The 57,671-nt window shown below is 41.5% G+C and carries 48 protein-coding genes, 1 pseudogene and 1 riboswitch (2 of these 50 only partly in view); of the genes and pseudogenes, 36 read left to right on the top strand and 13 right to left on the bottom strand.

What is annotated here, in order from left to right:
- The 4 genes and pseudogenes from HED61_RS13715 to HED61_RS17020 form a co-directional block, all read right to left on the bottom strand.
- Window positions 1-450 carry the 5' portion of a DUF4129 domain-containing transglutaminase family protein gene (locus HED61_RS13715; RefSeq protein ID WP_219644921.1) on the bottom strand. The gene continues 1,704 nt to the left of window position 1, outside the view, so the window shows 450 of its 2,154 coding nt (coding positions 1-450); its start codon is at window positions 448-450; its stop codon lies off the left edge, out of view.
- Complete coding sequence (locus tag HED61_RS13710; RefSeq protein ID WP_230322230.1) at window positions 447-1,475, bottom strand: DUF58 domain-containing protein; 1,029 nt, start codon at window positions 1,473-1,475, stop codon at window positions 447-449. The genes HED61_RS13715 and HED61_RS13710 overlap by 4 nt, the downstream gene beginning before the upstream one ends.
- Window positions 1,475-2,413, bottom strand: a complete 939-nt coding sequence (locus HED61_RS13705) for an AAA family ATPase (protein ID WP_003125938.1) — start codon at window positions 2,411-2,413, stop codon at window positions 1,475-1,477. The genes HED61_RS13710 and HED61_RS13705 overlap by 1 nt, the downstream gene beginning before the upstream one ends.
- Before the next feature lie 1,384 nt (window positions 2,414-3,797).
- Window positions 3,798-4,316: pseudogene (locus tag HED61_RS17020) on the bottom strand (FAD/NAD(P)-binding protein); the annotation flags it as partial.
- A gap of 292 nt (window positions 4,317-4,608) precedes the next feature.
- On the opposite strand from HED61_RS17020, the gene HED61_RS13695 reads away from it, so the two are divergent.
- Window positions 4,609-4,989, top strand: a complete 381-nt coding sequence (locus tag HED61_RS13695) for a VOC family protein (protein WP_219644925.1) — start codon at window positions 4,609-4,611, stop codon at window positions 4,987-4,989.
- A gap of 109 nt (window positions 4,990-5,098) precedes the next feature.
- Here HED61_RS13695 and HED61_RS13690 read toward each other — a convergent pair whose 3' ends face one another.
- Window positions 5,099-6,094 (bottom strand): ROK family protein, encoded by a 996-nt coding sequence (locus tag HED61_RS13690; protein ID WP_003125946.1) that lies wholly within the window; start codon window positions 6,092-6,094, stop codon window positions 5,099-5,101.
- Between the two features lie 166 nt (window positions 6,095-6,260).
- Here HED61_RS13690 and HED61_RS13685 point away from each other — a divergent pair, with 166 nt between their 5' ends.
- Window positions 6,261-7,070, top strand: coding sequence for an HAD-IIB family hydrolase (locus tag HED61_RS13685; RefSeq protein ID WP_131732051.1), 810 nt, complete (start codon window positions 6,261-6,263; stop codon window positions 7,068-7,070).
- 258 nt (window positions 7,071-7,328) lie between these two features.
- Here HED61_RS13685 and HED61_RS13680 read toward each other — a convergent pair whose 3' ends face one another.
- Complete coding sequence (locus HED61_RS13680; protein WP_195957018.1) at window positions 7,329-9,506, bottom strand: GH92 family glycosyl hydrolase; 2,178 nt, start codon at window positions 9,504-9,506, stop codon at window positions 7,329-7,331.
- 18 nt (window positions 9,507-9,524) lie between these two features.
- Window positions 9,525-10,595: a GntR family transcriptional regulator gene (locus HED61_RS13675; RefSeq protein ID WP_103299463.1), complete on the bottom strand. Its 1,071-nt coding sequence runs from the start codon at window positions 10,593-10,595 to the stop codon at window positions 9,525-9,527.
- A gap of 155 nt (window positions 10,596-10,750) precedes the next feature.
- On the opposite strand from HED61_RS13675, the gene HED61_RS13670 reads away from it, so the two are divergent.
- From HED61_RS13670 to HED61_RS16950, 15 genes are all read left to right on the top strand, one after another.
- Entirely contained in the window at window positions 10,751-12,040 is a 1,290-nt protein-coding gene (locus HED61_RS13670; protein ID WP_081131491.1) for a glycoside hydrolase family 125 protein, read from the top strand.
- Between the two features lie 32 nt (window positions 12,041-12,072).
- The gene (locus HED61_RS13665) at window positions 12,073-14,757 is read left to right on the top strand and encodes an alpha-mannosidase (RefSeq protein ID WP_219644926.1); all 2,685 of its coding nucleotides are present in this window, start codon (window positions 12,073-12,075) and stop codon (window positions 14,755-14,757) included.
- Between the two features lie 5 nt (window positions 14,758-14,762).
- Window positions 14,763-15,620, top strand: a complete 858-nt coding sequence (locus HED61_RS13660; RefSeq protein ID WP_219644928.1) for an ROK family protein — start codon at window positions 14,763-14,765, stop codon at window positions 15,618-15,620.
- A 249-nt stretch (window positions 15,621-15,869) separates the two neighbouring features.
- Window positions 15,870-16,751 carry an ABC transporter permease gene (locus tag HED61_RS13655; protein WP_086269301.1) on the top strand — a complete coding sequence of 294 codons (882 nt, stop codon included), beginning with the start codon at window positions 15,870-15,872 and terminating at the stop codon, window positions 16,749-16,751.
- 13 nt (window positions 16,752-16,764) lie between these two features.
- Window positions 16,765-17,685, top strand: coding sequence for a carbohydrate ABC transporter permease (locus HED61_RS13650; protein WP_219644930.1), 921 nt, complete (start codon window positions 16,765-16,767; stop codon window positions 17,683-17,685).
- 22 nt (window positions 17,686-17,707) lie between these two features.
- On the top strand, window positions 17,708-19,180 hold the full coding sequence (locus HED61_RS13645; RefSeq protein ID WP_003125956.1) for an ABC transporter substrate-binding protein: 1,473 nt from the start codon (window positions 17,708-17,710) through the stop codon (window positions 19,178-19,180).
- A gap of 206 nt (window positions 19,181-19,386) precedes the next feature.
- A complete protein-coding gene (locus HED61_RS13640; RefSeq protein WP_003125957.1) occupies window positions 19,387-20,007 on the top strand; it encodes a YesL family protein in 621 nt (206 codons plus the stop codon).
- Entirely contained in the window at window positions 20,000-21,745 is a 1,746-nt protein-coding gene (locus HED61_RS13635; RefSeq protein WP_003125959.1) for a sensor histidine kinase, read from the top strand. The genes HED61_RS13640 and HED61_RS13635 overlap by 8 nt, the downstream gene beginning before the upstream one ends.
- A complete protein-coding gene (locus HED61_RS13630; protein ID WP_176333019.1) occupies window positions 21,729-23,219 on the top strand; it encodes a response regulator transcription factor in 1,491 nt (496 codons plus the stop codon). Before HED61_RS13635 ends, HED61_RS13630 begins: the two co-directional genes overlap by 17 nt.
- Window positions 23,220-23,326: 107 nt before the next feature.
- The gene (locus tag HED61_RS13625) at window positions 23,327-23,911 is read left to right on the top strand and encodes a YczE/YyaS/YitT family protein (RefSeq protein ID WP_003125961.1); all 585 of its coding nucleotides are present in this window, start codon (window positions 23,327-23,329) and stop codon (window positions 23,909-23,911) included.
- A 365-nt stretch (window positions 23,912-24,276) separates the two neighbouring features.
- The gene (locus HED61_RS13620) at window positions 24,277-25,488 is read left to right on the top strand and encodes an MFS transporter (protein WP_029486566.1); all 1,212 of its coding nucleotides are present in this window, start codon (window positions 24,277-24,279) and stop codon (window positions 25,486-25,488) included.
- Window positions 25,489-25,601: 113 nt separating this feature from the next.
- Window positions 25,602-26,921, top strand: a complete 1,320-nt coding sequence (locus HED61_RS13615; RefSeq protein WP_219644932.1) for an APC family permease — start codon at window positions 25,602-25,604, stop codon at window positions 26,919-26,921.
- Window positions 26,918-27,883 carry a D-2-hydroxyacid dehydrogenase gene (locus tag HED61_RS13610; RefSeq protein WP_219644933.1) on the top strand — a complete coding sequence of 322 codons (966 nt, stop codon included), beginning with the start codon at window positions 26,918-26,920 and terminating at the stop codon, window positions 27,881-27,883. The genes HED61_RS13615 and HED61_RS13610 overlap by 4 nt, the downstream gene beginning before the upstream one ends.
- 340 nt (window positions 27,884-28,223) lie before the next feature.
- On the top strand, window positions 28,224-28,946 hold the full coding sequence (locus tag HED61_RS13605; RefSeq protein WP_003125966.1) for a metal ABC transporter ATP-binding protein: 723 nt from the start codon (window positions 28,224-28,226) through the stop codon (window positions 28,944-28,946).
- Between the two features lies 1 nt (window position 28,947).
- Window positions 28,948-30,705, top strand: a complete 1,758-nt coding sequence (locus HED61_RS16950) for a metal ABC transporter solute-binding protein, Zn/Mn family (protein ID WP_081131482.1) — start codon at window positions 28,948-28,950, stop codon at window positions 30,703-30,705.
- A gap of 65 nt (window positions 30,706-30,770) precedes the next feature.
- Here HED61_RS16950 and HED61_RS13590 read toward each other — a convergent pair whose 3' ends face one another.
- Together HED61_RS13590 and HED61_RS13585 are read right to left on the bottom strand one after the other, a co-directional pair.
- On the bottom strand, window positions 30,771-31,631 hold the full coding sequence (locus tag HED61_RS13590) for a metallophosphoesterase (RefSeq protein ID WP_005470881.1): 861 nt from the start codon (window positions 31,629-31,631) through the stop codon (window positions 30,771-30,773).
- Window positions 31,632-31,991: 360 nt separating this feature from the next.
- Window positions 31,992-32,672 (bottom strand): hypothetical protein, encoded by a 681-nt coding sequence (locus tag HED61_RS13585; RefSeq protein WP_103299472.1) that lies wholly within the window; start codon window positions 32,670-32,672, stop codon window positions 31,992-31,994.
- A gap of 187 nt (window positions 32,673-32,859) precedes the next feature.
- Between HED61_RS13585 and HED61_RS13580 the strand changes: the two genes are divergently transcribed.
- The 14 genes from HED61_RS13580 (at window position 32,860) to HED61_RS13515 (ending at window position 47,172) form a co-directional block, all read left to right on the top strand.
- Window positions 32,860-33,633, top strand: a complete 774-nt coding sequence (locus tag HED61_RS13580) for a TatD family hydrolase (protein ID WP_081131481.1) — start codon at window positions 32,860-32,862, stop codon at window positions 33,631-33,633.
- Entirely contained in the window at window positions 33,623-34,198 is a 576-nt protein-coding gene (gene rnmV / locus HED61_RS13575) for a ribonuclease M5 (protein ID WP_005470883.1), read from the top strand. The genes HED61_RS13580 and rnmV overlap by 11 nt, the downstream gene beginning before the upstream one ends.
- Window positions 34,195-35,097 (top strand): 16S rRNA (adenine(1518)-N(6)/adenine(1519)-N(6))-dimethyltransferase RsmA, encoded by a 903-nt coding sequence (gene rsmA / locus HED61_RS13570; RefSeq protein ID WP_003125972.1) that lies wholly within the window; start codon window positions 34,195-34,197, stop codon window positions 35,095-35,097. Before rnmV ends, rsmA begins: the two co-directional genes overlap by 4 nt.
- A gap of 253 nt (window positions 35,098-35,350) precedes the next feature.
- The gene (locus HED61_RS13565) at window positions 35,351-35,965 is read left to right on the top strand and encodes a hypothetical protein (protein WP_003125974.1); all 615 of its coding nucleotides are present in this window, start codon (window positions 35,351-35,353) and stop codon (window positions 35,963-35,965) included.
- 214 nt (window positions 35,966-36,179) lie between these two features.
- Window positions 36,180-36,950: a C39 family peptidase gene (locus HED61_RS13560; protein ID WP_373368121.1), complete on the top strand. Its 771-nt coding sequence runs from the start codon at window positions 36,180-36,182 to the stop codon at window positions 36,948-36,950.
- A gap of 924 nt (window positions 36,951-37,874) precedes the next feature.
- Window positions 37,875-38,828: a homoserine O-succinyltransferase gene (locus tag HED61_RS13555; protein WP_219644934.1), complete on the top strand. Its 954-nt coding sequence runs from the start codon at window positions 37,875-37,877 to the stop codon at window positions 38,826-38,828.
- Between the two features lie 321 nt (window positions 38,829-39,149).
- A complete protein-coding gene (locus HED61_RS13550; RefSeq protein ID WP_081131476.1) occupies window positions 39,150-40,241 on the top strand; it encodes an aminotransferase class I/II-fold pyridoxal phosphate-dependent enzyme in 1,092 nt (363 codons plus the stop codon).
- A 266-nt stretch (window positions 40,242-40,507) separates the two neighbouring features.
- Window positions 40,508-41,323: a MetQ/NlpA family ABC transporter substrate-binding protein gene (locus HED61_RS13545; protein WP_219644935.1), complete on the top strand. Its 816-nt coding sequence runs from the start codon at window positions 40,508-40,510 to the stop codon at window positions 41,321-41,323.
- A gap of 15 nt (window positions 41,324-41,338) precedes the next feature.
- Complete coding sequence (locus HED61_RS13540; protein WP_081131475.1) at window positions 41,339-42,919, top strand: ABC transporter substrate-binding protein; 1,581 nt, start codon at window positions 41,339-41,341, stop codon at window positions 42,917-42,919.
- Between the two features lie 310 nt (window positions 42,920-43,229).
- Window positions 43,230-44,192 carry an ABC transporter permease gene (locus HED61_RS13535; protein WP_005470889.1) on the top strand — a complete coding sequence of 321 codons (963 nt, stop codon included), beginning with the start codon at window positions 43,230-43,232 and terminating at the stop codon, window positions 44,190-44,192.
- Window positions 44,189-45,019, top strand: a complete 831-nt coding sequence (locus tag HED61_RS13530) for an ABC transporter permease (RefSeq protein ID WP_003125985.1) — start codon at window positions 44,189-44,191, stop codon at window positions 45,017-45,019. Before HED61_RS13535 ends, HED61_RS13530 begins: the two co-directional genes overlap by 4 nt.
- Window positions 45,020-45,024: 5 nt before the next feature.
- A complete protein-coding gene (locus HED61_RS13525; protein WP_219644936.1) occupies window positions 45,025-45,897 on the top strand; it encodes an ABC transporter ATP-binding protein in 873 nt (290 codons plus the stop codon).
- Entirely contained in the window at window positions 45,894-46,790 is an 897-nt protein-coding gene (locus HED61_RS13520; protein WP_103299487.1) for an ATP-binding cassette domain-containing protein, read from the top strand. Before HED61_RS13525 ends, HED61_RS13520 begins: the two co-directional genes overlap by 4 nt.
- Window positions 46,780-47,172: an OsmC family protein gene (locus tag HED61_RS13515; RefSeq protein WP_060813947.1), complete on the top strand. Its 393-nt coding sequence runs from the start codon at window positions 46,780-46,782 to the stop codon at window positions 47,170-47,172. Before HED61_RS13520 ends, HED61_RS13515 begins: the two co-directional genes overlap by 11 nt.
- Window positions 47,173-47,240: 68 nt before the next feature.
- Here the strand turns inward: HED61_RS13515 and HED61_RS13510 are convergent, their stop codons facing one another.
- Window positions 47,241-47,897, bottom strand: a complete 657-nt coding sequence (locus tag HED61_RS13510; protein ID WP_003125990.1) for a Crp/Fnr family transcriptional regulator — start codon at window positions 47,895-47,897, stop codon at window positions 47,241-47,243.
- Window positions 47,898-48,155: 258 nt separating this feature from the next.
- On the opposite strand from HED61_RS13510, the gene HED61_RS13505 reads away from it, so the two are divergent.
- The 4 genes from HED61_RS13505 to HED61_RS13490 all read left to right on the top strand — a co-directional run bounded on the left by HED61_RS13505 (window position 48,156) and on the right by HED61_RS13490 (window position 51,757).
- A complete protein-coding gene (locus tag HED61_RS13505; RefSeq protein ID WP_103299824.1) occupies window positions 48,156-49,379 on the top strand; it encodes an MFS transporter in 1,224 nt (407 codons plus the stop codon).
- 20 nt (window positions 49,380-49,399) lie between these two features.
- Window positions 49,400-49,582, top strand: a complete 183-nt coding sequence (locus tag HED61_RS13500; RefSeq protein ID WP_003125992.1) for a hypothetical protein — start codon at window positions 49,400-49,402, stop codon at window positions 49,580-49,582.
- Window positions 49,583-49,764: 182 nt separating this feature from the next.
- Window positions 49,765-49,863, top strand: a riboswitch (THF riboswitch).
- 26 nt (window positions 49,864-49,889) lie between these two features.
- Complete coding sequence (locus HED61_RS13495) at window positions 49,890-50,420, top strand: folate family ECF transporter S component (RefSeq protein WP_029486579.1); 531 nt, start codon at window positions 49,890-49,892, stop codon at window positions 50,418-50,420.
- Between the two features lie 152 nt (window positions 50,421-50,572).
- Window positions 50,573-51,757 carry a glycoside hydrolase family 3 N-terminal domain-containing protein gene (locus HED61_RS13490; protein ID WP_103299491.1) on the top strand — a complete coding sequence of 395 codons (1,185 nt, stop codon included), beginning with the start codon at window positions 50,573-50,575 and terminating at the stop codon, window positions 51,755-51,757.
- Between the two features lie 106 nt (window positions 51,758-51,863).
- Here the strand turns inward: HED61_RS13490 and HED61_RS13485 are convergent, their stop codons facing one another.
- A complete protein-coding gene (locus HED61_RS13485) occupies window positions 51,864-52,751 on the bottom strand; it encodes an Rgg/GadR/MutR family transcriptional regulator (protein ID WP_103299493.1) in 888 nt (295 codons plus the stop codon).
- A gap of 457 nt (window positions 52,752-53,208) precedes the next feature.
- Window positions 53,209-54,690, bottom strand: a complete 1,482-nt coding sequence (locus HED61_RS13480) for a helix-turn-helix domain-containing protein (RefSeq protein ID WP_228073953.1) — start codon at window positions 54,688-54,690, stop codon at window positions 53,209-53,211.
- Window positions 54,691-55,467: 777 nt separating this feature from the next.
- Here HED61_RS13480 and HED61_RS13475 point away from each other — a divergent pair.
- On the top strand, window positions 55,468-56,514 hold the full coding sequence (locus tag HED61_RS13475; protein ID WP_138372157.1) for a hypothetical protein: 1,047 nt from the start codon (window positions 55,468-55,470) through the stop codon (window positions 56,512-56,514).
- Window positions 56,515-56,764: 250 nt separating this feature from the next.
- Here the strand turns inward: HED61_RS13475 and HED61_RS13470 are convergent, their stop codons facing one another.
- On the bottom strand, window positions 56,765-57,671 hold the 3' portion of the coding sequence (locus HED61_RS13470; protein ID WP_171917403.1) for a cache domain-containing sensor histidine kinase. Its footprint extends 779 nt past the window's final position; the window shows 907 of its 1,686 coding nt (coding positions 780-1,686); its start codon lies off the right edge, out of view — the gene reads right to left on this strand; it ends in the stop codon at window positions 56,765-56,767.

Below are 57,671 nucleotides of genomic sequence, written 5' to 3'. Positions count from 1 at the left end.
ATTAAAAATCACGACAGTCAGCAGATAGAGACACATTGCACCGTAGACAATATAAAAATGCTGGATGTAGATCGAGAACACAGCAAACAGAAGAATGCCGGTGACGATAATGGTCACTGCAACAAGTTCAGTGATATAACCGACTTTGCCAGCCAGAATCTCGCTGAGAGCTGTTTGCAAATCATAAAAATATCTTTGGAACCAAGTGAAGGAAAATCCTTCACCATAAGGAAAAAAGCGGTAAAGAGTGACAAACCAGCCTACGATGTAAAAAGGCAGACTGTAGCGAAGACGAGGACTTAAAATACTCACGAAGCAAATCAGAAAGGCGTACAGAAGCAACGTAGTTTGGTGCCCTAAGTGGTAGACTGCTAAAAACGGCAGCACCGTCAAAATGATCGCAATGTAAGTCAGAGCTCCGATTATGGCTTTTTTGATCAAAGGATTCATTCAGACACCTCTTTGTTCGACAGTCGTTGGATCAGGTCAAGATACGTATAAACTTGCAGCATGTTGCTTGGCGTCAAGGATTCCAGATAGACTTCTAAGGATTGCGAGACAGCCGGTGTGATGATAATCACCTGACGCCCTGAAATTTTGGGCAATGGTTCTGGGACTGTGATAAATGGCTGAATCGCTGCGAAAGCTCCAGCATGGATTTGATAAGGAGAATCCAGGTCCTCGCCGATCAATAGTTGCTGAAAAGGCATCTTTTTAAGCAAGAGATTTTGTAGCGAAAAGAAGATCGCCAATGTGTCTTCAAAAGCAGGGTGAGATTCACCCCAAAACAACAAAGTCAACTCCTGTTGTTGTTCCGTTTCATGTTCTCGATAAATCAGTTCTTGCTGTTTACTGGAGAGCTTCCAGTCAATATGCTTTAATGAATCCCCTTGCTGATAGTTACGGTAGTTTCGAATGGTGAAATTTGATTCCCCGTAAGTATATTTTCGCGGCTTTTTTTCAAAAAGTGTCATCAAGGATAGGACCTCGGGTCGATATTCTGGCAAAATGAGGATTTCTTGTTGGATTTTCATTTGCCGCCTTTTTCTGAAGAATCCCCAAAGTTCCTGGCTTGTGAGGGTTAATGGCAGTCCATTATATGCTCCTCGAGCGGTAGGAAGCCACAGCACCTCTAAGCGGATGGATTCGCCCCGATAAAAAGTGAGCGTCTGTTCCTGATTTTGAAAGAGCAAAGACAGCTTTGGGATTGGCAACAGCGTTGGCCGATACTTGAAAACTTGCAGCGGCAAAGGCGTTTCTTTGTTTATTTGTGTTTGGATCGATTCTTCAAGAGTCACTTGGATTTTATTAAGGGAAGGCAGAATGAATAACAAGTCTGCTAGTACCAATAAAGTAACAAAAAAGAGGAGACTCCAACCTGCTTCATTATTGAAAACGATACAATAGCTTAGTAAAAGAAAATAAGTAACAAAAAATACCAGATATTTTCCGAATAACCGCTGTTTGCTCATCATCAGCGCCTCACTGGTACAGGAACGCGTTGGATCATTTGCTTCATGATCTCAGAGAGACTTTCCTGGCTGGCAGTAATCCCGCCTTTTAATAATAAGCGATGACCAAAAACAGCTGGCAAAATTCGTTGCAAGTCTTGAGGTGTCACATAGGTCCTTCCTTCGGTCAAAGCCAATGCTTTTGCCCCTTTCAAAAAGGCAATGCCGCCACGAGGGCTGATGCCTAAATCAATGGCATTATGGTTGCGGCTTGCTTGGACCAGCTGCAGCGCATAGCGAGCAACTTGATTGTCCACGAAAACTTGATCGACCATTTGTTTCAATGCGGTAACTTCCTGCGAGGTCAATATTGTCTGAATTTGATTGAGGGATTGCTGGCGTTGTCCAATCAGTAAAGCAAGCTCATCTTGAAAAGCAGGGTAGCCAATGTGTAATCGAAACAAAAAACGATCCAGTTGTGCTTCCGGCAAAGGATAGGTTCCTTCATATTCGATTGGGTTTTGAGTCGCCAACACAAAGAAGTGAGGGCTTAGCGCGTAGGTTTGATTATCGATGGTCACGTGATTCTCAGACATTGCTTCCAATAATGCTGCTTGTGTACGAGGTGTTGTCCGATTGATTTCATCTGCTAATAACACAGAAGTAAAGATAGGTCCCGGTCGAAATTCAAATTGCTGGTTTTCTGAATTGAAGATCGATACACCTAAGATATCATTGGGCAAAAGATCTGGGGTAAACTGAACACGCTTATAGTCGCTTTGGATGGCTTTTGCCAATGATTTGACTAGCATTGTTTTCCCTACTCCGGGAATATCTTCAAACAAAACGTGACCACCTGCCAATAATGCCGCCACAGTTAATTGGATCACATCACGTTTTCCTAAAATCACTTTCTCGACTTCATTGATCAACGCATCGATCTTTTGTAGTTCATCTGCCATTTTTCAACCTCCTTGAGCCTTTTCTTTTATTGTATCGGTTTTTATTTGCAATCGCAATTTATTGAAGGCAGCTCCTATCCCCAAGAAGAGAACTAGTCAAGCAATGGGCAGCAATCTGATCTGCTTGTCGTAAATTAAAAGCATTGGTTCCCGGTTGTGCTGTGGCGGCGGTTAGCCAGTGAATGCCTTCTGTTGGGATACCAAAACAGTAAAGTCCTTCTTGAATCTGAGCATTTGGATCAAGCAACTGGCTTGTGGCCGGATCAAGCGCAATGGCACCTGTGTAAAACGGAGCCTCCTTAGGAATGTATAACTTATGAGGACTGGCAATGCCATCAGCTAGTAATTGTCTTAACAATGGATTAGCGGTACGACGAATATCCGTCGATTGAATCCGAGCTTCCAATACCTGCTTAGCGGCGTATCGTTGTTGGGGATAGCTGGCTGAATAAGCCACAAAGGTGCCGCTTCCTTCAACGATCATCTTTGGACCAAGAATCGTGACGATATCCGCTTCGATCAGTGCGATCAATTCACGAATGCGCTGAAGTGGGGGGCCAATCGATAAAAAGGCGTTCAATGGAACGAAAGACTGCCAGAATTTTTCTTTTAATGCTTTTGGCGAAAACAATTGCTGATCAAGCATAAAGCGAACCGGATCACGCAAATCCTTTAACAATTCAAACATACTACTGATCGGACTTGTTAAATTTCCTTTGGCCGCTTCTGTAACATCCCAAGTAAGATAGGTCAACAGAAAGTCGCGAATCGATTGGCTCTCTTTTCTTTTGTAAGGATCGAAGATATAGCGCCAGTCCAACCAATTTTGGCGAGGAATTTGGAAGTCTGTCAAAACATCGGCGGCGCCATTTTGGCGGACAAATTGTTCAGTAAAAGCCGCTTGATCATCTTCAGACTCTTGAGACAGCCAGCGTTGATAATAAACAAGTTCCATTTCTTTCTGCAAATAAAAGAAAAACTCAGTGGACTGATCTTGCCCTTTCGCTTGCCAAGAGCGGAGTCGTTCCGTTGTCAAGAAGCGAGGCAGAATCTGTTCTGTTGGATGCTTCTGATTGGCTCCTCGTGCGTGGTATGGCAAACCTCTTCCTGATCCGGCAATGATTGTTGGTTCATTGCCAGAAGGAATGTAGCGAAGGCGATCAGAACCAATAAAGACACCGCCACGATCAGTGGTCAAACGGGTGACATAATCAAAGAACGCCAATCCTAGACCTCGGAGAATAACGTGTTCTCCGCCTTTAACTTTATTAAAATCGACATCCGCTGCATTCTGAGGCGGAGAATACAAAAAGCCTTTTTGGCGGGCGAATTCGTTTAATCGATCTTCTTCTTCAGTGAGCGAGACTTGATGATGCCCAACTGCCAGAATCACTCGGCCCGATTGAAGAGAGTGCCTGTCTGTTTTTAGTAAATAGTGCGTTTGTTTCGGTATTAGGCCGATGGCGTTTTCCTGCAAATACGTGAATGTGATGAATGGGGGCAATGTTTCAATCAATTGCTGATAAAACCATTTCTGATACAGCCCGTATAATGCGCGAGAACAATGACCGTCAGGATCCAACTTGTCAATTTCTGATACCAGTGAGGGCTGATTTTTTTTAGCAAAATTCCTACCGTCTTTTTTTGCCCATTCGTAAAGACTGGGACCGGGGTTGATCGGGCCACCAGTTTCTAGCGTTTCGTCAGTAAAAAGGGTGACTTGACTGGTCACAGAATTGAGTAGCAAACTTTGCGGTTGATTCGTTTGCCAAATAGCGCCTCCAGGGGGATAGGGATCAATCAATGTGAGAGATAGGGACTGCTGATTGATACTTGCTTGAGCAATCAACCTTTCACATAGTGACAGTCCTCGTGGTCCAGCACCGATGATTGCGATGTTCATTTTCATTCCTCCTTCGCAAACTGGAGAATCTTTTTTGATCGATGACTTATTTTCTTTCACTTTAGAGAAAATTTTGAGGAACTGCAACTATTGCGACTGATTTTAGAAAAACCATTCAAGTAATGGCTTAAAATATGAGGAAATAAGAAGAAAGAGGATTGCTCTGTGATAGGAATAAAATTGCTGGAAAGAAGAAACTTCGATACAATGAATAAGAGAAGAATTTGGATGTGCATGATTAAAGGACAAGTAAAGTGGATTCTTTTCATAAAAAAGCGAAAAGAGGGATACAATGTTTGTGGAACACATTGCTATTTGGGTTCGTGATCTAGAAAAAATGGCCGAATTTTATGAAACGTATTTTGGTGCCCAACGGTCTGAAAAATATCACAACACCAAGACTGGGTTTCAATCTTATTTTTTGCGTTTTGATTCTGGCAGTCGTATCGAATTAACGACAAAGCAGCACCTTCACCCTGGTGGAACAGATACACTGGGTTACACGCACTTAGCGATGGCTCTGAAAAGCCAAGCGGAAGTGGATGCTTATGCCCAACGTTTTGTCTCAGATGGCTTTCCTCTGCTGAGCGGTCCCCGCACAACAGGGGATGGTTATTATGAAGCGGTGATCCAAGATCCTGAAGGGAATTTGATCGAAATTACTGATGCGTAAACAAAAAACGAACGGTGATCCCCTGATTTGGCGTAACTTTTCGCCTGAAAAAAGGAGAGATCTACTCGTTCGTTTTTTTGGCGCAACTCCCAATGCCCAACGGAAAGGTTTAGCAAGATAGATCGTAGGGGGTATTGCGGAAAAGCAGCCAGTGCATACCCAAGATCATGGCTTGGTCGAAGTCGTGAACAAAGGTATATACAGGATGATTCGGCTGTTTGGTAATAAAAGGGTCGTGAGTGATAGCCGCTAGCAAGTCTTCTTCTATTGCTGCTGTACTGGCAAAAACAAAGCGATCAGGAGCAAAAGCAGCATTATAAAAAGGCACTAAAGCAGATAAGCGGGCCACCAATTCTTGAGTACTTTTTGGAGCACCTTTGTCGATAAAGCCTGGTAAGTATTTTGCTTCTCCAGCAAGCGCATTTTGGCCTTCTAACAGAGAAGCATTGAAGATCAACGTGATCCCTGGCATGCTGTTTTCGGGATTATAAATACCTACGATGTTTTCCGAGAGAGAAATCTGCTTGGCGATACAGTGGCCAACGGTCAGCAAATGGGCATCATTTTGATAAAAGCAAGGAATAGGCGTAATCTCCTTGAATAACTGGTCAAGATCCCATCCATCAAACTTTTCATACCAGCTGGAAGTCACGACACCCTCACTGATTTTTCCTGGCAACAGCACAGCGATCTGTTCGACATCAGCGAAAGCTTCGATAGATTGTCGGACAAGATTCTGAAAGGCTGTCGGTGTGATCTCGGAAAAAGCTTGGTGCTGCGCAGCTAAGATCGTTCCTTTCAAATCGATGTGGTAGCTTCTCAACTCCAATTGACGATTTACTTCTATCAAAGCGAGCAACAATGATTTTGAGTACTTATAGTTAAAGCAATATTCGATAGCTGGGCGCCCAATCTCTCTTTGAACGAGCTTGCCTTTCGTTACCATTCCCTCTGAAACAAGATCTTTTAATAAAGAATTGATCGTCACCATGCTGATGCCGGTCTCTTTTACCAGATCGGATGCAAAAGAGGTCCCTTTTTGAAACAATTCTTTTAAGACGACTTGAATATTCTGGTGGCGAATCAAGTTTTTATTGGCAGACATGTTATTGCCTCCTTTAGTGAACCTAGTTTATTAAGTATAGCGATGAAGCGCAGCAATGTAAAGAAAGTTCCTAAAGCGATTGACGGTTTTCAGTTAAATAAGTATATTTAATTAAGGTAGTTAAATAAATAGAGCGGCAGCGACGCGGCGAAGGATGTGGAATGAGATGATCAAACTGATCATTACAGATTTAGATGGAACATTTTTAAATAGCCAGGGGGCCTTTGATCAAACCTATTTTGACAAAGTCAGCCAGATGATGGAACAAAGAGGGATAGCCTTTGCCGCTTGTACTGGCAAGCAGTGCGAGCGCGTAGAAGAACTGTTTGGGGATCAAGCAGCGAAAATCTGGATATTAGGGGATAGTGCCACACGAATCAAACATCAAGGAGGCTATGTGTTTGAATCCTTACTCCCAAATGCATTGGGGCAGCGTTTGATCCAACGATTAGAAAAAATAGCAGATGACCATGTGATCATTGCTTGTACCCCAACAGCCGCTTATATCAAGGAAACGACAACGGAAGAAAATGCAGCCCGGGTTCGAGGTTCTTATCGTGTTGTCAAAACGGTCACCAGTTATAGTGAGATCCAAGAAGACTTCGTGAAAGTGACGGTATATGATCCTAAGTTACGTTGTTTCGATAGCGTCAAGCAGCTGTCTTCTTTTGCAGCAGATGCCTACATCGTTGCTTCAGAAGCTGCGTGGATCGATATCACTAATCAAGGTGTCCATAAAGGGACAACAGTAGCCCAATTACAAAATTTGCTGGCAGTGAGTCCCCAAGAAACGATGGTCTTTGGGGATGGATTGAATGACAGCGAATTAATGGCCGCTGGCACCTACAGCTTTGCAATGAAAAATGCTTTTGAGGAAATCAAGGAAGCTGCAGCTTTTGTGACCCGCTCCAATGATGAAAATGGTGTACTGCGAACCATTGAACTGATTTTGGCGTTACAGGAATCTAAGCATTGATCTAATCGATTTAGGCTATCGGTTCATTGATTGATAGCTGCAAAAGAGCAACCAGCAAAAAAAGGTCTGCAACATAAGTTCTTCAACAAACTGACTATCTGAAGGTTGTTGTAATTGTCCGGCGGTCAGCAGGGTATCTCCATAAGTGGGAAATACCTCGCGCAATTCAATTACTGTCATTCAGATAGTTTAGTTTGGTTGATCCTTATGTCGCAACCTTTTTTTCTTTCGGTATTGCTCGTTCTTTAAAAAAGGTACCTACCGATTTTCATTATGGTCTTCATTCGACTCTTGACTATGCGACAGACTATAAGGATAAGCTTCCGCTGACCAAGTCTTACTGCGGGGAACGATGCCTAGAGTATAGCGGATCGTCGAACCAGCGATCAGTTCATCATGAGTAAAGAACAACCGAGAGTGATGTTTACCATTTAGAGTCACATTGTCGATAAATTGCTGCTGCGGCTGATTTGGCGTGCTGTGGATTTTAAGTTCTTTTCCATTCGACAAAAAGAGTGTCGCTTCGTCAAGCAAAGGCATCCCCAAAACGTATTCGCCGGTACCAGGAGTGACAGGATAGAAACCTAATGCGTTAAAAACATACCAACCGGACATGCTGCCATTGTCCTCATCTCCAGGATACCCTTTTGGAGAATCATCGAAACATTGGGTCAGCAATTGTTTAATCAATGGTTGTGCCATTTCTGGTTTGCCAAGGTAACTAAAGAGATAAGGATAGTGGAAACTAGGCTGATTCGAGATAGCTAACTGACCAAAATCCAAAGCCGCCATTTCACTCATTTCATGAATCTCAAAACCGTAGCCCTCGGTAGTATAATGGGGAGCTTGATTGCACAAATCCACCAGTTTTTGTTCAAAGGATTGTTTGCCGCCATGAGCTGCGATCAGGCCAGCAAAATCATGGAACACAGCAAAGCTACTTTGCCACGCACTCCCTTCTGCATAATCACGACCCCAACGATAGGAATCAAAATCCGTCCGAAAATCACCGGCTTTGTCTTTTGCTCGCATAAAGCCTGTTTCTGAATCAAAGATCGCTAAATAGTTTTTTGCTTGCTGCTGATAGTAGCTTGCTTCAGGGTCAGCCAGAGAACTTGCCACTTGGGCAATGCAAAAATCACTGTAACAATAATCAAGGGTATGATTGACAGATTCATGGTACTCACTAGGAACATAGCCGTATTTCAAGTAATCGGCAGTTCCTTGCCGGCCATAATTTGGATTTGGACTCTGAATGGAGGCTGCTTTCTTCATAGCTGTTAAGAACTCTGGCATCAAGTCAGGTCGAATTCCTTTGACGCAGGCATCAGCGATCACAGCATCGATCAATGTACCTGGCATCAGCCCTCGCTCATCAGGTGATAACCATTTTGGCAAGAATCCGCTTTCTTTAAAGCTGTTCAAAAATCCTTCCAACATATCTTCTAGCTGCTCGACCGCAATCAGAGAAAAGAGTGGGTAGACTGTTTTGTAAGTATCCCAGAAACCATTGTTTGTATAAAGCGGTCCTGGTTTGATGGTCTTGGCAAGTGTATCGTAATGGATTTTTTGACCAGATTGATCTCGTTCATAAAAAGTCTGTGGGAATAAAAACAACCGATAAAAATTATGATAAAAAGTTGAAACTTGTTTTGGATCGTGGTGCTTGATATCTATTCGATTCAAGTAATTTTCCCATGATTGCTGCGCATTAGACAAGTAGTCAGCTGTTGTTTGATCCAACTCACGGCTGAGATTCAGAAAGGCTTGCTGAGAACTTAAAAAGGATGTCCCAAAACGGATCGTTTGCTGATTTTTTTCTTCAAAACGAATCACCACAAAGCCATTTTCTCCTGATAATTCCCCTTCAATCGCATGAACAGCTGTTTCAAAACGCAAGATGAAGTGAAAAGCAAAGTCATTGTCTTCACAGCCAGAGTAATTGATGACCTGTCCTTTGACGGTCTGTTCGTCGACTTGCTGCAACTGATAGCGCCCAGGCAAAGAGATTCCTAAGCCAGGATCAGTCACTGCACCATCTAGAGCCAGAATGCCTCCGTACATGCTTGGGATCAATGTTGTAGTGAGTTGGTAGCGTTGGCTTTTCACTTGTAAACAAGCTGGATTGAAGACACTTTCTTCTGGACGATAGGAACTTTGGGCATGAAATAGTGTATTTTCTGATAACTTCCCATTAATAGGCAAAAAAGTAAGGTGACTAAAATCGCCCATCCAAGGGCTTGGCTGATGGGTCAGTCGAAATCCTTGAAACGTACGGTCTTCAGGATGGAACCACCAACTTCCACGTTGGTCGCTTGTTTGAGGGGCAAAATAGTTCATGCCAAACGGAACCCCTGTATAAGGGAGACAGTTGCCGTGAGAAAAGCTGTATTGATTATCTGTCCCATGCCTCGTATCGATCATTGTTACTTTCATTTTGTTTGCTCCTTTATGTCATTGTTTTTGGTCAATTGTTGAATCTCTGACAACTAAAGTGACTGCGACTTTCTGATTCGCTGTTGCAGACTCATCTTCTTTGGCGAGCGTAGATAAGTCGGCAGCAGTTGACTGAATCAACTGTACTAATTTTGTACCAGCCAAACGACCCAACTCGGCAAAATTTTGTTTTACAGTGCTGAGAGGTGGATCCACCAATGCAGCCGCTTGAATGTCATCGAAGCCGATCACAGCAAACTCTTTTGGAACCTGAACCCCAACTTGTTTCAATTGGCGCATCAATTCGATGGCGACAAGATCATTCTCGCAGACAGCCCCAGTCAACTGATTCTCTTGAATATAACTAACAGCTGATGACAAAAGTGCCTGAGGATCATCAAGTTTTGTTCGAAAAGACGACTGTTGCTTTTTTAATTGATCCACATAGCCTAGATAACGTTGGCGGACAGACTGTGGATGGTGACGTTCACCAAAAATATAGCCAATGCGTTGATGACCTTGTGCCAAAAGATGTTCAGTCGCTAACTGTCCTCCTTCAAAGTTGTCTGCCAAAACAGCTGGGAATGAGAACTCATGCAGTGCTTTATCAAGTGTGACGACAGGGAACCCTTGTGAAGCCAGTTCGAAAAGCAGATCATAATTTGAATTCGTGTTGTTAGCGTAGTAGATCATTCCGTCAAATTCTTCTGTCAAAGCTTCGGCCGTGGTTTGCTCTAGATAATCAACAGGTGTCAGCATCAATTCGAATCCCTGTTCCTGCATGACTGGATAGATGCCTTCCGTAAAATTGCCAAGGGAAAGGTCATTCGCGAAGGGTAAAATAAACAGCACTTTCCCCTTTGATTGAGGTTGGATCGGTCTACGAACAAAACTGCCACTTCCTTGAATACGATAGATCAGCTGATTTTGTTCCAATTCAGTTAAGGCTCGCTTGGAGGTGATGCGACTCACTTGGTATTTCTCTGACAATTCCTTTTCAGTAGGGACACGGCTTTCCGGAGCTAACTCACCGCTTTGAATCTGCTCATACAATTCGTGATAAATTTTTTTGTATAATGGTTCTTTCATGAGTTGATCTCCTTTTTTTGATATATCATATTCACAGGATAGCATATTCGTTCAAAATTGAAAATAGAGTTTTGTCAAATTGCACTAGACAATGCTGAGTAACATCGTTATACTGAATTCGTAAAATGATATATCAAATTTAGGACGGTGACCAAATGGCTTATCAAGAAATACCAAATTCAGTTGCAAACTTTATGCAGGAAATAACCGAACGTTGCGGAAGTGAACATGCGGATTGGGCAAAAAACTTCAATGCTGCTTTTGCTAACACATTGTTGACAACGGTCAAACGCCATGAAGATGGCACAACATTTCTACTGACAGGGGACATTCCGGCGATGTGGTTGCGAGACTCAACCGCGCAGGTACGGCCTTATTTAGTAATTGCCAAGGAAGATGAAGAGCTGGCAGCGATGATCAGCGGATTAGTCAAGAAGCAATTTTTTTATATCAATATCGACCCTTATGCCAATGCCTTTAATGAAGCAGCAAATGGCGCCGGGCATCAAAGCGATTTGACAGAGATGAATGATTGGATCTGGGAACGAAAATATGAGATCGATTCTTTGTGTTATCCCATTCAATTGGCGTACCTGTTGTATAAGAATACTGGCAGAACAGATCAGTTTAATGACGATTTTGTGAGCGGTATCAAAAAAGCCCTTCATGTTTTTGCCACGGAACAAAATCATCAAGAATCTCCTTATCGCTTTGAGAGAGAAACATGGCGTAAAGAAGATACCTTGATCAATGACGGGAAAGGAGCGCCTGTCGTACCAACTGGTATGACCTGGTCGGGATTTCGTCCCAGTGACGATGCATGTGCTTATGGTTATCTGGTTCCTTCGAATATGTTTGCTGTAGTGGTTTTAGGCTACATTGTTGAGATTTTTAGTTCTATCTTGAATGAACCAGCGATTGTTACTCAAGCAAAACAGCTCCAATCAGAGATCCAAGCAGGGATCGATGCGTTTGGCAAAACCACCAATCAAGCGGGTCAAACGATCTATGCCTATGAAGTCGATGGTCAAGGCAATGCCACTGTGATGGATGATAGCAACGTACCGAATTTGATTGCCGCCCCTTATTTAGGTTACGGATCAGATCAAGATGAAACCTATTTAGCCACACGCAAAACGTTGCTCAGTTCCGAAAATCCTTACTTCTATGAAGGAAAATATGCGAAGGGGATCGGAAGCTCTCATACACCAGAAAACTATGTGTGGCCGATCGCGATGGCAATGGAAGGCATGACGACACCAGATAAGGCGGAGAAAGAGCGAATCCTCAATCAATTAGTTGCAACCGATGCTGGCACCCATTTGATGCATGAAGGATTCGATGTGGATGATCCGACGAAATATACCCGGGAATGGTTCTCATGGGCCAATATGATGTTTTGTGAGCTTGTCATGGATTACTTTGATATTCGAGTAGAAAAATAAGCATCTCCGGCAAAAACGAGAGGAGTTAAACAATGAAAAAACAAATTTATATCGTATCTCATAGTCATTGGGATCGTGAGTGGTATATGCCTTATGAGCAACACCATATGCGCTTGATTGAATTGATGGATGACCTATTGGAATTGTTTGAGAAAGATCCTGAGTTCCACAGTTTTCATTTAGATGGTCAGACCATTATCCTAGATGATTATTTGGAAGTTCGTCCGGAAAAGCGGGCAGCGGTCAAACGAGCAATCGATCAAGGAAAATTACAAATTGGTCCCTTTTATATTCTTCAAGATGACTTTTTGATTAGTTCAGAGTCCAATACCCGCAACATGTTGATTGGGATGGCTGAAAGCAAAAAATGGGGAACACCCGTCATGCTGGGCTATTTCCCGGATACATTCGGGAATATGGGCCAAACGCCGCAAATGATGAAGCAAGCCAACTTACACAGTGCAGCTTTTGGTCGAGGAGTTAAGCCAATCGGGTTTGATAACGAAGTTTTACCGGATGATCAGTTTACCTCCCAATACTCAGAAATGAGTTGGCGAGGTCCAGATGGCAGTGAGATCTTTGGTCTACTTTTTGCCAACTGGTATTCCAATGGCAATGAGATTCCGGTTGATCGGGAAGAAGCACACCAGTTTTGGACTCAAAAATTGCAAGATGTTGAGAAATTTGGTTCGACAAATCATTACTTGATGATGAATGGGGTGGATCATCAGCCTGTCCAAAAAAATATCAGTGAAGCGATCCGCTTAGCGAATGAATTGTTCCCTGATTATGAATTCAAGCATGCTGGGTTCACAGAGTACCTTGCAGCAGTTCAAGCGGATTTGCCAGCAGACCTTGGGACCGTGAGCGGCGAATTGACAAGTCAAGAGACAGACGGCTGGTATACGCTAGCCAACACGGCCTCCTCGCGGGTTTATTTGAAACAATGGAATACGCGCGTCTCACGTCAATTGGAAAATGTGGCTGAACCATTAGCAACGATGGCGTATGAGGTAACGAAGAAGTATCCCCACGATGTGCTGGACCACGCTTGGAAGCTATTGATGCAAAATCATCCTCATGACAGTATTTGTGGCTGTTCGGTGGACGAAGTGCATCGGGAGATGATGCCGCGGTTTGAAAAAGCCAATGAAATCGGCAAATATGTCGCTGATGAAGCAGTAGCACAGTTGCTAAATGCCATCGATACTTCCGCTTTTCCAAAAGAAAGCCGACCATTTGTAGTTTTTAATACCTCAGGGACGACACGTTCGGGCATCGTTGAAGTGGAAGTAGAACTGAGCCGGAAAACATTCCGAGAAGGGCTTCCTAGCCGGTTATATCAAGAGTTGCAGCAACAGCCTAAAGGTTCTTACCAAATCATTGATTCTGAAGGAAAGATCTTACCGGCAAAAATCAGCGAAGAAGAAGTGCTTTTTGACTATGAATTACCGAAAGACGCTTTTCGGATTCCTTTTATGAAGCGTTTTGTCAATGTACAAGTCCAAGTGGATCAAATGCCGGAATTTTCATGGCAGACCTTTGCACTGATTGAGGCTGACAAGCCACAAGTAGCATCTACGACAGAAAAAATCGTTTCAGCAGATGGTCGTGTTTTAGAAAACGCGTTTGTCCAAGCAACGATCACTTCAAACGGCAGTCTGACCATCAAAGAAAAAGCAACCGGGAAAGAATTGACGGATTTATTGGTTTTTGAAGATGTTGGCGATATCGGCAATGAGTATATTTTCAAACAACCTGAAGGGGACCGCGCCATTTACTCAACAGCTTTTCCTCATCAAATTGAGGTCATCGCAAATTCTGCTCTTTATGGCGTCGTTAAAGTAACGCAGATGATGCAAATTCCAGTATCGGCTGATGAGCAATTACTTGAAGAACAAAAAGCAGTCGTCGATTTCCGTTTCCGTAAAGCACAAAGGGCGCAACAAACAGTGCCATTTACCTTGGAAACAGAAATTCGCTTGGACTGCAACAGTAAACGAATCAGTTTTAAAACGACAGTGAACAACCAAAGCAAAGACCACCGGTTACGGGCGCTTTTCCCTACGGGTATCCATACGGATCAACATGAAGCTGATAGTATCTATGAAGCAGTTAGAAGGCCGAATAAAGTCTCTAGTCATTGGCAAAATCCGACAAATCCGCAGCATCAACACGCATTTGTTAATTTACATGAGGAAGATTTCGGCGTCACAGTTTCCAATACTGGTTTGAATGAATACGAGATCGTAGAAGACAAAATTTGTTTGACATTGTTACGATGCACAGGAGAACTTGGCGATTGGGGCTATTTCCCAACACCAGAAGCGCAATGTATCGGTAAGCATACATTTGAGTACGGGATTGAGTTGCATGCTCAAGCCAACGAACGCTACGAAACCTATCGACAAGCACAAGCAGCTCAAGTGCCTTGGATCGCCCGGCAAACAGCCATCCACTCAGGTCTATTAGAAAAACAGTCACAATTCGTGGAAGCCAATGGCGCTACAGTGGCGATCACGGCTCTTAAACGTCGTCGCCAAGATGACTTGCTCGTTCTAAGAGGGTACAATCTTGCCGATACAGCAACACCTTTTGTCGCGAAGAAAGAAAAGACAGATCGTTGCCTGCTTAATTTGTTGGAAGAAGAACAGCCTCAATCAGTCGGAGAAACACTGGCTGCTTATGAAATTCGCACAATCGGTTTGAAGGAGTGAAAAAGATGTTTTATGGTGCAATTGAAGCCGGTGGAACAAAAATGAATTGTGCGGTCGCTGATGAACGATCTATCATTGATGAGTGCTCACTACCTACGACGACACCAGAGGAAACGATGGCTGCTATTTTTGCTTTTTTTGATAAGTACACCTTAGCCACCATGGGGGTAGGATCATTTGGTCCGATTGGGATCGATCCTCAACAAGAAACGTATGGCAAAATCTTAGCAACACCCAAAAAAGGCTGGCAGCAGTTTGATTTTTTAGGGACTTTGAAAAAACGGTATCCCGCCACTCGTTTTGTCTGGACGACAGATGTCAATGCTGCGGCTTTTGGGGAACTGAAACAAGGTGCAGCACAAGGAATGCGCAGCTGCGTGTATCTAACTATTGGCACTGGTATTGGAGCTGGAATCGTAATCAATGAGGAAATCTTCCAAGGCGCAGGTCATCCGGAAGTTGGGCATACTTTTGTGAAACGGCATCCGCAGGACGATTATGTCGGCACCTGTCCCTATCACAAAGATTGTCTGGAAGGGTTAGCAGCTGGTCCCTCACTGGAAGCACGGACAGGTATCAAAGGACAACATTTGCCAAAAGATCATGAGATTTGGGATTTACAAGCCTTTTATATTGGGCAAGCACTTGTGAATATCACTTTGACAGTTGCCCCTGATCGAATTGTATTAGGAGGCGGAGTGATGAACCAACCGCATCTTTTGACGAAAATCCACGATCAGTTTACTGAGCAAATGGCTGGTTACATGGAAACACCGACAGTCACAGAATACATTGTTGCTTGGGGGCTGCCGAACAAAAGCGGCATTATTGGCAGTCTGTTATTAGGAAAAGAAGCCCAATAAAAAAAAGAAAAACAAGCAGCAATACGTGCTGCTTGTTTTTTTGTGAAGAAAAATCGTCTTTTGATCGATGGGGAAAATCATACAAAAGATAATAGAAAAGACAAAATCTTTAATTTGTTTCTTTTTACCTTTAGTTTGTTCCTTAATTATTCACAATGAAAGCGTTATTCTTATAGCAGAAGGAGTTGATCAAATGTGAAGAAAAAGGGATTTTGGAAAAATGTGTGGCAATTTAAAGCACTTATCTTAATGGCACTTCCCGGTGTCATTTGGTTCATCTTTTTTTTCTATATTCCAGTATTTGTCAATGTCGTTGCATTCAAAGATTTTCGTCTTTCACCAGACGGATTTTTTGCCAGTCTGCAACAGAGCCCGTGGGTCGGGTTTGATAATTTCAAATTTTTATTTGCATCAAATGATGCTTGGCTGATCACTAGAAATACATTGCTTTACAATATCGTGTTTCTAGCATTCAATCTATTTTTTGCCATCGCCTTTGCGATCGTGATGAGTGAATTGCGGAACAAGCGATTGGTCAAAGTGTATCATACCATGTCATTGCTGCCTTATTTTCTTTCATGGGTAGTTATTTCCTATTTTGTCTATGCCTTTTTGAGCCCTGACAAGGGAATTATCAATCAATGGATCACCAACATGGGTGGTGAAGGAATCAACTGGTATGCCGATCCAAAATGGTGGCCATTTATCTTTGTGTTCATGAACGTCTGGAAGAGCTTGGGCTACAACAGTATCATTTATTACGCATCGGTGATGGGTATCGATCAAACCTATTATGAAGCAGCGATGGTGGACGGGGCCAATAAATGGCAGCAAATCAAAAACGTGACACTGCCGCAATTATTGCCGATGATCTCTGTCTTATTGATTTTGAATATTGGCGGGATCTTCCGGGCCGACTTTGGTCTATTCTACCAAGTTCCTCGCAACTCAGGTGCATTGTATCAAGTTTCTTCCGTTTTAGATACCTACATCTATAACGGCTTGACGGCCACAGGTGACTTTGGCATGACTGCTGCCGCCGGACTTTATCAATCCGTAGTGGGTATGTGCTTGCTCTTAGCTGCCAACTTAGTGGTACGTAAATTAGAACCAGATTCAGCATTATTCTAAGGAGGATGGACGAATGAAAAAGAAAGTAGCAAAGGTCGAAGTCCGTTCCTTTAATCCAACGGTCAACCTGATTTTCAATATTGTTTTGGCGCTATTTGCCTTTTCTTGTGTCTTACCATTTTTATTTGTAATTGCAATTTCTCTGACGAGTGAAACCTCGCTAGCTGAGAATGGCTACCGCTTTTGGCCCGGTGAATTTTCTTTTGCTGCCTATAGCTATCTCTTTAGTGGCGCCATGAGCAGTAAGATTTTTCAAGCATTTGGGATCTCCGTCTTTATCACCGTCTTCGGGACAGTCATCAATGCAACGATGACTTCATTGTATGCCTATGTGATTTCTCGTTCCAATTTCCCATTTCGGCGATTCTTTACGCTCTTTGCATTGGTAACGATGCTTTTTGCCCCAGGAATGGTAGCCAATTACCTAGTAATGGTTAATTTGATTCAATTAAAAGATACGATTTGGGCATTGATTTTACCGATTGCATTAGGTCCTTTCAATATTTTAGTGATGCGGACTTTCTTCAAGAAGACTGTGCCAGACAGTATTATTGAGTCAGCTCGGATCGATGGTGCCAGCGAAATAAAGATTTTCATCTCGATCGTCTTACCATTAGCGGTTCCAGGAATCGCTACGATCAGTTTATTTGCGGCACTTGGTTACTGGAATGATTGGTTCAATGCATTGTTATACATTCAAAAGGATTCACTAGTGCCGTTACAAGCACTATTGATGCGGATTCAGTCGAACTTGGATTATTTAGCTAAAAGTACCGGTATGGCTGCTCAAGTTCAAGGTGGATTGGCCGCATTGCCAAACGAGACTGCTCGGATGGCAATCGTTGTAGTAGCAACATTACCAATTGCCATTACTTACCCATTTTTCCAACGATATTTCGTGGGTGGCTTGACAATTGGCGGTGTCAAAGAATAATAAGGATATAGGAGGAAAACAAATGAAATCGTGGAAAAAAACAATGTTTGCAGGATTCGCTTCAGCAATGCTGTTGAGCTTAGCTGCTTGCGGGTCAAACGGGGAGTCGTCGGATTCTGATTCTAATAGTGCGGATGGCGTAACGACTTTGTTGATGTATCAAGTCGGGGACAAACCAGAGAACTTTGATCAATTGATGGAGATCGCCAACAAACGGATCGAGGAAAAAATCAATGCACGGATCGACCTACAGTACATCGGCTGGGGCGATTGGGATCAAAAAATGAGTACGATCATTTCTTCTGGCGAGAACTATGATATCTCTTTTGCATCTAATTTTGTGGCAAATGCCCAAAAAGGAGCATATGCGGATCTGACCGACCTCGCACCAAAATATGCTAAGGAAGCTTATGATCAATTAGATGAAGCATATATCAAAGGCAACACCATCGATGGCAAGCTGTATGCCTTTCCTGTTAATGGAAACGTGTATGCGCAACAAGTATTGACATTCAACAAACAATATCTCGATAAATACGACATTGATATCAGCAATATCAATTCTTATGCTGATGCAGAAGATGCCTTGAAAAAATTCCATGAGAAGGAACCGAATATTGCCAGCTTCGCAATTGGTCAAACCTTCAACATTTCAGGGAACTATGACTATGTCATGGGGAAAGACTATCCATTTGCGGTCAAACTTGACGGAGACACTACAAAAATCATCAACCCATATGAAGATGACGAACAAATGGCAAACTTGAAATTGATGCACAAATGGTATAAAGAAGGATTGATCCCAACAGATGCCGCAACCAATACCACTGGCTATCCATTAGAAGGAAATACTTGGTTTATGCGTGAAGAAACCCAAGGACCAATGGATTACGGCGATACAATTTTGAACAATGCTGCCGGTCACGAATTGATTTCTCGTCCGCTTACCAAACAATTGAAATCAACAGGGCAAGCCCAAATGGCGAACTTTGTGGTGGCAAATGTTTCTAAAAACAAAGAAAAAGCTGTCGAATTCCTTGGTTTGTTAAACAGCGACCCTGAATTGTTGAATGGACTTGTCTGGGGTGTTGAAGGAGAAGCATGGGAAAAAGTGGAAGGGCAAGATAACAAAATCAAATTGTTGGATGGCTACAAACCAAACACTCACATGGCGGCATGGAATACTGGGAACAATATGATCTTGTATACGCAAGAATCGATCACTGATGAAATGATCAAAGAACGTGACGAAAACATTGCTAAAGCCGAAGAATCACCAATTTTAGGTTTCAACTTTAAAACAGATAGTGTGAAGACTGAAATCACCAACATCGCCAATGTGATGAATCGTTACAAAGCAAGTCTAGCAACAGGGACCATTGATCCAGAAGAAAATGTGCCAAAACTAGTGGAAGAATTGAAAACAGCTGGTTGGGACAAAGTTCGTGATGAAATGCAAAAACAATTCGACGAATACCGTGAATCTGGAAAATAATTAGTTAAAATAAGCGGAGCAACTGCGCGTAGGAGCAGATGAGGAGTAGCCGATGAATGATTTCGTCACTCCTCATTTGTTGTACATAATAGAATAAGATAGAATAAGCGGCGATAAGCGACAGAAAAAGTAAAGACTCGCATTTTGAGAAGTGACAAAAAAACGCTATAATAAAACGGGCAAATACCAAGAGGGGATGAGGAAGAATGAAAGAGACAACAAGTGGAGGATTAGTGAAGGCTTTTCGTCTGATTTGGGCGGTCATTAAACTGAATCTTTTCTTCGTATTGTTTACAATGATGGGCGCAGTTTTGTTTGGGGTTGGTCCGGCATTTCAAACCATCAGTGATTTGATCGAAGAAGAGGGCTTATCTTACGAGGACCAAACGTTTAGGAAGGCCTTTCGCTGTTGGAAGCAAAACTTTTGGCGAGCCAACGCCCGTTTTTATTTATTTTTCGGTTTGCTAGCGATCGCAGCGTATAATTTGTATCTTTCCAGTCAGATTCAAGGACTACTGTGGCTGATGATCGACTTTTTGCTAGTAGTAGTAAGTGGTCTCTTGGTTTTACTGTATTTGTATAGTTTATTGTTTGAATCAATTTATGAAACCTCTTTATTGAATACGATCAAACTGGCATTTGTCAGTTTATTTCTAAATTTTGGCACCTTCGCTAAAGTCATTTTTGGTCTCGTAGGTATTTTGGTGTTTACTTGGAGCATGAAAGGATTGTTTTTATTTGGTACCTTCAGTTTGATCTTATTATGGGTCCATTCTGCTTCCCGGAAAGACCGTGCATTGATCGATGGAAAACTGCAATATGAATAAACGAATCTTAGCCCTTTTCAAGCGTGACTTCCTGATCAATCAATTGATGCAGCTTTATAGTGCCTTGTTGATTCTGATTTCGATTTTGATCATGTTAGGGTTGAGTGTCTATACGGGTGTGGATCGGTTTCGGATGAGTAATCGACTCGTCGATGCAACAAGCACGTATTTAGATACGTATATCCAAGAGCGTAATACGATTGTTTCTGAAGTATTAGGAGAATTCACCAGTTCGGATGCCACATTTGAATCATTGCGCAACTATTTACAGTTATCGATCGCCGATTATTTTTCCTATAGTAATGATATGTTTCGACAATCAGGACAAAATATTTATCTGCCGAATATCCTTTACCGTTTGATCAGCAGTCATCCTGACATTGAAGAAATCATCGTTCAATTGGATGAAAGCAAAGAATATTTAGTTGCTACACCAGACAGACCTTACGGAGAGAAACTGCGGGGCGACCAGATCCAATTGAAAAATCGCCTATATTTTGCGCGGTCGATCGCACAACCGAGTAATTTTGCGCAACCAATGGGACAAGTGTTTGTGGTATTTAATGAAGAAAACGTATTAGCTAATCGTAGTGATGAAAATAGAGAACACGGTATCAAAAGTTTCATATACACAAGCAGTGGACAGCGTCTCTATAAAGATGCACCGAATCTGAATCAGGCGATGATCGACAAAATCGATCAAGCAATGGCCAATAATCAAAAAGAGATCGTGCCGAAATTGTCCCATGATTTTTACATAAAAAAACAAGGGAATATCAACGGAGAAATCACGCTGGTTTTACTAGATAAGCAAGTGATTTGGCGGGATGTCCTAAATTATACATTGTTGATTTTTGGTTGCGGTACGCTGATTCTTTTTGTGCTGCTATTGATTTTGCATCGTACGTTCAAGCGTTACACCCAGCAGGTCAAACAGATCGTTCAAGCAACCCAAAAAGTCAGTCACGGAGATTTTAATGAGCGTATTGATACCACGGGGGTTCAACAAGAATTAAAAACAATCGCCGAGGCGATCAATCAAATGACAGGCAGTATCAATGACTACATTGAGGACATCTATACCCTGGAAATCAAGCAGCGGGATGCGGATATGCGGGCATTGCAAGCTCAGATCAATCCTCATTTCTTATACAATACACTCGAATACATTCGGATGTACGCATTGAGCCGCCAGCAGGAAGAATTAGCGGATGTCGTATACGCTTTTTCGGCACTTTTGCGCAACAATACGACACAGGAAAAGATCAAAACATTGGCAGAAGAAGTGACGTTTTGTGAGAAATACGTTTACTTGTATCAAATGAGGTATCCGGATAAAATCGCCTATCACGTAACTATCGAAGAAGATCTGAAACATCTGCTCTTGCCTAAGTTCACTTTGCAACCTTTAGTAGAAAATTATTTTGTGCATGGAATCGACTATCAGCGAAATGATAATGCCATCAGTATCAAAGCCTTCCGACAAAATGGCAAGATTCTTTTGCAAGTACGGGACAACGGAAAAGGAGCAGATCCAGAGCAATTAGCGATGATCCGCCAAGAGCTTGCAGATGACCGAGTCGTCGTACAAACATCCATAGGCATGAAAAATGTTCATGAACGATTAAGGGGGATGTTTGGCGATCATTATCAGATGGAAGTTGAATCTGAAAAAAATCACGGATTCAAGATTTCCATTGCGATCGATGAGGAGATGTTGAATGATGAGTTTATATAAAGCCATGTTTGTGGACGATGAGTACATGATTCTAGAAGGCCTAAAGATGATCATTCCTTGGCAAGAATTAGGCTTTGAAGTCGTTCACACAGCTAAAAGCGCTTCTGAAGCGTTGGAATATTTAGAAACACAAGCCATTGATCTACTGATCACTGATATTCGCATGCCGGAAATGAATGGGATTGATATGATCGCTAAAGCACAGGCAAAAGGCAATACCTTTTTTTCCATCATCTTATCTGGTTACCAAGAATTTGCATTTGTGAAGCAAGGCATGCAGTTAGGAGTCCGAAATTATCTCGTTAAGCCAGTCAACAAGGTCGAACTCTATGAAAGTGTGCAGGCAATTGCGGAGGAACTGGCACATCAGCAACGAATCGATGAACAAAATGACTTGTATCGAGAATCCAGCTTGTTGCTTTGGCTGAATGATGAATTAAATGAAAGTGAGTACCACTTATTATTGGAACAGTCCACACAACCCATCCATCCGCCTTATACGATTCTACAGCTGACAGGGACACCTGAAATCTTAGAAAATGGGTTTCGTTTTTTTGTCGAAAAAGAACAGCCATTGCTACTGCCAGGACGATTGGGAGAGAATCAGTTGCTGATCGTTTTTTATGGTGAACGTCAACGTCTCTGGTGTCTGCTCAAAGAACTGTCAGCGATTCTAGCAGGAAATTGGCAATTGGTGGTCAGTGAAACGATCAATGAATGGGAAAACTTATACAAAGGGTATGAGAAAATCAAGCAAGTCCAATCACTGCAGACCTTTTATCCGGATTTGCTGCTTAATGAACAAATCATTCAAGTCGATATCTTAGACCGCAACGAAGCGCTACCTTTTCTCTCTTTCAATAAAGCATTGACGATCGGGGATACAAAAACCGTTCAAGATGAATTAGACAAAATCTTTTCAAGTCTCGAGGGGATGCAGGCTGACCCTGAGCATGTCCGTTACGTAGCCTTTCTATTATTCAATGATATTTACCGCCAGTTCCCTGTTTTGACTAGAGAAAATTATGATCGCATCATCACTCGGATTCGAGCATCGAATACGATCCAGGTACTGCGGCAACTCTTCAACGAGATTTTGCAGTTGGCCAAAGACCAGCCTCAGCAAAAGCGTTATTCTGAGATTGTTCAAAAAGCGGTTGGCATGATTGAAGAGCACTATACGCAAGAGCTGACGGTTAAATCGGCTGCCGAAGCTCTGCATGTTAGTGTAGTCTATCTGGGACAAGTGTTCAAAAAAGAAACGGAATTAAGCTTTAATCAATACGTCAATTTTATTCGGATCAAAAAAGCTCAGCAGCTTCTGCTGCATACGGGACAAACAATTAATGAGATTGCCGATGCGATCGGATACAATAATACGAATTATTTTTCAAAGATGTTCAAGAAATTGAATGGTCTGACGCCAAAAGAATTTCGAGAGAAGTATGAGCAAAGTTACGAATCACTGGATTGACCGCTTGAAGGGTTTTTTAGACAGATAAAAGAAATAGTAGTAATCTCTGAAACGGCAAGGTACACTAAGAGAGTCTAGAAAACTAAATTGGAAAAGAGAGTGATGTCGTGAAAAAAATTTGGCAAATCTTGTTAGGTACGTGTTTGATTGCGTTAGCAATTTCATTGCTGATCACTGCCCATCAGGGGTATGATACGATCAGTACATTTTTGCTGGGAATCTTGAATTATGTGTCTGTTCCGTTTTGGATCGCCAGTCTATGTTTTAATCTGGTCGTCTTATTGATCGTAGCTATTTTCGATCGCCAGGAGCTTGGAATCGGCAGTTATATCAATGGGATCGGTCTTGGTTTGCTGATTGGGATTTTTGAGCCGGTTATGGATAAGATTTTTGTTCATTTGCCATTCTATTCTTGGTTGGCGATTTTCATCGCCCCCATCTTGTTCGGCGTTGGGGCAGGGATCTATGTCTCTTCAAATCAAGGATCAGCAGCATTAGAAGCACTAACTGCGCTGATTTATAAACGTACAAAGCTGACCCAAAAGACGATCCGGATCGGCTTGGATGCAGCGATGGTCTTGATTGGCTTTGGTTTGGGTGCCAATGTCGGTATCGGTACATTGCTCTGTATCATCTTTATTGGACCAATTTTTGAAGCCACAGTCAAAATGCTGGCAGCACATTCCAACTAATCTGCTGTCTCGGAAAAGCGCAAGTATAATCCTTTTCGGACAACTTATTCAAAATAAAAGAACTGTTGGACAGAATTAGTACAACGACCAAGGATCTTCAGCCAGTAGAGATCTTCAATCGTTGTGTTTCAAAAAAAACGATATTTCCAGATTGCTGAAATCGGCAGGGGAGATTCGTTTTTTTTATGATACTAGCACTTATCACCACTAGCTTTATTGAGATCTGACTTGCAATACCAGTAGGGAGCATTTTTCAACTGATAATACACCAAAAAAGAGAACATACTCTAGCAATTTGAATAGCATTTTCCATGGCGATTGTGAAAGTTCTCTTGCTATACTAAACAAATCTGGAGGAGGTAAAAATGAAAAATTATCAACGAACGATCATTGCTTGCTTTGCTGGGTATATTGTTCAAGCAATCATCAATAACTTTGCACCTTTATTATTTTTGACATTTCAAACACAGTATCAGATTCCGCTAAGTCAAATCACGCTTTTGGTTACATTTAATTTTCTAACGCAGCTGGGTGTGGACTTTGCAGCGATCTTTTTTGTCGATCGGATTGGTTATCGTATCTCGATTGTCGCGGCGCATTTTTTTGCGGCTGTAGGATTGATTGGGTTGGCTGTTTTTCCACTTATCTTTCCGACCCCTTTTACCGGTTTATTGACGGCAGTCTTCCTCTATGCAATTGGTGGCGGACTTCTGGAAGTATTAGTGAGCCCAATCGTCGAAGCTTGTCCAACCCCGAATAAAGAAAAAACCATGAGTATGCTGCATTCGTTTTATTGTTGGGGATATGTTGGGGTCGTCTTAGTCTCAACACTCTTTTTCTTTGTCTTCGGTATTGCTCGTTGGCCATTTCTTACATTGATCTGGGCTATTTTGCCGCTGGTCAATTTGGTTGTTTTTACTCAAGTTCCATTAGCACCAATCGTAGCAGAAGGCGAAGTAGGACTGAAGAATCGTGAACTGTTCTCATTGAAAAGCTTTTGGCTGTTTCTAGTCATGATGGTCTGTGCCGGGGCAAGTGAACAATCAGTTAGTCAATGGGCATCCACTTTTGCAGAGCAAGGACTTGGTGTGTCCAAAACGGTCGGTGATCTTGCGGGTCCAATGTTGTTTGCGATCATGATGGGACTTGCTCGTCTGTATTATGGGAAATTTGGCGAACGTATCGATCTACGGAAATTTATGTTTGCAAGCTTATTGCTATGCTTGGTGGCGTATTTGCTGATCGGGTTATCAAGTGTCCCAATTCTAGGCTTTATCGGTTGTGGATTGAGTGGATTTGCTGTCGGTATATTGTGGCCGGGAATTTTTAGTTTAACGACAAAATACATTCGTAATGGAGGTACAGCAATGTTTGCTTACCTAGCCTTAGCGGGTGATTTAGGTTGTTCATTGGGACCTTCATTGGTCGGTTTGTTGGCAGAAGGCAGCGACAAAGGTTTGCAGCAAGGAATTTTGGGAGCGGGGATCTTTCCTTTGATCTTGTTGCTTGCAGTTTTCTTAGTGAAACGAATGCACCAAAGGCGTACACAAGTTTTGGTTTCAACAGTAAATAAATAAAAGGGATAGCTGTTGAAAAGCAGCTGTTTTTTTGTGGTCCAAACGAATCACTCTAGCCAACAAAGCATCTATCCGCTATACTTTGATTTAGTCAAAAAAAGGAGCGTGAGTATTTGAAGAGTCAACTAAAGAAAGAAATCACTTTTTTCGGAGCACTTTCGACAGTCATGGGAACTGTGATTGGAGCCGGGGTGTTCTTTAAAGCGGCTGCAGTGGTCCAACATACGCAATCCTCTGGCTTAACATTGCTTGTGTGGTTGATTGCGGGCTGTTTGACGATCTGTGGCGGACTAACGGTAGCGGAGCTAGCAACAGCAATACCAGAAACTGGTGGTCCTATTCGCTACATTGAACGAATTTACGGGAAATTGCCTTCTTTCTTGCTAGGATGGGCTCAAAGCATTATTTATTTCCCTGCCAATATAGCAGCGTTGAGTATTATTTTTGCCACTCAGTGTTTGAATCTGTTTCATTTTCCCGCAAGTTATCTCTTGCCGCTATCGTTGATCACCGGTACCAGTGTTAGTTTGATCAATCTATTAGGGACAAAAACCGCCGCAGGCGTACAGTCATTTACATTATCAATCAAATTGATTCCCATCGCATTGATCGTTTTAGTGGGATTGATGACACCAGGACGAGTGTCAGTCTCGGTAATCAATTTTTCTACAACAAGTGATGGTTCGATCATCGCAGGAATCAGCAGTGCATTACTAGCGACTCTCTTCGCTTATGATGGCTGGTTAGGTGTTGGAAATATTGCTGGTGAAATGAAGCGGCCGGAAAAGGATCTTCCGAAAGCGATTATCTTTGGATTAAGTTTTGTAACCTTGGTTTATCTCCTGATCAATCTTGTTTTCTTGAAAACATTGCCCTTAGAACAGATTGCTGGAAACTTAAATAGTGCTTCAGAAACCGCATTGCAGTTATTTGGTGATTTTGGGGGCAAACTAGTGACGATTGGTATTTTGATTTCAGTTTATGGCGCACTCAATGGGTATACGATGACCGGATTGCGGGTGCCTTATGCCATGGCACTCGAGAATGAAGTTCCATTCAGTTCGACCTTTGTTAAATTAACAAATAAAACCAAGGCTCCTTATGCGGCGGTTTTTTTCCAATTAGCAATTGCGTGTTTAATGATGTTGTTGGGTAGTTTTGATCTCTTAACGGATATGTTGATTTTTGTGATGTGGTTTTTTAGTGTGTTATTGTTTGTAGGTGTGATCTTGTTAAGAAAAAAAGCACCTGAGCTCAATCGTCCATACAAGGTTCCGTTGTACCCGATCACACCGATCATTGCTCTTTTAGGGGGCGGATTCATTTTAATAATGACGATACTTACGGCCCCTGTGCTTGCATTGATCGGTATTTTGATCACCTGTTTAGGGATTCCAGTCTTTTATTTCCAACAGAGAGGAGCAAAAAAATGAAAATTGTTGTTTTAGACGGCTATGCGTTGAATCCAGGAGATTTAGATTGGCAGCCATTAGCTGGATTAGGGGAAATCACGATTTATGATCGCACTTCCTATACAGATACGAAGGAGATCATTGAGCGAATCGGCAAAGCAACGGCTGTTTTTACGAACAAAACGCCCCTTACAAAGGAAATACTACAAGCATGCCCTAACATCGATTATATCGGCGTGCTGGCAACTGGCTACAATGTTGTGGATTTACAAGCTGCAGCATCTCAAGGGATTACCGTCACAAATATTCCCAGCTATAGTACGAATTCAGTAGCGCAAGCTACATTTGCTTTATTACTTGAGGTAACGAATCAAGTAGGGCGGCACAACCAATCCGTCCATCAAGGAGATTGGCAAAACAGTCCCGATTTCTCTTATTGGCAAACGCCACTGACTGAAATTGCCAACAAGACGATCGGTTTGATCGGCTATGGTACGATTGCTCAGGCAGTCGCTGAAATTGCTCATGCGTTTCAAATGAAGGTCATCTATTACAATCATCGACCAAAAACGCCGCAGGCTGAATGGGCAGAACAAGTTTCGTTGGAGAGACTCTTTCAACAAGCAGATGTGATCAGTCTCCATGTACCGCAATTTCCCGATACTGAAAGGATGATTGACGCCCGTGCATTGTCTCAAATGAAAAAGGATGTTATCTTGATCAACACTGCTCGCGGTGGATTACTAGATGAACAAGCGGTAGCAGAAGCGTTGTCAGCTGGACAAGTTGCTGCTCTGGCAGCTGATGTTGTTTCGAAAGAACCAATCACGGCTGACAATCCATTGTTGCATGCGCCTAACTGCTATTTGACGCCGCATATTGCGTGGGCACCATTAGAGACCCGGCAACGATTGCTAGCTATCGCTGTCTCAAATTATAAGCATTTCTTAGAGAATCAACCAGTCAACGTAGTGTCTGAGTAGTGACGAGTATATTGCCGACACTTGGTACTCCAGGTTGATTCTTCATCACAAATTTTGAAAAAAACAGCGAATGCTGATTAGAAAGTTTTCTTTTAAAAAGTTTCCCTCAAAGGAGTGGAAACTTTTTTTGTTTGGTCACACTAAAAGTAACGGCGAATGAATAAAACGATCTGCTAGGGGCAAGGAAGTTGAAGGGACACTTTATTTTTTCTTATTGGATTTTATTTGTGTAAAAAATCCCTTGCATTCAACAGGAGAATCGGTATAATTGGAAATAAGTTAGGCGTACCTAAAAAATAAATAAACGATACTTTAATATAAATGTAAAGGAGCACAAACTATGATCACATTTTCAAAAATTTCCGCCAGCTATGATGGGAAAAATCAAGCTGTCTCTGGAGTATCTTTCTGTGTTGATAAGCCGGCCATTGTAGGGATCATCGGACCGAATGGTGCGGGAAAATCTACCTTCATCAAAGCTGCACTGCAGCTGATCCCTTCTGAAGGACATGTCACATCGAATGGAATGGCACTCAATAAGTTCCAAAAAAAGATAGCCTACGTGGAACAAAAGACTGCAGTCGATTATACATTTCCGATTACAGTAAAAGAAGTGGTGTCATTAGGACTCTATCCGCAGCTTTCTCTGTTTCAACGAATAACGGCCAAAGATTGGCAGAAAGTCGCCGCTGCATTGGAGTCTGTCCAAATGGCTGACTTTGCTGAACGGCAGATCGGCGAACTATCTGGCGGTCAGTTCCAAAGAGTATTGATCGCTCGCACATTACTGCAAGAAGCGGAATTCATTTTTTTAGATGAACCATTTGTAGGAATCGATGCGATGAGTGAAGCAATTATTGTAGGACTTCTGCGTGAATTTCGCCAACAAGGAAAGACAATTTTTATTGTTCATCATGATTTAGGCAAAGTGACTGAATACTTCGATGAACTAGTGATGATGAATCAGCATTTAATCGCATATGGTCCGACGACGACTGTTTTTACTGAAACAAATTTGAAAGAAACATTCGGCGATACGATCATCGTGAAAGGAGGGGCTTAAGATGATTAGTCAGTTTATTGATGGATTAGTTCATTACCATTTTCTGCAAAATGCCTTGATCACCGCCGTAGCGATCGGTGTTGTTGCAGGGGTGATTGGTTGTTTTATTATTTTGCGGGGAATGTCATTGATGGGAGATGCCATTTCTCACGCCGTACTTCCCGGAGTAGCATTATCCTATATTTTAGGGGTGAACTTTTTTGTCGGAGCAATTTTCTTTGGTGTTCTTGCATCGATCATTATCACCTATATCTCTAATAATAGTTTGATCAAAAGTGATACGGCGATCGGGATCACCTTCAGCTCCTTTTTAGCTTTGGGAGTTATCTTGATTGGCGTAGCTAACAGTTCTACGGATTTGTTTCATATCTTATTCGGAAATGTGCTCGCAGTCCAAGAGGGGGATAAATGGGTCACAATTGCGATTGCTTTACTGGTCATTGCACTGATTATGATTTTCTTTCGGCCATTGCTGATCACTTCTTTTGATCCGATGATGGCGAAAGCTTTTGGAATGAATGTACAGGTATATCATTACTTGCTGATGCTGCTTTTGACATTAGTTTCCGTTACTGCGATGCAAAGTGTCGGTACGATCTTGATTGTAGCTTTGCTGGTTACGCCAGCAGCAACTGCTTATTTATTTACAAAACGCCTTAGCCATATGATGGTGATTGCAGGGATTCTAGGCGGTGCTTCTTCTGTGATTGGGTTATTTATCGGTTATTCCTTTAATATTGCAGCCGGATCAAGCATTGTCCTCACTGCAGCTGTTTTGTTTGTCTTAGGATTTCTCTTTTCACCAAAACAACAAACGAGTCCTGCCAAACGCTGGCTGACCACGGCAATGGTTTCTGCTGCCGCTGTTGCAGGAGGATTCTTGATTTATCAGCAAGCAGAGCAGGCGGCAACCGTTGATGACAAATTAAATGTTGTAGTGACCAATTCGATTTTAGCAGATATGACCAAAAACATCGCCGGGGACAAAATCAATCTCCACAGCATCGTTCCTGTAGGGCGTGACCCTCATGAATATGAACCACTGTCAGAAGATGTCCAAAAAGCCACTGATGCAGACATTCTATTTTATAATGGCTTGAATTTAGAGACAGGCGGGAACGGCTGGTTTACTAAATTAATGAACAACGCCAACAAAAAAGCGGGTGAAGATTATTTTGCCGTCAGTGATGGCGTGGAAGTCCTGTATCTATCGGATGACGCTGATCATACAAAGGCAGATCCTCATGCATGGCTTAATTTGGAAAATGGGATGATCTATGCGCGAAATATCGCCCAACAATTGAGTAAGAAAGATCCTGCAAATCAGGGGGTCTATCAAGAAAACTTGGAACACTATCTGCAGCAGCTTTCCGAATTAGACCAACAAGCGAAAGATAATTTTGCTTCAATTCCTGAAGAAAAGAAATTGATCGTGACAAGTGAAGGCGCCTTTAAGTACTTTTCGAAGGCCTATGGTGTGCCATCCGCTTATATCTGGGAAATCAACACCGAAGAAGAAGGAACGCCTGCTCAGATCAAGAATTTAGTCGACCAATTGCAAGCATCGGCAGTTCCTTCATTGTTTGTCGAGAGTAGCGTTAATACTCGCCCAATGCAAAGCGTGTCTCGGGATTCAGGTATTCCGATCTACGGCACTGTCTTTACAGACTCCATCGCTGAACCTGGACAAGATGGCGATAGTTATTATGCGATGATGAAGTGGAATTTGGAGACGATCTATAACGGATTACGCCAATAACGAAAACAAGCTCTTAAGTATCCTAACTATCCAAACGAGATAGGAGGATCACTTAAGAGCTTGTTTTAGGCTACAGCATGTTTTTCGGCGGGCACGAGATGATAGTATGTGATTTCTGGCGGCACAGCAAAGCGCGCTGGAATCGCCGTGGTCCCCACACCATTGGACACACTTAGAAGTGTGTTCGCGGCCAAAAGATAGAGACCATCTGTGTATTTGAGGGCGCCTTTCGTTTTCGCACGATAAAAGGGCACACGAATCTGGCCTCCATGGCTGTGACCGGATAGAACGAGATCATAGTCACGAATGTTGTCTACTCGAGAGACATAGTCAGGTTCATGGATCAAGAGAATCTGCCATTCTGCTAAGGTTGGCTCGTAATGGTAGTGGGCACTTTTGCTTGCACTATCGATCCCTACGATATTCATCGAGGTTTTCTCATCAGAGCCAAATACAGATTCATTGTCCAACAAGGTGAAATTGGCGTTTTCATACACTTCATTCACAAAATATTGCCCATCATTCAAATGATCATGATTTCCTAACACAGCGATTTTCCCCATTGGCGCATTCAATTTCTTTAACTTTTCAATGAGGCGGCTGGTTGAACGGTGAGGCCACTTACGGTAATTGTCGATCAAGTCACCCGTGATGATGATCAAATCAGGTTTGTTTAAGATCGTGGAACGGATGATGCGATTGATGCGTTGCGGTTTGAACCAACGAGAAAAGTGTAGATCACTGATATGTGCGACTACTACATTCTGTTCATTTTGATAAAGATCATAGGCTTTGGAAATATCAAGGACCGTTTGCTTTTCTTTTTTGATCAAATAATGCCGCTGTTTTAATCGGCGCGGCTCAATAATAAAGGCGTAAAAAAGCAAGCCCACAAGGAAGGAAAAGATAAAAATGAAGGTCAGCATAGCGGGTCTCCTTTTTTGTTTAGCTAACTAATAGCATAGTAGATTCACCCCAAAAAAGCAATCAAACAAAAGACATTCAGTAAAAAATTTTTTCCTTTTTTTTATTGATTTTCAAAAAATAAAAAAACAAATTCACTTTTTCCATTGTTTTTGTTTAACGATGAAAATATCCAGCTTAGATAACAAGAGCAGCAGTCAAGCACATCTTAAATAATAGGCGAAGGGCTCCTGCATTGCAGAAGCCCTTTGTAGGAAGTCTAAGTGTTCATGTCCGCATCCTTTTCCACTAGGCATGCATCTTAAATGTTGGCAAATCAGTTTCAATGTCAGCGTGGAATCAAGATTTAGGTTCCGCAAAAATCATTTGTTTCGCAGCCGTTGTAATCGGCGTCCTTTCTTTGAAGGAATCAATGCAGTCAAACAATCATAAGGAGTGGTGATCAGTCGCCAAGCAACTGCTTTACTAGAGGCAAACTCATAATTTCGCTTGAACAAAAGATGCCCGCTGATCAAGGCAAAAATAACCGCTGCAATCATGATCCATTGATCATCGAATGTTGTAAAATGATGAATCGCTGTGATCAAGAAAGGGTAGCTGTAAAAGTACACGGCTGTAAAAATAAAGGTCAAGTTTCTTGTCAACTGTCTGAGAGTGAGCAGAAAGAAAAGCGCTGAAAGCAACAAACCAAGAGGAGGAAAGAGTGTCACTAGAAACGAATAGACAACTCCCCAGAGAATCATTCCAGGACCTTTGACTAGTGCTGCAATGACAAAAACAAATAAAAGAAATAAGAGCTGTTGGGTAAATGTGGCTACAGTCACTAAACTAAATAGAATCAGTAAGAACCAGTGAGAAAATGTCGCTGTTTGATCTTTGGCAATCGGCTTTTGCTGCAATTTAAGCCAGTTAGCAAAACTTGGGAAATCTTTTTGGAAGTTTTGTTGAAAATTCCCGTTAAATTGTTGATGAGCATTTTGCTGACGATAATAGTGATAGCGTTGCCGTAAAGTACATTTTGTAAATGGTTTTGATTTTTCCATCTTTTCACCTCCGAATCTGATGGATCATAGGTCTATTATAGTCGACTGGCTTTTTTTCTCCCTCCACCTTTGGGCTGATTTTTCTTGATTGCTGAAAACTTTCTTTAGCAAATGAAAAAACAAGAAGGATTCGTTTCTTAAAGCCGCAAAATATGCTAGAGTATAGAGGAAACAAGGAGGAAGTTTTATGATTTTTGATTCACATACGCATTTAAATGCAGAACAATTTAATGAAGAGATTCCCGAAACGATTGCCAGAGCTCACGAGCTAGGAGTAACGAAAATGGCAGTTGTCGGATTTGATCAACCTACGATTGAAAAGTCATTGGCATTAAGTCAAGAATATGATGGGATATACAGTATCATTGGATGGCATCCAACAGAAGCGGGATCTTACACAAAAGAGATTGAGGCATTCATCCAAGAGCGCCTGACACAACCCAAAGTTGTAGCTTTAGGAGAAATTGGACTGGACTATCATTGGATGGAAGATCCAAAAGAGGTACAATCGGCTGTCTTTCGTCGGCAAATCGCGATCGCTAAAGAGATGCATTTACCTATCAGTATTCATACCCGAGAAGCGATCGAAGACACGTACCAGATTTTAAAAGAAGAAAAAATCACTGATATCGGCGGCATCATGCATAGTTTCAGTGGTGATGGCGAATGGGCAAAGCGCTTTTTGGATCTAGGTATGCACATTTCATTTAGTGGTGTAGTGACCTTCAAAAAGGCGTTGGATGTCCAAGAAGCTGCGCAAGTGGTTCCAATCGATCGTCTATTAGTGGAAACTGATGCACCTTATCTTGCACCAATGCCTTACCGAGGAAAACGTAATGAACCAGGGTATACCCGCTATGTAGTCGAAAAAATCGCGGAACTGCGTCAGATGTCTTTTGAGGAAGTCGCCAAGCAAACGTATATCAATGCTGAGAAGTTGTTCAACCTTTATGAAGGATAGATGGAGAATCGAAGAGATCATTGTCGTCGAAGGGAAAGACGATACGCGCCGATTGCAAGAAGTGTTTGATGTCGATACGATTGAAACGATCGGATCAGCGATTGACGAAACCATCTTAAGTCAAATTGAACATGCCCAAGAGACTCGTGGCGTGATCGTTTTTACAGACCCTGATTTTTCAGGTGAAAAAATTCGTAAAATCATAATGGAAGCTGTCCCGGCTGCCCAACATGCCTTTTTGCCTCGAAGCCAAGCTGCACCAAAGAAAAAGGGCAGTTTAGGAGTGGAACACGCTAGTGATGAAGCGCTTAGAGAAGCACTTCGCAAAGTCGTCACGCCAGTCAGTCAGCAAGATGAAGACGAGAGTGAGAAAATTTCTCGTCAAGTTTTAGCAAGCTATGGGCTGATTGCTGGTGAGCAAGCACGAGCAAAACGGGAAAAACTCGGAGATGTTTTACGAATCGGTTATACGAATGCCAAACAGTTGGAAAAACGTCTTGCCATGTTTCGTATTACTGAAACAGAATTGGCTGAAGCAATGAAGATAGTGGAGGAAGAATTGTGAAAGAACAAAGGGATATTGCAACCCCATCAAGAACGAAAGAAATATTAGCAAAACATGGCTTTACCTTCAAAAAGAGCCTGGGGCAGAATTTCTTGACTGAACCTAATATTTTGCGCAAAATCGTTGCGACTGCTGCAATCGATGATCAAACAAATGTGATAGAAGTCGGACCGGGGATCGGCGCTCTGACCGAGCAATTGGCGAAACATGCGCGTCAAGTCCTGGCTTTTGAGATTGATGACCGTTTGATTCCAGTTTTACAAGATACATTGGCTCCTTATTCGAACATTCAAGTGATTCATCAAGATGTTTTACAAGCAGACTTGTCTACAATGATCAGAGAAGCTTTTACCGATGAACGGCCAATCAAAGTCGTAGCGAATCTTCCTTACTATATTACGACGCCGATCATGATGCATTTCTTAGAATCACAGGCACCAATCCAAGAAATGGTTGTCATGATGCAAAAAGAAGTGGCTGACCGTATTTCAGCTGTTCCAGGAACGAAAGCGTATGGCTCTTTATCGATCGCTGTCCAATACTACATGGAAGCAGAGCTTGCTTTTATTGTCCCTAAGACGGTTTTTGTGCCCCAACCAAATGTGGATTCCGCAATCTTGAAGCTGACTCGTCGTGCAACTCCTGCGGTTGAAGTAACAGATGAAAAAGAATTCTTCAAGTTGACGAAGGCAGCCTTCCAATTACGACGGAAAACGTTGTGGAATAACCTGCAGAATTCCTATGGAAAAGATGAAAAAACGAAAGAATGGCTTAAAGCGAGTTTAGCTGCCAGTGAAATTGATCCAACTCGTCGCGGAGAGACATTGTCATTAGCAGAATTCGCACGTTTGAGCAATGAAATGCTGGCGCACAAAAAGGGACTTGAAATAAATGAATAATGAAACAGCAGGGGCTGTGGCATAAGTGAGGCAACAAACTGAATATCTGAAGGAAAGGGGAAAGGACCTATTCCAACCGTATCGTTGGTTCAAGGGGCACTTTTAACAGCATTCGCTACCTTATCTCCTTCAGGTATTTTTGTCTGTTCATACTTAGGTCATCGTCCTGTTTTTTGTGTCTTGACACCTTGGTGTTTTCAAGCTACAATGAGCGAGATAAATGTGTCAAGACACATTGAAGGAGGAATTATTCATGAAGAAACATTCAGTACGTCATTTAACGATTGCAGCACTTTTGATTGGTATGGGAATCGTTATTCCAATGGTGATGCCCAAGATCGTCATCGGGCCGGCTTCCTTTACTTTAGCTAGCCATGTGCCATTGTTTGTGGCGATGTTCTTTTCACCAGGGATGGCGATAGCAGTAGCTTTAGGTACCACATTTGGCTTTTTTATCACATTACCGCCGATCATTGCTTTGCGGGCATTGTCACACGTTGTTTTTGCCGTGATCGGGGCATTTTATTTACAAAAAAATCCAAGTATTTTATTAAAGAACGGCAAGCCAACATTATTCAATGCTCGTTTTCAAGCCTTTAATCTTGTGATTGGCCTTATCCATTCTATTGTGGAAATGCTTGTTGTAGCTGTTTTCTATTTTACCGGCAATGTACCAGGCACCGCGTTTGATGGCAATTTTTACTACTTCTTGTTTGTCTTGATGGGTATCGGTGGCTTGATCCATAGTTTGATAGATTATAACTTAGCCTATTTTGTTGCAGGAGCACTAAGCAAACAGTTCGATATTCGTTCCTTTTCAAGCGCAAAAAAACTATTACTAGGAAAAAAGAAACAAGTCCTTTCTTGATTTAGACAACAAATACAAAGCGTAATGGTAAATGCTAAGGGAACTTTCTCCATGTTCTCTTAGCTTCTTTTTATGCTCATTTAGGGATGGTCTAAATCATTGGATTCAACGCTTTGAGAAGCATTGTTTTCCTAAATTATGGTTCTAAAACATAAATTCTTTTCGTTCCTTTGACATTCAAGGTATAATAGTCAAAGAAGAAAGGAGTAAACTGATGAAAAAGAAAAGCATTCGTTTGCTTTTAGGTCTGCTCACCTTTAGTTTGTTCTTTATCTTGCTTTTCTATGATAAAGCTGGAGCAACTCCTTATGTGAAGAAGCAAGAACAAGCGGCACAATCGGTGACTTCGATATCAGGACTGGATCTGACTGCAGAAAAAGAAGAGCCCGTGATTCGATTAGATGTACCATTGGAAAGCCAATTTGATCCAGAATATTTAGGGAATGGCTGTGAAGTCACTGCTTTATCCATGCTGTTGAATTTCTACGGATATGATACAAATAAAAATGAGCTGGCTGCCAAATTAGACTATGTCCCTGTTTACGCAGATGAAACTCATCGAGGAGACCCACGAGAAGGTTTTGTAGGGAATATTTATGGCGGCGATGGAGCAATGGGGGTTGCGGTAGAACCAATCGCCAAAGTTGCGAGCCAGATGGTAGGGGCATCCTATCAAGTGGTAAGTGGTCGAGGCAAATCTTTTGATGAGATTATTGAAGTTTTGGAGCAGGGCACGCCTATCTGGATGATTGCTACCCTTGAATTGCAAGTACCAACCAATGCTGATTTTTTTGAGTGGCCGACGCAATCGGGAATGATCTACGAAACGACATTGATCCATTCCGTTGTTATTACTGGAATAGATGGAGACAAAATGTATGTCAACGATCCTTATGGCTACAAGGATCGTGAAGTTTCACGAGATGATCTGCAAGAAATCTATGAACAAATGGATCAACAATATCTCTATCTTTCAGAGAAATAAGCCAAAGTCTTAAAAGCGGATTGACATTGAATGGAAGAACGATTATAATTCTTAGAAATTACAAATAGAGATGAAACGTTGAAGAGAAGAGTAAGCGCTACGTTGAAGGTACAGAGACTCCGGTTGGTGAAAAAGGAGACATGAGACAGGCGTTGAAGATGAGCTCTGAGTTTTTATTTGGTTCACGCCAAATAGACGGTATGCGCCCGATAACGCGCCAAGTATCATTGGTACTGTTGAGGTGCACGCCTGCAAAGGCAGCACGAATTAGGGTGGTAACACGAGTCAGTCGTCCCTTTTATCGTTAATGTAACGATAAAAGGGACGACTTTTTGCTGTGAATCACTGCGACTGACATGCAAAGCATGGCATGCAAGTCCTTCTTAGCGAACTATGCTTAGAAGCGACTGTAGGCGAAGCGCAGAGTAGACGAGCAGATGATGAACAGTACTAGGGGACCGAAGGGAACGTAGTCACCACGTCCCGAATCACTGCGACTGACATGCAAAGCATGGCATGCAAGTCCTTCTTAGCGAACTATGCTTAGAAGCGACTGTAGGCGAAGCGCAGAGTAGACGAGCAGATGACGAACAGTACTAGGCGACCGGAGGGAACGTAGTCACCACGTCCCGAATCACTGCGACTGACATGCAAAGCATGGCATGCAAGTCCTTCTTAGCGAACTATGCTTAGAAGCGACTGTAGGCGAAGCACAGAGTAGACGAGCAGATGATGAACAGTACTAGGGGACCGAAGGGAACGTAGTCACCACGTCTCGAATCACTGCGACTGACATGCAAAGCATGGCATGCAAGTCACACTGAACCAACCATGTTCAGAAGCAATGATAGGTGAAACCACGAGAAACGATAAGGTAATAAAAAGTAAATGTTCATAGGAGTCGATTGAAAAAGGAGTGAGAAGATGCCAATCATCATCCCCAAAGAATTACCGGCAGCAGCTATTTTGCAGCACAACATTTTTGCTTTACAACAAGAGCGAGCTATCAAACAAGAAATTCGCCCTTTGAAAATTGCGATCGTCAACTTGATGCCGCAAAAAATCACTACAGAAAATCAATTGTTGCAGCTTTTGTCCCAAAGTCCTTTGCAAATCGAAGTAACATTATTGAAAATGCAGCAACATGAAAGCAAAAATACTAGCTCGACTCATCTAGACAAGTTTTATGTCGCATTTAAGGCAGTCAGTGAGGAACGTTTCGATGCCTTGATCATTACAGGAGCACCAGTCGAAAAAATGCCTTTTGAAATGATTGATTATTGGCAGGAACTTCAGGAAGTCATGGCTTGGAGTCAAACAAATTGCACATCGGTATTGCATATCTGCTGGGGAGCACAAGCTGGGCTGTACTATCATTATGGTATCGAAAAAGTGCTTCATAAGCAAAAACTTTTTGGTATTTTTGAACAGCGAGTGATCCAGGCTCATCCGCTGATACGAGGGTTTAATGATTCCTTCATGATGCCCCATTCTCGTTATACGGGGATCAATGAGGCGCAGCTGCAACTTGCACCTCTGAATGTGCTTGTTACAGGAATAGAGACCGGTCCAGCACTCTTAGTTTCCCATGACCATAAAAATAGTTTTCTTTTAGGGCATTTGGAATACTATACAGAAACGTTGAAAGAAGAATATTTGCGAGATAAAGCCAAAGGGCTCAAAACGGCACTCCCCAAAAATTATTTTTCCGACCAGCAAGGAACGGTCATCAATCGCTGGCGAGGGCATGCGTCCTTGTTTTTCAGTAACTGGATCCACGAAACCTACCAGCGCACGCCCTATGATTTACAGATTCTGCCAACGCGTACTGGTTATTATATAGGTAATGAATGGGAGGGCGGACATAGGCGGCAGTGACTTTAGTCAATGTTTTTTTCAGTGAAACAAAAGAGCGCTAGACAAAGAAGGTTGATCTGAAAAGCCCGCTAGTTTTAAACCAGTGACTGCTGTACTCATTTACTGCTACCCTCCATCAATGGTCAAGTTTTCCACAGCGAATGATCAAAACAGCTCATTTTGCTTCATTGTTTCACAAAAGGCTATGATTGCTTCATTCTACTCATCAACGAACAATTTGGCAGTTAAGGCAACTAGTTTCACTACTATCGTCAGAATCTTGCGACAACGACTTTATCCCGCTTCATTGAGCACACTAAACAAAGAAAGGAAAATACGATTATGACTGTTGATATGACGACTTTTTTAGCACAACTAGGCAATCGTTCGGATCAAGCGACGGGAGCTGTCAGTGCACCAATCTATCTCTCTACCACCTATGCGCATCCTGAATTAGGTCAAAGTACCGGTTATGATTATACACGTACCAAAAACCCGACGAGAGAGCTATTAGAATCCGGACTGGCTACCTTAGAAAATGGCGCTCGAGGAATCGTCACGAGCTCAGGTATGAGTGCGATCGCATTGATTTTTGAACTTTTCCCAAGCGGTAGTGAATTTCTCGTATCAAGAGATTTATATGGGGGTAGTTATCGTTTTTTTGAAGAGTTACAAGCGCGCCAGATTGCTTATTTTCATTATTTCAATACGCTAAACGAACTTGAAGAACAAATCAGTTCAACGATTGCGGCGGTCTTTTTAGAAACTCCGACAAATCCATTGATGACAGAAATCGATGTGTCTGCGGTCGCCGAGATCGCGCATCAAGTCAATGCTTTACTCATCGTTGACAATACTTTTTTGACACCATTGAGACAAAAACCGTTGGAACTAGGCGCAGACCTCGTTCTTCATTCTGGGACCAAGTTCCTGACAGGTCACAATGATATTTTGGCTGGTGTGATCATTGCAAAAGAAGTCTCCCTTGGTGAACGCTTGACCTATCTTGCCAATACCACTGGCCCAACTTTAAGCAGCTTCGACTGTTGGTTGTTCATTCGCAGTTTAAAAACGTTGCCGTTACGGTTTGAAAGACAAGAGCAAAACGCAAAAGAAATCGCTGCGTTTTTAAAACGCCAGCCAGCAATCAAAGATGTACTGTATCCTGGTGTAGGAGGTATGATCAGTCTTCGGTTAAAGGAGGCAGTGAAAGTCCGTTCATTTTTGAAGGAACTCTCAATTTTTACATTTGCTGAAAGTTTGGGCGGAGTTGAAAGTCTCATCACTTATCCTACGACGCAGACACATGCAGATATCCCTAAAGAGTTGCGGGAGTCCTATGGTTTGACGCCGGATCTCTTGCGGCTCTCTATTGGGATCGAGAATAGTCAGGACTTGATTGCGGATCTTACGCAGGCATTGTCTTACATCTAAAAAAACCCCTTTTTGCGAGTACTATAGAAAGATATAGCGCAAGGCTTTACTAGAGTTTCTTTATTGACAGTTTTTGGTGTATAAGATAAAGTTACACTACATATGAATAGTTAGTCCGATGATCAACTGACTACAGCAGGAAATGTAAAGTTGTAGTTAAGTACTAAGTATTCTATCCAGTCATTGCGTCTATTTGCGACAATCACAAGAAAGGGATCGTTGCTTCTGTAGGCTTCGCTCAAAGGGGGAAAAAGGGGAAGAAAAAAATGAAAATAAGTTGGAAAAAATGGGTTAGCGTATTTTTAGGCGTATTGGTTTTTGCTTTGGCAGGCTGCAGCAAACCTGCCTCAGAGGCAACTACAGTAAAGCTTGGGGTTGTTGGAGAGCAAAATGAAGCTTGGGAATATGTTCAGGAACAATTGTTGGAAAAAGAGCAAATCAATCTACAGCTCGTTAAATTTACTGATTATCGTCAGCCCATCCTGGCACTAGAGGACGGTTCGATTGATCTGCACGCAGCCTTGACAGAGATTTTTATGGATAATGTCAATCAGGAAAGCGGATATTCCAATACAACGATTGCTTATACCACACTCAATCCACTGGGGATTTATTCAGACAAAATCAAAGACATTGCTGAATTGGCTGATGGTGCTACTGTCGCGTTACCAAATGACGTTTCAAATGAGAGCCGCGCATTATTGTTGCTGCAGACGGCCGGGGTGATCACATTGGATCAATCAAAAGGTCTGTTGCCAACGACGAATGATATCGCCGATAACCCGAAGCAGCTGACGTTCAAGTTGCTGGATGCCAATCAGACCGCGCGAGCAATAACGGATGTCGATATTTCATTGATTAACAATGGGATGGCTGTTGATGCCGGATTTGTGCCAACAGAAGATGCGATTTTCTTAGAGCCTGTCGCAGATTCGTCCAAACCGTATTACAATGTGATCGCGGCCCGAGCGGAGGAAAAAGAAAATCAGACGTATCAGACGATCATTGAGTATTATCAAACAGATGAAGTCAAAGAAATCATTGATAAAGTAACAAAAAAATCAAGTATACCTGTATGGTAAGAAAGTAGGAGAACGATGAAAAATTGGAAAAAAGGATTGATTGGGACGGCGATTATCAGTATAGGTTTATTCTTAGCTGCTTGCTCCTCATCCAGTACACAAGATTCAACAACAAAAACTTCAACTCAAGCAGGAGATAAAGACACGTTCACTTATGCGATCAGCGGTGATCCAACGTCAACGAATCCAATCAATACGAGTGACCGTTGGGGGCTGACTGTCACCAACATGATCTATTCTCCTTTAGTGATTGTTGAAGCGGATGGAACAACCCAAAATGCACTAGCAGATTCCGTTGAGCCAGCTGAGGATGGCTTGTCCTTGACGGTTCATTTGAAAAAAGATGTGAAATGGTCAGATGGCGAAGCCTTTACCGCAGAGGATGTTGTTTTTACTTATGAACAAAAAGTGAAAAAAGAAAACGGCAATGCAGATGCGTTATGGGTAGATGGAAAACCGGTCAGCATTGAAAAAGTTGATGATTATACAGTGAAGTTTGTGTTACCTTCTGCAAGTGCAGCAGCATTAAATAATATCGCAACTGAAACGTATATCATTCCTGAACATATTTATAAAGATGTGACTGATTTTTCTGTTAGCGAATTGCCTGAAACCCCCGTAGGAACAGGGCCTTACAAATTAAAGGAATACAAGCGCGGCGAATATTTTACTTTTGAAGCCAATGAAAACTATTACGGCGGCGAAGCAGCAATCAAAAATGTGACATTGCGGATCATTGAAAGTACTGATACGGCTAAAGTCGCTTTACAAAAAGGCGAAGTAGATGCGGCAGTTGTCTTGCCTTCTGATATTGAAGATTTGGATGAATCAATGATCTCAGTATATCCGTATACTGAAAATCGGGTTGGTTATCTAGGATTGAATACTCATTCTGATGCCCTCAAAGATGTCAAAGTAAGACAAGCGGTTCTTTATGCTTTGAACAAAAATGAAATGAATCAAGCAGCGTATTTGAGTGATGAATATTATGATACGCCATATTCTTTCTTGCCACCGAACAATCCTTACGCGACCGAAGACGTGGAAAAATATGAAACAAATGTGGAAAAAGCCAAAGAACTTTTGCAAGAAGCGGGTGTATCCAATCTCCAACTGAATCTAGCATTTACTTCAACGGATCCTGCACAAACGATTCAGGCAACATTGATTCAACAACAATTACAGCAAGCAGGTATCAACGTTTCATTGGAAGGCGGCGATGGAACAGCGATCTTTACAGAATTGAAAAAAGCCGGTTCGACAAAATACAATTTATTTTTAGGCGGCTATATCATGGGAAATGACCCAGATCTTTATGGTATGCTTTTCAAAACGGATGGCAGCTCAAATTATTTCCAAACACAGAACAAAACTACCGATGATTTGTTTGCTAAAGCAGCGGTTGAGTTAGATGAAACAAAACGGAAAGAGTTATATGACCAGCTGCAACAAGCCATTGCCGATGATGCTCGAATCTATCCTATCGTAGATAATAAAAAGATTTTAGCTGTCAACAATCGCATTGCCAATGTAGAAGAAGCTGGCTTGATTCCAATCTACACATTTGAAGATATGTCAAAATTGACAATCAAGTAACATGAATGGTTGTGACAGAAGTCAAAGAAAGACGGAAAACATAGACGGATTCGCCTTCTTTAAAGTTGGCGGATCTGCACCAAGAAGTTGGGCTGTGCCCTAAGTAACATCCAGATGAAAATGCCTGAAATGGTTGAGATAGAGGTAGACGCTGAAGGTACAACCGCTCTTGTATGACAGGAGCCATCTCAAGTTTCTTCGGATATCAGTTGGATGAAATACTTAGGTTCTTGCTCCTCTGGTGCATGCGATTTGTTATCTGTCTAGCGGCCTTCTGTCATGATTTTTTTTGAGAGAAAGAAGGGAAACCATGTTCCGATATATTATGAAGCGAGTATTGCAGGCTATTCCTCTGCTATTCGTTATTTCATTCATCGTTTTTTCACTGATTCATATCGCACCTTATGATGTGATCGATTCAATCACAACGCCAAATATGACACAAGAGCAAATTGATCTGTTGCGGCAACGCTATGGATTGGATCAACCATTTCTAGTGCAATACTTTCTATGGATCAAAAACATCCTTACAGGGAACTTGGGATTTTCATTAGTATCCCAGAACAGTATCGCTCAAGAATTAGCGGTCAGAATCCCTAATACGATTCGACTGGTTCTGCCAGCGTATCTGACTGCATTGCTGTTAGCAATTTTACTCGGACTGTTGGCGGCAGCAAACAAGGGAAAAGTATGGGATCGTCTGATCGACGGTATTGCTTCTTTAGGAATCGCGGTGCCTACATTCTGGTTTGCAATGATTTTGATTTATCTTTTTGGGTATCGGCTGAATCTGTTTCCTATCATTGGGATGTATACTGTTGGAAAAGAAGGAGATTTCAACGATTTTCTGCAACATTTTATTTTGCCTTATGCAACACTGACGGTCGCTTTTTTCCCAGAATTAACTCGGTACATTCGCGCCTCAGCTACGCAACAAGTATCTGAAGATTATGTCGTTGTACAGCAGGCATTTCACGCTACGAAATGGCAGATTTTTAGCCGTCATATCAGTCGCAATGTGTTGATCCCGATCGTGACGCAAATTGGTTTGGCACTGCCAATGCTGGTCACAGGAGCAATCATTACAGAAACCATCTATGGCTGGCCAGGGGTCGGTCCTTATTTGATGAGTGCTACGAAAAGTTTGGACTATCCCGTGATCATGGCAATCATGTTGCTGTCAGCGACCTTAGTTATTTTAGGCAATCTATTGGCGGATGTTCTTTATTCGATTGTTGATCCAAGAATACGTAAAGGAGGGAATCGTTCATGAAACGATTGAAGAAAATCAGAAAGGCGATTTTCTCTTCTCCAGTTTACGCCTTTTCTTTTATCTTTTTGACGTTGCTGATTTTGTTGTCATTAGCGGCACCTTTGATTCCAATCGATCCGAATGCGACGGATGTCAGCAATATGTCCCAAGCACCTAGCTGGGCCCATCTGTTCGGAACGGATGAAGTTGGACGAGACTATTTCATTCGAGTTGTCTACGGCGGTCGGGTCTCGTTATTAGTGGGAGTACTAGCGATGATTACAGCGACATTGATCGGCACGATGGTCGGTTTAGCTGCTGGATACTTTGGTGGTTGGGTGGACAGTCTTTTGATGCGTCTTGTTGATGTCTTGTCTTCCATTCCTTGGTTGGTATTAGTGATTGTTTTAAGTGTCTTTCTGCGTCCGGGATTGACGACGATCATTATTGTAATTGGCGGCTTTTCGTGGATGAATATCGCTCGTCTGATTCGGGGAGAAACACTTGCTGCGAAAGAAAGAGAATATGTTGTCTATGGTAAGTTTATTGGTCGGACATCCTTTAGTATTATTTTCCGCCATATTTTTCCAGCAGTTTTACCTACGCTGATCGTGGCAGCTTCTGCCAGCATCTCAGGAGCGATCATGACAGAATCTGCGTTGAGTTTTTTGGGAATGGGAATCCAACAGCCAATGGCTTCTTGGGGGAGTTTGCTGCAAAATGCCCAAAGCAGTTTGCAACGAGCCCCTTATATGGCAATTCTGCCCGGCTTATTCGTGATTTTTACCATCTATTCATTTAATAATCTGGGGGACATGATCAAACGTGTCTTGCAGCGGGAGGTGTAGCAAGCATGACAGAGCCATTACTGACGGTGAAAAACTTAAACGTGTTTTTTCATAGAAAACAAGGAGATCAGCAGCTGCTGAAAGAAATCGACCTAGTCATTCCTAAAGGACAAGTCGTGGGGATCGTCGGTGAATCAGGCAGTGGCAAGAGTATGACGATGAAAAGCGTGATGGGGATCTTACCAGAAAATATCTCCGACTCCTTTGACTCGTTTGTTTTTGAAGGCCAACCAGTTGTTGATCGCAGCAAATTACCGCTAGCCATGATTTTTCAAGATCCAATGACATCATTGAACCCTTTGCGAACCATCGGGTATCACTTGATTGAAGTCATTCGCAGACATCAGAAAATGTCAAAAAAAGCTGCGCAAACAATTGCCATTGCGGAGTTGAACAAGGTAGGGATCCCCCTTCCTGAACAGCGGATGAAGCAGTATCCCCATGAATTATCAGGGGGGATGCGGCAGCGGGTCATGATCGCTATGGCACTGTTGGCACAGTCGAAGTTGCTGATTGCAGATGAACCAACGACTGCATTAGATGTAACGATTCAAGCTCAGATCTTGGCATTGATCAAGCAATTGCAGCGAGCAGAGAACCTTTCGGTCGTTCTGGTGACCCATGATTTTGGGGTTGTCGCTGGCATGTGTGATTTTATCAAGGTGATGTACCAAGGAAGAGTGGTAGAGGAAGGGACTACTGAAGAAATTTTCTATCAACCTCAGCATCTCTATACGAAGCAACTGCTCGAGGCCGCCCACTTAGGGGATAAAGAAGAAACAGTTGTCTTTGACTATCAGGAAGAACTTCCTGATGTGTTACACGTTCGGGAAATCTCTGAGACGCATCGTGTTTGGGAAGGAGGGGCAAGCAATTGAAGGAATTGATACGAGTCGAAGAGGCCAGCAAAACGTTTCGAAGCAAAAACTGGCGTGGGGTAGTGACAGAAGTGCGCGCAGTAGAGAATGTTAGTTTGACGATCCATCGGGGCGAAACTCTAGGCCTTGTAGGAGAATCAGGCAGTGGTAAAACAACATTAGGCCGTAGTATTTTGAATCTGGAAACTTTATCTGCAGGCAAAGTCTTTTTTGAGGGACAAGAGCTGGCAAGTTTGTCACCAGAGGAACAAAAGAAACGCTATCAGCAGATGCAAGTAATTTTTCAAGATCCTTATTCTGCGTTGAATCCACGAATGACTGCTTTGGAGTTAGTGATGGAGCCTTTACTGAAAGAAACGAAAGACGCTGCACGAGCAAAGGCTAAAGAGATACTTGCGATCGTTGGAATCAAAGGAGAGGACATCCATAAATTTCCTCGGAATTTCAGTGGTGGACAACGTCAACGGATCGGGATTGCTCGAGCAGTCGTTAATCGACCAGCCTTTGTCTTGTGTGATGAACCAACTTCTGCATTAGATGTGTCGATTCAAGCGCAGATCATTCAATTACTTCTAAAGCTGCAAAAAGAATTTTCATTGTCCTATTTATTTATTTCCCATGATTTATCCGTGATCCGTCATATCAGTGACCGCACCGCAGTCATGTATCAAGGAAAATTGGTTGAATTGGCGCCAACAAAACGACTCTTTGAAAGCCCTCAGCATCCTTATACAAAGAAACTATTGGCAGCAGCACCAATCGCTGATCCAATTCTGGCTCGAGCAGCAATGGATCAGAAAGACATCCAAGAAACGATCACTTTAAGTCCTCTTTTTGAATGGATAGAAGTAGAAAAAGAACATTATGTAAGGAGAGAAAAAAATGACAGTTGAAACCTTAACACTGGTTCAAGGAAAAGATAAATTAGAATTACCACAGCAAAATGGCAACTGGGTCTTGGCTCGAGAACTAGGATACTCACCGGTTCAGATGCTTGTAACTGCAGCCGCAGCTTGTGGCGGTTATGTGTATACTTCTGTTTTGGAAAATTCTCATGTGCCTGCTGAGATTGAAAAAATCGAAGTCAGTTATACGAGAGATTCTACGAAGAAAGCAGAGCCGATCTCTTCGATCCAGATCGATTTTTATGCGCGGATTTCAGCGGAATATCAAGAAAAAGCCATTCGCTGTCTCAAACTCGTTTCTCCGAATTGTCCAGTCATCCAATCATTAGATCCAACGATCACGGTAGCAGAAACAGTTCATTTCATTTAATTCAAACAACACAAAACACGTTAAACAAAAAGGCAGCTAGTCAAAAGAAATTCGACTAGCTGCCTTTTTTAATAAATAATATTTTCGCGAATTGACCCGATATCTAAAACCAATAGTTTCCGGTCTTGAGTCTTGATAGCACCGCTTTCTCTCAACCGCTGCATCATTCGATTGACACTACTTGCTGAAGTGATACCGCAAAAGCGGGCGATTTCCTCATTGGTTACCTCAAAATCAATCAAGGTTCCTTCACCCACTGGTACCCCAAAGGTTTCGTATAATTCATTCAATTGTGTACAGACCGCACCAAATTTGCCATTCATCAGCATTTGCTGCATTTTTTTCATGGAGTACATTAGATTTTTGCGATAGTACTCTTTGACATAATCTTGTAACGCCCGATTTTGATTGACATCTGTCCAGAATTGATCGCGCACGATCTTATATAATTCGGCTTCTTCTGACTCGACACGCACATTGAAGGGCGCTTCGACTTCTTGTGAAGATTCATCTTTAAAAAGAGAAACAATATCGAAATCATTCATATAGCGCAAATTGAATTCACGCCCCTCATGAGTGACGACACTTGTCTTGATGATCCCTTTTTTCAAAATATAGACATAACGATCAGGGATTCCTTCATACGTCAAATAACTTCTTTTTTTACGTATGACTACTGGAATATTATTTTGTTCTAAATAGTCCATTAATAGCTGTTTTACCAAACAAAGCACTCCTCTTATTCCTATAGTGTTTCCTTTTCAATGAACAGTCACATTCGCCAAATCTGGGTGAATATTCTTTTTTAATTAAAGAACATTCTAACTCAAAAAGCAATAACAAATGTTAATGTATTATGTTTTTGCGTTTTTTCAGCAACAAAAGCGAATTTGCGCTCTTGAAATATCAGGTATAGTTAGACCTGTCATCTGAGAAAGAGGATGATGAAACAAAGAAACAATAAAAAAGGAGCAAAACACAACATGTCAGAACAGGAGCAACAAACAGAAAAACTATGGAACAAAGGTTTTATTACTATTACATTGATTAATTTTATTGTTTTTCTGGTCTATTATTGTTTTGTCGTCATCACGGCAAAGTTTGCTACGCAAGAATTAGGGGCTTCCGCTGCACAAGCTGGGTTTGCAGCAGGGATCTATATTATAGGAACATTGATTGCCCGCTTGTATATTGGTAAGGTATTGGAGCTAGTTGGACGAAAAGCCATCTTACGTTGGGGAATGATTTTTTATGTCATAACTACGGCGGCTTATTTGATTTCATCGAATATCATGATTTTGGATGGTGTCCGTTTCTTGAATGGTTTCGCCTATGGAGCAGTGTCTACAGCGGCAAATGCAATTGTTACGGCGTACATTCCCTCTTCAAAACATGGAGAAGGAATCAACTACTATGGATTAAGCACGAGTTTAGCAGCTGCTGTCGGTCCATTTATCGGAATGCTGCTGTTACCCTCTTTTGGTTTTGATTTTATTATCCTATTAGCAACTGCTCTTTCGATAGTAACAGCCATTGCTTGTTTCGCTTTCCCAGTGAAAAATATTTCCTTAACACCAGAACACCGAGCAGAACTAAAGAAATGGTCATTCAGCAGTTTTGTTGAGCCAAAAGTCTTGTTTATTTCAGGTCTGGCCTTTTTGATTGGGTTGTCTTATTCCAGTGTATTAGGTTTCCTTTCTATTTATGCCGGAAACCTTGGCCTAGAAACCGCAGGCGCATTCTTCTTTGTTGTTTATGCATTATCCGTAACCTTCACTCGTCCAATGACAGGTCGCTTGTTTGATCGTCGTGGTGCAGATGCAGTGATGTATCCAAGTTTTATCTTCTTGACATTAGGATTGTTCTTGTTGAGTATTACTGGCAATAGCTTGATGCTGTTGATTTCTGGCTGTTTTGTTGGACTTGGCTATGGTACATTCATGTCTAATGGACAAGCCGTATGTCTAAAAGAAGTCGATTCTCATCGGATCGGTGTTGCACTTTCTACTTATTTCATTGGTCTAGATTTAGGATTAGGTGTCGGTCCTTATGCATTAGGTAGCTTAAACGGGATGTTTAATTATTCTCAAATCTATATCATTTGCGGAGTGATTCCGGTCGTTGTTATTGTACTGTACAAATTCTTTTATAAAACCAAAAAAGTCGTCGAAAGCGCCGCTATTTCAGAACGTTCGAGAGAAGAATAAAGACAAGGAGTGTAGGAATAATGGACAGCAATCAATTGATTTTAGAAGCACTGAAAAATTTGGTAAACAATGTCAATGAATTGAACAAAGAAATCCATTCGATGGAAGAAGTAAATCAACGTTTGACGATCGAGCAAGTTGAGATTGCTCACGAATTGAAAAACATCAAGCGTGTGTTGATCAACGATAATATCATTGGCTGATCAACGTTAATCAAAGTGGCAGAGCAGTGGTATTGGGTTCCATTACTGCTCTGCCTTAATTTTTGCCCAAGATACGGCAAAAAAACGAACGATTCTTAAAAAACAGCTGTCATTAAAGGGACTAAAATTGAAGACCACTAGAATCTGTGCTATAGTTTGTCTGGGTAGAGATACCTAAATAAATCAGAGTAGGAAATAAAGCGTTAAGTGCCGAAAGGATGGGATGTTGCCTTTTGGACGAAGAACGATTCGTTCGCGGTTTTATTTTCGCATTCGCTGCATGAATTTGTAGCAGCTCTAAAAGGAGATGCTCGTTATGAAAAGAAAAGTCGACGCACACATGATCGCGGTCATGGGGCTTTTGATTGCCCTGATGGTGGTCTTGTCGCAAATCTTGGGGTTTGAAACAGCCTATTTGAAACTCACCTTCACTTTTGTTCCTGAGTTGATTATGGGGATGCTTTTTGGGCCATTCTGGACTGCTGTAGGGGCTTCGGTCGCTGATATAGCAGGAATGATTTTATTCCCTAAATCCGCTTATTTCTTCGGATTTACGATCAATGCATTCGTAGGTGGGTTGATCTACGGTTACTTTTTTTATAGAAAGGAAGTAACTTGGAAACGGGCAGCAACAGTGGTCTTGCTGAATACCCTTCTGATCACATTGATTTTGACACCGATCTGGTTGGCAATGATGCTGAATATTCCATTAACAAGCTGGGCAATTTGGTCGGCTCGATTGATGAAAGCTGTTATCATGTTTCCTATTCAGACAGTTTTGATCTACTTTGTTGGGCGCGCAGTGCCTTATAAACGCTTGACTCGGCGTTTTACCTAATCATTTTAGCAACAAAAAAAGAATAAAAAACAAACATCCATTAAAGCGAACAGTACACTTGAGTGTGTCGTGTTCGCTTTTTTTACCTTAAAAGGCATGCTAAAATAGGCTGATGTAAAATAAGACGAGGAATTTATGAACTGGAGGAATTTATGAATAAAAAAGGAATCCTTATGGGTGGCTTTATTTTGCTTCTGTTGCTCATTATAGGAGGAATGAAGTGGCTGATGGACCAACAGTCAAATGGGGAAGAACCGACAAACGCTTCACAAACAACGTCAACAAGTTCTCTAAGTACCGAGTCGAGTATTCCCGAACAATCAACTGAGGAGGAAACGACGATTGATAAGCGGATTGACCAAATGAGTCTAGAAGAAAAAGTTGGGCAACTATTTTTTGTACGAGTGCCTGAAATCAATCAAGTTGAAGATATACAAACCTATCATTTAGGCGGCTATGTCTTATTCGGACGTGATACGGAGAATGAGACAGCTGAGACGTTGAAGCAAAAGATTGCTGATTATCAGCAAGCCAGTTCCATACCTTTGCTGATCGGAATGGACGAAGAAGGGGGAACTGTCACTCGAATCAGTCGCAACCCTGCATTGGTACAAACACCATTTTTATCCCCTCAGCAACTTTACCAACAAGGGGGCTGGCAAGCAATTGAAGAAGATACTGCTCAAAAGGCAGCTATTTTCCACGAATATGGCATTTCTACCGGTCTGTTTCCGGTCGCCGATGTATCCACTGACCCTAATTCATTTATCTATGATCGGACCATAGGTTTAGATGCAGCAGGAACCAGTGAATTTGTTCGTAGAAACATTGCCGTTTTAAAAGAGAATCGGATTGGTTCGACATTGAAGCATTTTCCGGGTTACGGCAATAACCGTGATTCACATGTAGAGATCGTTACCGATGATCGTCCGTTAGAAGAGTTGGAAACGAATGATTTCTTACCTTTTGAAGCCGGGATCAAAGCAGGAGCTGACAGTATTTTAGTCTCACATAATATTGTCACAAGTATTGATGACAGCGCACCAGCCTCTATCTCGAAGCCTGTCCATGAATTATTGAGGAAGCAGCTGGGGTTCAAAGGAGTAATCATGACGGATGACATGGATATGGCGGGTCTAGCTGACTTTATTTCTCAATCAGAAGCAGGGCTGAGAGCATTAGAAGCAGGGAACGATTTAGTGATGTCATCTACCTATCAGCAACAGATCCCAGTGATTGTGGATGCTGTCAGAAGTGGTAATTATCCGGAAGCAGCCATCGATGCTTCCGTCAAACGAGTGCTTGAATGGAAAGCTTCCATTGGGTTAATCAATTAAAGAAAACGATCTGAAAGACACTCTTTTCTGCTAACAAGTATTGGCGCAGAAAGAAGACTTTCAGATCGTTTTTTTTTATCCTATACAGATTTTTCCGGCAGCAACATTATAAAAAAGGTTCTTCAGATGGTGCCACTGTCAAAAGGACGTTGGTTGCTAATTCTGATAGTTCAGCAGCGTAGGCAGATTGACCTAAAAAGTGTAGGATCTCAATTGCTTTCGTGATTGTTTGTTTTCCAGTTTCGATTTCACCATGGAAGATCGCGATGATCCCTTCGAAATAGCGGATCATCAATCGAATCCGGTCGTTATCCAATGGAATATTTTTGGTCATATAAAACAAAATTTGTTTAAGATGATCGATCTGATTGCGGTCAATGAAAAGAAAGGCAGCGTTAGTCAACAACTTAGAATAAATATGATAATTGAGACTAAGCAAATTATTATAAAATTCCTGCTTGTTTAGTTGCTCGATTTGAAACAAAATATATTCGTCCGTGAAAAGAAACATTAGATTTGCAAATATGGTAATCTCAAATTTTCCCCAGGTTTCTATTTTGTCGAGGTAGCTCTTTATCGCTGCCTCGATTTTTTCTGTTTCATCGATGGTATGTAGAAAACCCTTTTTCTTTAGGATCAAATAGTACTGGCTATAAAGAAGATAGTAGAAAAAGTCTTGTGTTTCTTGGTAGGTTGTTTTTGACTCGTCAATCAAGATTGCTAGCTGATCATAATCATGTTGGTAATAAGCATTGTGAAATTGTTTCGAGAGTTGCTTCTTTTCATTTAATTGATTGTTTGTCAAATGATACTCAAATTCTTCGAGAGTCACATTCAAGCGATCAAGGTATTTGTAAAGAATATCAAAAGCAATTCGATGACCTTTTTGTTCAAAAGTAGCTAACGTGCTCCGCTCAGATATATCGGCTGCTAACTTTCTTTGGGAAAGATTACGTTCAGTACGTAACTTTTTCAGTAATAGATTGGCTTCCAAAAAAGCACCTCCTAAATGCACCTAGAAAATAGGTGGACGAAAAAATAGTCCAAATCAACTATAGTACTATTTTCCAATTAAACTGAAGGAAAGTCAATTAAAGGAGGAAAAGAAAATGTTTCAATTATTTGGGTTTCCATGGGAAGTTGTTGAAAATATGATCAACATTTTTTCTTTCTTACGCTAAAAGTTCGTTCAGTAAATCTGATCAACATCAGATTTCAGTAACGCAAAAATAGGTGGTTTCTAGTAATAATTTACTATTTGCTCCTCCAAGGTCGTTGACCTCTCCCCAAAGTCCTGCTTAGCAGGCATTCCAGGCTGTCGATCTTAGGAGGAAACAGGAACTTGAAGTAGGAAAAAGCAGGAAAACAGCGATTTCTGCTTTTTCCTATGTTTAAATCAAGAATGATAGACAGAAAACCAGTGGCATTCCAAAAAGGAAGCCACTGGTTTTTTAGTTTATCGAAAAGTCGTTGATTGTCAGATATTCCTCCCATAAAGCGTCAAATAATGGCGACAACTCTTTTAGAGTCTCAGTTTCTTCCATGACATAAGCAGGATACTCAATTGCTGGCAACAATCTATTTGCTGGAACGATGTAATAGTCAAAGTCTTTTTCGTGGTTTCTTACGATATCATAGTCCACAAATTGAATTTGATCCAATAAAAAACTGATTTGCTGAATGGCTGATAAATTCAATGAAGGAATGATTCCCACCTGTAATTTTTGTAAATGATGCTGTTGATAAAACGGATATATGAAAAAAGTCAGATAGTCTAGGACTAGCGATTTGGCTTTTTTGAGCCATTCATAACCAACACGTCGAGTGTATTTTGTCAAAAATGGACGAATCTTTTTCTGTAGATTTGTAAATCCTTTCTTTTGAAAGGATAGATTCAACTCATTTTGAGACCAAAAATCAATCAATAGGCCATTGTTTGCATAAAAAATATACAGAATAATGAAGCTATCTTTTTGAATTTCAGAAAATACTTCTTCATCAAAAGGGATCCCAACGATTTCTGGTAATAATACGTGACTAAAATCAGCCATAAACTCATGAAAAATAGGATCATCTTCTTTGATCTGTTCATAGAAATCACAAAGTAGAGCAGCTCTTTCTGGTGTTGGCTCAGCGAAACGGACTAGAAAGAACAGCATTCCTTTGACATAATTGATCTGATAAGTTACTTGCTTTTCGTCAGTCATAAATGCCGTAAAATAATTTTCTAGAGGATGGTTCATCTTTGAAAATAATTTTTCAAAACCATTGATTGGGTTAAGCAAATAGCCTTGTTCGAATCGAAGTTTGGATACAAATAAAATGACTAAGATCAGTCGTTGGTTAACAGGAGAAAACTTTTGTAATGCTAATTCGTTGATCAAAACCGTTTGATCACTGAAGTCCGTTAAGTAATCCGCTTCTAATGGTGAGTTCTCTAGATAAGTTAAAATTTGAACGTAAAATGAACGGATATTGATTTCATTTCCAGTCAGTTTCAACTGAGAAACATTCAAATGGATTTCTTTTCCCAATAAATAAGTCTTCAGTGGTTTAAGTGCCCGGGTGATCGTTGAATGACTGACAAAATGAACAGTTGAAAAATCATTGATGGTCATTTCCGGGTTCATGATCGATGTAAGTAGAAGTTGGAAAGCAAGGCTTTCCTGAATCAAATACTTCTGATAAAGTGAATAGGAAAGTGGTTCTTCTAATGAACGAACCTTGAAACCTTTTTCACATAACGAAACTTGATAAAGCGCTGAAAACTCTTGTTGCATTTCCTCTATGAGTGGTGCTATCCCGTGATAAGACAAGCCCAGATGCTCGGCGATTTTACTGATATTGATTGGTTGATTGGTATTCTCATTTAAATAAGTCAAAATTGCTAATTTTTTCTTTGCATGATTGGTGAGTAACAGATCTTCAAACATAATCATCCTCCTTTTAAAAATATTATCATAAATATTATTTAATAATGAATCAAAAATGTAAGTTTGAGATGCCAATTTTTGATTAAAAAAGTTCTTCTTTTGTCGTGTTGTGTAATTAAATAATCTCGGTGTAAAATTATTATTGGATTTTATGTGAAGAAAATTGCTATTCAAAAATAGCAGATTTTCTCTTTTTTTTATGCGTTTTTTTAGAATAAAAGAATCACTATAGAATAATTATTCGGTCTTTAAATATATGTACGTAATTAATAAACGAACGATATAAGAAGATTTTTTGTTTTTAAAATAACACATAATACCTGTTCCTACAAGTTAAAAAACAGTGACAAGTACGTGTACTTATTTTTATCCATGTGATTTCAGTAAATAGACGATGCTGATCCTTAGGAAATCCTACATGCTGAACTTAGAAAAAGGCGGTACAAAAGCTTTTTGACGATTATTCTTAGCGAACAAGAGAGATGTTAGTTGTGCTTTTTTGTTTACATGGAAATAATCTGAAAAAATTGTTGTCCATTTAGGAGTGAGAATGGTTAGGAGACAATTGAGAATGGCGTAGGTTTCTTCAAAAACGATTATTTTTATTATCTTTCAAGAAATGGTGACAAAACCTAATAAATATAAGTTGAAAAGCTAGTGCTGATGAATAGAAAAACAAATGTATTTTTACTTCTGGGCGAGGGATAAGTCGTCTTGATTGATAAAAAAACGTAGGGTTGTTAGACTGGTTTTAGAGGAAAAAAAGGAGGACGTAAAATGAAACACGGATTTAGAGATTATTTAGGAGCAAATGAGCGGGAGGCCGGTTATAACTTATCCTGGGGCTCAATTTTCGCAGGAGTCGTGACGTTTATTGCATTATTCATGACATTTTCATTAATCGGCTCAGCGATCGGCTTTGGAATGGTAGAACCTACTTCAAACAACCCGCTGGATGGTGTGGGAACAGGCTTGATGATTTGGACTGTTGTGACACTGATTCTTTCATTATTCGGCGCAGGATTTGTTTCTGGTGTAGCAGCTAGACGCGTTGGTTTGGTACATGGATTTCTTACTTGGGCAACCAGTATGATCGTTACGATCGTTATGTTATCATATTTAACGATTGGGGCTTTTTCTGTAGTTGGTTCACTATTGGGCAATATCGCTTCAGCTGTCGGAAGTGGCGTAGAGAATGTCGCATCGGGAACAGCAGATGTCGCATCAAAAGCCTTTGATGAAATTACAGGAAACATGGGAGATATTGATACAGATCAATTGCAAACGGACGTCCGCGACGTATTAAAAGACACTGACGTTCCTGAATTGCAGCCAAACTATTTGCAAGATCAAGTTTCTGATGCAACGAGTGATATTACCGATGCAGGTAAGAAAATCGCTACGGATCCAAATAAAGCAGACGAAATCATCGATGATCTTTCAACAAAATTACAAGATCGGGCAACGAAAATCAGCGATTCCGTTGATGAAGATGCCATTTCAAATGCGGTAGCAAAAAATACCGATCTAAATCAACAAGAAGCACAAGAAGCTACCCAAAATATTGTCAATGGGTTGCAAAAAGCTTCTGACGAAGCACAACAGCAAATTGAAACAGCACAACAAAATCTTGAACAAGCAAAACAAGATATCGATCAAGCAGTCAAAGATGCGCGTAAAAAAGCTGATGAAGTAAGTGATGCAACTGCTAAAGCATCAATTTGGGGCTTTGTAGCAATGGTCTTAGGACTAGCTCTAACATCGATCGGCGGCATGGTCGGAGCGAACTTAGTCAAAACTGCCGATCATGAAAATCGGATCTAAAGGAAAAAGACAAACACGAAAATAGTAGTGAGTGACCAATCATCAATGCAGTATCTCCATGGGAGACGGATCATTGATGGTTGGTTTTTGTATCAACAAGTCATTGCCTCCAATGGTGAAAACTTAAACGATTACTATCAAAATATATCCAACCATAAGCCCTCTGAAGAAGCTGTTTTTCTAAAAGTTGAGAAAAATAGCCGGAGTCCTAATGGTTGGATTTTTTATGTTCTTTCAATAGTTATACTGCTTACTGGTTTGGTAGTAATAGGCGTACAGTAGTTCCTTCATTGACGCGAGAGACAACGGTCAAGCCATATTTTTCCCCGTAGAGTAACTTGATTCTTTGATCGATATTCTCCAATCCGATACCAGAATAATGTTCGATCGACTGATTCTTATTCAACGAGGATGCTTCATCAAAGCCGATACCTGTATCAATGATTTCGATGATTAGCCCTGATTTACTGATGCGAGAAAAGATTTGAATATAGCCTTTTTCTTCTTCAGGAAACGCATGCAGATAAGCGTTTTCGATGATTGGCTGCAAGATCATTTTAGGAACCAAACAATTTTCACATTCTTCTGCGGAGAAGATGGTTGATTGAATCCGGTCACCATAGCGAACGTTCATCAGGATCAGATATTCTTCTACGATGGCTAGTTCATCCTTTAATGGAACGATCTCTTTGCGGTTGAATGTATGGCGAAGCAATTGAACGAAACTATCGATGGCTTGAGTTGCTTTCTCTTGTTCATTTTGCCAAATCAAAAATTTGATTGCTGTTAGTGTATTATAAACAAAATGGGGTTGGATCTGCATCTGTAAGGAACGGATCTCAAATTTGCGTTTTTCCGCTTCGGTGATCATCAAATGGTCGACATAGGATTCTAAATCCTCCAGCATCAAATTATAGGCGCGACCTAGTTCTTGCGTTTCATACGTGCCATTGATTGAGACTTTATTGCTGAAATCACCTTGTGTGACTGCCGGCAGCTTGTCGATCAATTGATAGATAGGTTGTGTGATTGTTCGAATGATCCAGAAAGCGAACAGACTAAAAAGCAAAATACTAAGAAAAGCGATCAGTACGGCTGGTTTGATCAAATTCATATTGCGTACTAAATGAGATTCATCTAGGAGATCATAAAATGTG

It is taken from the genome of Enterococcus gallinarum, assembly GCF_021496385.1.
Lineage (GTDB): Bacteria > Bacillota > Bacilli > Lactobacillales > Enterococcaceae > Enterococcus_D > Enterococcus_D gallinarum.
Note: the sequence above shows the minus strand (reverse complement) of the source record. Positions and strands in the feature narration are given on the sequence as shown.

Bases quoted from the DNA above. Each gene is read 5' to 3' on its own strand.
- HED61_RS13710 (WP_230322230.1), bottom strand. From the start codon at position 1,475: ATGATGAGCAAACAGCGGTTATTCGGAAAATATCTGGTATTTTTTGTT.
- HED61_RS13705 (WP_003125938.1), bottom strand. From the start codon at position 2,413: ATGGCAGATGAACTACAAAAGATCGATGCGTTGATCAATGAAGTCGAG.
- HED61_RS13695 (WP_219644925.1), top strand. From the start codon at position 4,609: ATGTTTGTGGAACACATTGCTATTTGGGTTCGTGATCTAGAAAAAATG.
- HED61_RS13690 (WP_003125946.1), bottom strand. From the start codon at position 6,094: ATGTCTGCCAATAAAAACTTGATTCGCCACCAGAATATTCAAGTCGTC.
- HED61_RS13685 (WP_131732051.1), top strand. From the start codon at position 6,261: ATGATCAAACTGATCATTACAGATTTAGATGGAACATTTTTAAATAGC.
- HED61_RS13680 (WP_195957018.1), bottom strand. From the start codon at position 9,506: ATGAAAGTAACAATGATCGATACGAGGCATGGGACAGATAATCAATAC.
- HED61_RS13675 (WP_103299463.1), bottom strand. From the start codon at position 10,595: ATGAAAGAACCATTATACAAAAAAATTTATCACGAATTGTATGAGCAG.
- HED61_RS13670 (WP_081131491.1), top strand. From the start codon at position 10,751: ATGGCTTATCAAGAAATACCAAATTCAGTTGCAAACTTTATGCAGGAA.
- HED61_RS13665 (WP_219644926.1), top strand. From the start codon at position 12,073: ATGAAAAAACAAATTTATATCGTATCTCATAGTCATTGGGATCGTGAG.
- HED61_RS13660 (WP_219644928.1), top strand. From the start codon at position 14,763: ATGTTTTATGGTGCAATTGAAGCCGGTGGAACAAAAATGAATTGTGCG.
- HED61_RS13655 (WP_086269301.1), top strand. From the start codon at position 15,870: ATGGCACTTCCCGGTGTCATTTGGTTCATCTTTTTTTTCTATATTCCA.
- HED61_RS13650 (WP_219644930.1), top strand. From the start codon at position 16,765: ATGAAAAAGAAAGTAGCAAAGGTCGAAGTCCGTTCCTTTAATCCAACG.
- HED61_RS13645 (WP_003125956.1), top strand. From the start codon at position 17,708: ATGAAATCGTGGAAAAAAACAATGTTTGCAGGATTCGCTTCAGCAATG.
- HED61_RS13640 (WP_003125957.1), top strand. From the start codon at position 19,387: ATGAAAGAGACAACAAGTGGAGGATTAGTGAAGGCTTTTCGTCTGATT.
- HED61_RS13635 (WP_003125959.1), top strand. From the start codon at position 20,000: ATGAATAAACGAATCTTAGCCCTTTTCAAGCGTGACTTCCTGATCAAT.
- HED61_RS13630 (WP_176333019.1), top strand. From the start codon at position 21,729: ATGATGAGTTTATATAAAGCCATGTTTGTGGACGATGAGTACATGATT.
- HED61_RS13620 (WP_029486566.1), top strand. From the start codon at position 24,277: ATGAAAAATTATCAACGAACGATCATTGCTTGCTTTGCTGGGTATATT.
- HED61_RS13610 (WP_219644933.1), top strand. From the start codon at position 26,918: ATGAAAATTGTTGTTTTAGACGGCTATGCGTTGAATCCAGGAGATTTA.
- HED61_RS13605 (WP_003125966.1), top strand. From the start codon at position 28,224: ATGATCACATTTTCAAAAATTTCCGCCAGCTATGATGGGAAAAATCAA.
- HED61_RS16950 (WP_081131482.1), top strand. From the start codon at position 28,948: ATGATTAGTCAGTTTATTGATGGATTAGTTCATTACCATTTTCTGCAA.
- HED61_RS13590 (WP_005470881.1), bottom strand. From the start codon at position 31,631: ATGCTGACCTTCATTTTTATCTTTTCCTTCCTTGTGGGCTTGCTTTTT.
- HED61_RS13585 (WP_103299472.1), bottom strand. From the start codon at position 32,672: ATGGAAAAATCAAAACCATTTACAAAATGTACTTTACGGCAACGCTAT.
- HED61_RS13580 (WP_081131481.1), top strand. From the start codon at position 32,860: ATGATTTTTGATTCACATACGCATTTAAATGCAGAACAATTTAATGAA.
- rnmV (WP_005470883.1), top strand. From the start codon at position 33,623: ATGAAGGATAGATGGAGAATCGAAGAGATCATTGTCGTCGAAGGGAAA.
- HED61_RS13565 (WP_003125974.1), top strand. From the start codon at position 35,351: ATGAAGAAACATTCAGTACGTCATTTAACGATTGCAGCACTTTTGATT.
- HED61_RS13560 (WP_373368121.1), top strand. From the start codon at position 36,180: ATGAAAAAGAAAAGCATTCGTTTGCTTTTAGGTCTGCTCACCTTTAGT.
- HED61_RS13555 (WP_219644934.1), top strand. From the start codon at position 37,875: ATGCCAATCATCATCCCCAAAGAATTACCGGCAGCAGCTATTTTGCAG.
- HED61_RS13550 (WP_081131476.1), top strand. From the start codon at position 39,150: ATGACTGTTGATATGACGACTTTTTTAGCACAACTAGGCAATCGTTCG.
- HED61_RS13545 (WP_219644935.1), top strand. From the start codon at position 40,508: ATGAAAATAAGTTGGAAAAAATGGGTTAGCGTATTTTTAGGCGTATTG.
- HED61_RS13540 (WP_081131475.1), top strand. From the start codon at position 41,339: ATGAAAAATTGGAAAAAAGGATTGATTGGGACGGCGATTATCAGTATA.
- HED61_RS13535 (WP_005470889.1), top strand. From the start codon at position 43,230: ATGTTCCGATATATTATGAAGCGAGTATTGCAGGCTATTCCTCTGCTA.
- HED61_RS13530 (WP_003125985.1), top strand. From the start codon at position 44,189: ATGAAACGATTGAAGAAAATCAGAAAGGCGATTTTCTCTTCTCCAGTT.
- HED61_RS13525 (WP_219644936.1), top strand. From the start codon at position 45,025: ATGACAGAGCCATTACTGACGGTGAAAAACTTAAACGTGTTTTTTCAT.
- HED61_RS13515 (WP_060813947.1), top strand. From the start codon at position 46,780: ATGACAGTTGAAACCTTAACACTGGTTCAAGGAAAAGATAAATTAGAA.
- HED61_RS13505 (WP_103299824.1), top strand. From the start codon at position 48,156: ATGTCAGAACAGGAGCAACAAACAGAAAAACTATGGAACAAAGGTTTT.
- HED61_RS13500 (WP_003125992.1), top strand. From the start codon at position 49,400: ATGGACAGCAATCAATTGATTTTAGAAGCACTGAAAAATTTGGTAAAC.
- HED61_RS13495 (WP_029486579.1), top strand. From the start codon at position 49,890: ATGCTCGTTATGAAAAGAAAAGTCGACGCACACATGATCGCGGTCATG.
- HED61_RS13490 (WP_103299491.1), top strand. From the start codon at position 50,573: ATGAATAAAAAAGGAATCCTTATGGGTGGCTTTATTTTGCTTCTGTTG.
- HED61_RS13480 (WP_228073953.1), bottom strand. From the start codon at position 54,690: ATGTTTGAAGATCTGTTACTCACCAATCATGCAAAGAAAAAATTAGCA.
- HED61_RS13475 (WP_138372157.1), top strand. From the start codon at position 55,468: ATGAAACACGGATTTAGAGATTATTTAGGAGCAAATGAGCGGGAGGCC.